49 protein-coding genes and 1 pseudogene (2 of these 50 running past the window's edge) are annotated in these 56,422 nt (G+C 72.2%); 31 read left to right on the top strand and 19 right to left on the bottom strand.

All coding sequences use genetic code 11. The annotated features are described in order from the left end of the window. From ABIA36_RS01100 to ABIA36_RS01090, 3 genes are all read right to left on the bottom strand, one after another. Positions 1-573, bottom strand: the 5' portion of a protein-coding gene (locus tag ABIA36_RS01100; RefSeq protein ID WP_369960385.1) for a fumarylacetoacetate hydrolase family protein. It extends 303 nt beyond the left edge of the window; the window shows 573 of its 876 coding nt (coding positions 1-573); it begins with the start codon at positions 571-573; its stop codon lies beyond the left edge, outside the window. 94 nt (positions 574-667) lie between these two features. Next, positions 668-1,432, bottom strand: coding sequence for a glycosyltransferase family 2 protein (locus ABIA36_RS01095; protein WP_369960383.1), 765 nt, complete (start codon positions 1,430-1,432; stop codon positions 668-670). A gap of 73 nt (positions 1,433-1,505) precedes the next feature. Next, positions 1,506-3,155 carry an AlkA N-terminal domain-containing protein gene (locus tag ABIA36_RS01090; RefSeq protein WP_369960381.1) on the bottom strand — a complete coding sequence of 550 codons (1,650 nt, stop codon included), beginning with the start codon at positions 3,153-3,155 and terminating at the stop codon, positions 1,506-1,508. A gap of 77 nt (positions 3,156-3,232) precedes the next feature. On the opposite strand from ABIA36_RS01090, the gene ABIA36_RS01085 reads away from it, so the two are divergent. Next, positions 3,233-4,618, top strand: a complete 1,386-nt coding sequence (locus ABIA36_RS01085) for an FAD-binding oxidoreductase (protein WP_369960379.1) — start codon at positions 3,233-3,235, stop codon at positions 4,616-4,618. 189 nt (positions 4,619-4,807) lie between these two features. Further along, the gene (locus tag ABIA36_RS01080) at positions 4,808-5,182 is read left to right on the top strand and encodes an FKBP-type peptidyl-prolyl cis-trans isomerase (RefSeq protein ID WP_369960377.1); all 375 of its coding nucleotides are present in this window, start codon (positions 4,808-4,810) and stop codon (positions 5,180-5,182) included. A gap of 73 nt (positions 5,183-5,255) precedes the next feature. Here ABIA36_RS01080 and ABIA36_RS01075 read toward each other — a convergent pair whose 3' ends face one another. Next, positions 5,256-5,747: a carboxymuconolactone decarboxylase family protein gene (locus ABIA36_RS01075; protein WP_369960375.1), complete on the bottom strand. Its 492-nt coding sequence runs from the start codon at positions 5,745-5,747 to the stop codon at positions 5,256-5,258. A gap of 92 nt (positions 5,748-5,839) precedes the next feature. Here ABIA36_RS01075 and ABIA36_RS01070 point away from each other — a divergent pair, with 92 nt between their 5' ends. Beyond that, positions 5,840-7,288, top strand: a complete 1,449-nt coding sequence (locus ABIA36_RS01070) for a PLP-dependent aminotransferase family protein (RefSeq protein ID WP_369960373.1) — start codon at positions 5,840-5,842, stop codon at positions 7,286-7,288. Between the two features lie 5 nt (positions 7,289-7,293). Here ABIA36_RS01070 and ABIA36_RS01065 read toward each other — a convergent pair whose 3' ends face one another. Further along, on the bottom strand, positions 7,294-8,052 hold the full coding sequence (locus tag ABIA36_RS01065; protein ID WP_369960371.1) for an SDR family NAD(P)-dependent oxidoreductase: 759 nt from the start codon (positions 8,050-8,052) through the stop codon (positions 7,294-7,296). Between the two features lie 86 nt (positions 8,053-8,138). On the opposite strand from ABIA36_RS01065, the gene ABIA36_RS01060 reads away from it, so the two are divergent. The 3 genes from ABIA36_RS01060 (at position 8,139) to rpsO (ending at position 9,945) form a co-directional block, all read left to right on the top strand. Continuing rightward, a complete protein-coding gene (locus tag ABIA36_RS01060; protein WP_369960369.1) occupies positions 8,139-8,747 on the top strand; it encodes a TetR family transcriptional regulator in 609 nt (202 codons plus the stop codon). Between the two features lie 26 nt (positions 8,748-8,773). Next, a complete protein-coding gene (locus ABIA36_RS01055) occupies positions 8,774-9,532 on the top strand; it encodes a VOC family protein (protein ID WP_369960367.1) in 759 nt (252 codons plus the stop codon). 143 nt (positions 9,533-9,675) lie between these two features. Next, positions 9,676-9,945, top strand: coding sequence for a 30S ribosomal protein S15 (rpsO, locus tag ABIA36_RS01050; RefSeq protein WP_185277889.1), 270 nt, complete (start codon positions 9,676-9,678; stop codon positions 9,943-9,945). A gap of 160 nt (positions 9,946-10,105) precedes the next feature. On the opposite strand, the gene ABIA36_RS01045 is transcribed toward rpsO, so the two are convergent. After that, on the bottom strand, positions 10,106-11,293 hold the full coding sequence (locus tag ABIA36_RS01045) for a low temperature requirement protein A (protein WP_369960365.1): 1,188 nt from the start codon (positions 11,291-11,293) through the stop codon (positions 10,106-10,108). Between the two features lie 18 nt (positions 11,294-11,311). Between ABIA36_RS01045 and ABIA36_RS01040 the strand changes: the two genes are divergently transcribed. The 6 genes from ABIA36_RS01040 to ABIA36_RS01015 all read left to right on the top strand — a co-directional run bounded on the left by ABIA36_RS01040 (position 11,312) and on the right by ABIA36_RS01015 (position 17,379). Continuing rightward, positions 11,312-11,749: a VanZ family protein gene (locus ABIA36_RS01040; RefSeq protein WP_369960363.1), complete on the top strand. Its 438-nt coding sequence runs from the start codon at positions 11,312-11,314 to the stop codon at positions 11,747-11,749. Positions 11,750-11,770: 21 nt separating this feature from the next. Further along, positions 11,771-12,574 (top strand): M23 family metallopeptidase, encoded by an 804-nt coding sequence (locus ABIA36_RS01035; RefSeq protein ID WP_369960361.1) that lies wholly within the window; start codon positions 11,771-11,773, stop codon positions 12,572-12,574. Between the two features lie 30 nt (positions 12,575-12,604). After that, on the top strand, positions 12,605-12,847 hold the full coding sequence (locus tag ABIA36_RS01030; protein ID WP_369960359.1) for a hypothetical protein: 243 nt from the start codon (positions 12,605-12,607) through the stop codon (positions 12,845-12,847). Between the two features lie 57 nt (positions 12,848-12,904). Next, complete coding sequence (locus ABIA36_RS01025) at positions 12,905-13,663, top strand: fructosamine kinase family protein (protein ID WP_369962049.1); 759 nt, start codon at positions 12,905-12,907, stop codon at positions 13,661-13,663. Positions 13,664-13,984: 321 nt separating this feature from the next. Next, a complete protein-coding gene (locus ABIA36_RS01020; protein WP_369960357.1) occupies positions 13,985-16,300 on the top strand; it encodes a polyribonucleotide nucleotidyltransferase in 2,316 nt (771 codons plus the stop codon). A gap of 104 nt (positions 16,301-16,404) precedes the next feature. Continuing rightward, entirely contained in the window at positions 16,405-17,379 is a 975-nt protein-coding gene (locus ABIA36_RS01015; RefSeq protein WP_369960355.1) for a DMT family transporter, read from the top strand. Here ABIA36_RS01015 and ABIA36_RS01010 read toward each other — a convergent pair. Then, complete coding sequence (locus ABIA36_RS01010; protein WP_369960353.1) at positions 17,376-17,840, bottom strand: Lrp/AsnC family transcriptional regulator; 465 nt, start codon at positions 17,838-17,840, stop codon at positions 17,376-17,378. The genes ABIA36_RS01015 and ABIA36_RS01010 overlap by 4 nt on opposite strands. A gap of 188 nt (positions 17,841-18,028) precedes the next feature. On the opposite strand from ABIA36_RS01010, the gene pdhA reads away from it, so the two are divergent. Genes pdhA through ABIA36_RS00995 form a run of 3 tightly spaced genes read left to right on the top strand, consistent with a single transcriptional unit; the run spans position 18,029 to position 21,542 of the window. After that, positions 18,029-19,153 (top strand): pyruvate dehydrogenase (acetyl-transferring) E1 component subunit alpha, encoded by a 1,125-nt coding sequence (pdhA, locus tag ABIA36_RS01005; protein ID WP_369962048.1) that lies wholly within the window; start codon positions 18,029-18,031, stop codon positions 19,151-19,153. Beyond that, entirely contained in the window at positions 19,150-20,160 is a 1,011-nt protein-coding gene (locus tag ABIA36_RS01000) for an alpha-ketoacid dehydrogenase subunit beta (protein ID WP_369960351.1), read from the top strand. Before pdhA ends, ABIA36_RS01000 begins: the two co-directional genes overlap by 4 nt. Continuing rightward, positions 20,160-21,542 (top strand): dihydrolipoamide acetyltransferase family protein, encoded by a 1,383-nt coding sequence (locus tag ABIA36_RS00995; protein WP_369960349.1) that lies wholly within the window; start codon positions 20,160-20,162, stop codon positions 21,540-21,542. Before ABIA36_RS01000 ends, ABIA36_RS00995 begins: the two co-directional genes overlap by 1 nt. Positions 21,543-21,616: 74 nt before the next feature. Here ABIA36_RS00995 and dapD read toward each other — a convergent pair whose 3' ends face one another. Continuing rightward, on the bottom strand, positions 21,617-22,606 hold the full coding sequence (dapD, locus tag ABIA36_RS00990) for a 2,3,4,5-tetrahydropyridine-2,6-dicarboxylate N-succinyltransferase (protein WP_369960347.1): 990 nt from the start codon (positions 22,604-22,606) through the stop codon (positions 21,617-21,619). 17 nt (positions 22,607-22,623) lie between these two features. On the opposite strand from dapD, the gene dapE reads away from it, so the two are divergent. The 3 genes from dapE (at position 22,624) to ABIA36_RS00975 (ending at position 25,236) form a co-directional block, all read left to right on the top strand. Further along, on the top strand, positions 22,624-23,706 hold the full coding sequence (dapE, locus tag ABIA36_RS00985) for a succinyl-diaminopimelate desuccinylase (RefSeq protein ID WP_369960345.1): 1,083 nt from the start codon (positions 22,624-22,626) through the stop codon (positions 23,704-23,706). Next, entirely contained in the window at positions 23,675-24,922 is a 1,248-nt protein-coding gene (locus ABIA36_RS00980) for a hypothetical protein (RefSeq protein ID WP_369960343.1), read from the top strand. Before dapE ends, ABIA36_RS00980 begins: the two co-directional genes overlap by 32 nt. 140 nt (positions 24,923-25,062) lie before the next feature. Beyond that, positions 25,063-25,236: a DUF3117 domain-containing protein gene (locus ABIA36_RS00975; RefSeq protein WP_021764147.1), complete on the top strand. Its 174-nt coding sequence runs from the start codon at positions 25,063-25,065 to the stop codon at positions 25,234-25,236. A 75-nt stretch (positions 25,237-25,311) separates the two neighbouring features. Here ABIA36_RS00975 and ABIA36_RS00970 read toward each other — a convergent pair whose 3' ends face one another. After that, positions 25,312-25,944 (bottom strand): O-methyltransferase, encoded by a 633-nt coding sequence (locus ABIA36_RS00970; RefSeq protein WP_369960342.1) that lies wholly within the window; start codon positions 25,942-25,944, stop codon positions 25,312-25,314. An 81-nt stretch (positions 25,945-26,025) separates the two neighbouring features. Here ABIA36_RS00970 and ABIA36_RS00965 point away from each other — a divergent pair, with 81 nt between their 5' ends. From ABIA36_RS00965 to ABIA36_RS00955, 3 genes are all read left to right on the top strand, one after another. After that, positions 26,026-26,382, top strand: coding sequence for a Sec-independent protein translocase TatB (locus ABIA36_RS00965; protein ID WP_369960341.1), 357 nt, complete (start codon positions 26,026-26,028; stop codon positions 26,380-26,382). A 106-nt stretch (positions 26,383-26,488) separates the two neighbouring features. After that, entirely contained in the window at positions 26,489-27,871 is a 1,383-nt protein-coding gene (locus tag ABIA36_RS00960) for an MFS transporter (RefSeq protein WP_369960339.1), read from the top strand. After that, entirely contained in the window at positions 27,858-29,327 is a 1,470-nt protein-coding gene (locus ABIA36_RS00955) for an aspartate aminotransferase family protein (RefSeq protein WP_369960337.1), read from the top strand. Before ABIA36_RS00960 ends, ABIA36_RS00955 begins: the two co-directional genes overlap by 14 nt. 117 nt (positions 29,328-29,444) lie before the next feature. Here ABIA36_RS00955 and ABIA36_RS00950 read toward each other — a convergent pair whose 3' ends face one another. The 3 genes from ABIA36_RS00950 to ABIA36_RS00940 are packed head-to-tail and all read right to left on the bottom strand — an operon-like array spanning position 29,445 to position 32,425. Then, positions 29,445-30,632 carry an Mrp/NBP35 family ATP-binding protein gene (locus tag ABIA36_RS00950; RefSeq protein WP_369960335.1) on the bottom strand — a complete coding sequence of 396 codons (1,188 nt, stop codon included), beginning with the start codon at positions 30,630-30,632 and terminating at the stop codon, positions 29,445-29,447. Then, positions 30,601-31,125, bottom strand: coding sequence for a DUF1003 domain-containing protein (locus tag ABIA36_RS00945; protein WP_369960333.1), 525 nt, complete (start codon positions 31,123-31,125; stop codon positions 30,601-30,603). Before ABIA36_RS00945 ends, ABIA36_RS00950 begins: the two co-directional genes overlap by 32 nt. Further along, complete coding sequence (locus ABIA36_RS00940) at positions 31,112-32,425, bottom strand: magnesium transporter MgtE N-terminal domain-containing protein (protein ID WP_369960331.1); 1,314 nt, start codon at positions 32,423-32,425, stop codon at positions 31,112-31,114. The genes ABIA36_RS00945 and ABIA36_RS00940 overlap by 14 nt, the downstream gene beginning before the upstream one ends. A 57-nt stretch (positions 32,426-32,482) precedes the next feature. Between ABIA36_RS00940 and ABIA36_RS00935 the strand changes: the two genes are divergently transcribed. After that, complete coding sequence (locus tag ABIA36_RS00935; RefSeq protein WP_369960328.1) at positions 32,483-33,142, top strand: general stress protein; 660 nt, start codon at positions 32,483-32,485, stop codon at positions 33,140-33,142. 13 nt (positions 33,143-33,155) lie between these two features. On the opposite strand, the gene ABIA36_RS00930 is transcribed toward ABIA36_RS00935, so the two are convergent. Continuing rightward, a complete protein-coding gene (locus ABIA36_RS00930) occupies positions 33,156-34,697 on the bottom strand; it encodes an aminopeptidase P family protein (RefSeq protein ID WP_369960326.1) in 1,542 nt (513 codons plus the stop codon). A gap of 33 nt (positions 34,698-34,730) precedes the next feature. On the opposite strand from ABIA36_RS00930, the gene ABIA36_RS00925 reads away from it, so the two are divergent. Further along, positions 34,731-35,597: a PHP domain-containing protein gene (locus ABIA36_RS00925; RefSeq protein WP_369960324.1), complete on the top strand. Its 867-nt coding sequence runs from the start codon at positions 34,731-34,733 to the stop codon at positions 35,595-35,597. 50 nt (positions 35,598-35,647) lie between these two features. Then, complete coding sequence (locus ABIA36_RS00920; protein ID WP_369960322.1) at positions 35,648-36,835, top strand: hypothetical protein; 1,188 nt, start codon at positions 35,648-35,650, stop codon at positions 36,833-36,835. A gap of 68 nt (positions 36,836-36,903) precedes the next feature. Here the strand turns inward: ABIA36_RS00920 and ABIA36_RS00915 are convergent, their stop codons facing one another. Beyond that, positions 36,904-38,415 (bottom strand): DEAD/DEAH box helicase, encoded by a 1,512-nt coding sequence (locus ABIA36_RS00915; protein WP_369960320.1) that lies wholly within the window; start codon positions 38,413-38,415, stop codon positions 36,904-36,906. A 124-nt stretch (positions 38,416-38,539) separates the two neighbouring features. Between ABIA36_RS00915 and ABIA36_RS00910 the strand changes: the two genes are divergently transcribed. Next, complete coding sequence (locus ABIA36_RS00910) at positions 38,540-39,253, top strand: ferritin-like fold-containing protein (RefSeq protein ID WP_369960318.1); 714 nt, start codon at positions 38,540-38,542, stop codon at positions 39,251-39,253. A 24-nt stretch (positions 39,254-39,277) separates the two neighbouring features. Here ABIA36_RS00910 and ABIA36_RS00905 read toward each other — a convergent pair whose 3' ends face one another. Both ABIA36_RS00905 and ABIA36_RS00900 read right to left on the bottom strand, forming a co-directional pair. Continuing rightward, on the bottom strand, positions 39,278-39,580 hold the full coding sequence (locus tag ABIA36_RS00905; RefSeq protein WP_369960316.1) for a hypothetical protein: 303 nt from the start codon (positions 39,578-39,580) through the stop codon (positions 39,278-39,280). A 10-nt stretch (positions 39,581-39,590) separates the two neighbouring features. Further along, positions 39,591-39,815, bottom strand: coding sequence for a DUF3107 domain-containing protein (locus tag ABIA36_RS00900; protein ID WP_369960314.1), 225 nt, complete (start codon positions 39,813-39,815; stop codon positions 39,591-39,593). 107 nt (positions 39,816-39,922) lie between these two features. On the opposite strand from ABIA36_RS00900, the gene ABIA36_RS00895 reads away from it, so the two are divergent. Together ABIA36_RS00895 and ABIA36_RS00890 are read left to right on the top strand one after the other, a co-directional pair. After that, positions 39,923-43,054, top strand: coding sequence for an ATP-dependent helicase (locus ABIA36_RS00895; protein ID WP_369960312.1), 3,132 nt, complete (start codon positions 39,923-39,925; stop codon positions 43,052-43,054). Positions 43,055-43,106: 52 nt separating this feature from the next. Further along, positions 43,107-46,415 carry a UvrD-helicase domain-containing protein gene (locus ABIA36_RS00890; protein ID WP_369960310.1) on the top strand — a complete coding sequence of 1,103 codons (3,309 nt, stop codon included), beginning with the start codon at positions 43,107-43,109 and terminating at the stop codon, positions 46,413-46,415. Positions 46,416-46,615: 200 nt separating this feature from the next. Here ABIA36_RS00890 and ABIA36_RS00885 read toward each other — a convergent pair whose 3' ends face one another. After that, on the bottom strand, positions 46,616-47,662 hold the full coding sequence (locus ABIA36_RS00885) for a phosphotransferase (RefSeq protein ID WP_369960308.1): 1,047 nt from the start codon (positions 47,660-47,662) through the stop codon (positions 46,616-46,618). 79 nt (positions 47,663-47,741) lie between these two features. On the opposite strand from ABIA36_RS00885, the gene nudC reads away from it, so the two are divergent. Together nudC and ABIA36_RS00875 are read left to right on the top strand one after the other, a co-directional pair. Then, positions 47,742-48,761 (top strand): NAD(+) diphosphatase, encoded by a 1,020-nt coding sequence (gene nudC / locus ABIA36_RS00880; protein WP_369960306.1) that lies wholly within the window; start codon positions 47,742-47,744, stop codon positions 48,759-48,761. Between the two features lie 7 nt (positions 48,762-48,768). Continuing rightward, positions 48,769-50,508, top strand: coding sequence for an ATP-dependent helicase (locus ABIA36_RS00875; protein ID WP_369960304.1), 1,740 nt, complete (start codon positions 48,769-48,771; stop codon positions 50,506-50,508). Here the strand turns inward: ABIA36_RS00875 and ABIA36_RS00870 are convergent. Further along, a pseudogene (locus ABIA36_RS00870) lies at positions 50,465-51,148 on the bottom strand (TOMM precursor leader peptide-binding protein); the annotation flags it as partial. The gene ABIA36_RS00875 and the pseudogene ABIA36_RS00870 overlap by 44 nt on opposite strands. A gap of 335 nt (positions 51,149-51,483) precedes the next feature. Next, positions 51,484-52,821: a zinc-dependent metalloprotease gene (locus tag ABIA36_RS00865; RefSeq protein WP_369960302.1), complete on the bottom strand. Its 1,338-nt coding sequence runs from the start codon at positions 52,819-52,821 to the stop codon at positions 51,484-51,486. 159 nt (positions 52,822-52,980) lie between these two features. Here ABIA36_RS00865 and ABIA36_RS00860 point away from each other — a divergent pair, with 159 nt between their 5' ends. Continuing rightward, a complete protein-coding gene (locus ABIA36_RS00860) occupies positions 52,981-54,120 on the top strand; it encodes a PDZ domain-containing protein (RefSeq protein WP_369960300.1) in 1,140 nt (379 codons plus the stop codon). Between the two features lie 121 nt (positions 54,121-54,241). Next, a protein-coding gene (locus ABIA36_RS00855; RefSeq protein ID WP_369960298.1) for a UPF0182 family protein crosses the window boundary here: on the top strand, positions 54,242-56,422 show its 5' portion. 795 nt of this gene lie beyond the right edge of the window; only the first 2,181 of its 2,976 coding nucleotides appear in the window; the start codon lies at positions 54,242-54,244; its stop codon lies beyond the right edge, outside the window.

Genomic DNA, 56,422 nt, shown 5'->3' with positions numbered 1-56,422 from the left:
GGGCGTGAAGCCGTCGAACGACTTGCAGCGCGACCACTGCGCCTCCGAGAACTGGAGGTCGCGGGCGGTGATGTCGTTGACGACCGTGTAGCCCCACACGTAGTCGAGGGCGTCGCGCACGGAGACGTTGCGCGCGGGCTTGCCGATGATGACGCCGAGCTCGGCCTCGTAGTCGACCTGGGTGGTGAGGTCCTCCGGCCAGCTCGTGGTGCCGCCGTGTCCGGCGAGGGAGTTGGGCCAGAGCGAGAACACGGTCGCCGCCTTCTCGCTGCGCAGCTTCAGCTCGGAGGCGTGCGCGGCGTAGTTGGCGCCGATCGCGATCACCTGCGGCGGCCGCAGCACGGCCGAGGCGTGCCGCAGCTCGTGCACGGGGACGAGCGGCGCGCCGGCGGCGACGGCCTCGTCGACGAGGGCGCGCACCTGGGTCAGGGTCGCGTCGCCGCGCTCGATGAGGTCTTGGAGGTCGCGGGGCGCGTCGGTCAGGAGCTCGTCGAGGAAGAGCGCGCCGTCTCCGATGACGGCTGCCAGGCGCGGGTGCGAGTCCGGAGTGGTGCTGAGGTGCGAGAATCTCACACTGTCCAACCTATCGGTCGGGAGCCCGCCGACACGAACCGGGACGGGCGCCGAGAGCGCCCACAACGCGCAGAACCCGCGCGCGCCGGGCCGCTCAGGCGATCGCGCCCGGCGCCTCCTCCGTGTGCTCGGCCTCCCACCGCCGCCGTGCGGCACGCCGGCGCCAGGGGGTCTCCTCCGGCAGGTGCATGCGCAGCGTGCCGAACGCCCAGCGGATGCGCCGCCCGAAGCCCCGCCAGGTCGAGAACGGCCGCGACGAGATGCCGACCAGCAGTCGTTCGTCGTAGCGCACGACCACCCCGGGGTCGAGGTGGATGGCGAGGTCGAGGTCGTCGTGCACTTCGCGCAGGTCGCGGTGCACGCGCCCGCGGACCTCCCGCCAGACCTCGCGGCGCATCGCGAAGTTGGAGCCGAAGATCGGCGGGTGACCGAGCCAGATCTCCATCGACCAGAAGTAGCCGCCGATGTAGAGGAGCTGGCCGAGCCCGGCGACGAACGTGTTGCCGTCGTAGAAGACGCCGGGGCCGGTGAGCACGCCGATCGACGGATCGTCCACGAACTCGGCCTCGATGTGCAGCAGCCAGTCGACGGGAGGCCGGGAGTCGGCGTCCAGCCGCGCGACGATGTCGGCGCTTGCGGCGTCGTACCCGGTGGCGGCCGCGGGGAAGATCCCCCGGACCGGCTGCTCCAGCACGCGGGCGCCGCCGGCCCGGGCGACGGCCGCGGTGTCGTCGGAGCTGCCGTTGTCCACGACGATGATCTCATCCGCCGGACGGAGCTGAGCGGCCAGGTCGGAGAGGCAGCGGGCCAGCATCTCGGCGTCGTCGAGCGCGGGGATCACGACGGCGATCGAGGGCACGAGAGCGCTCCCTCCTCGACCGGAATGCACGTATTTATGGGCGGGCCGTCACGGTGGCCCTGTGGGTGCGATCCTACGCGCCGCGAGCGCTCCCGGGGCTGCGCCGCGTCGGACGCGTCGGGCGCTGCGCGTCCTTCTGCTCGCGCGCCTCCCGCTGCGCCTCGTGCGCGCTCTCCCACAGGTGCATCCCGGCGTAGCTGCGCCAGGGTGCCCAGAGCGCCCCGCGCGCGGCGAGCTCGCGCGGCTCCGCCGGGAGGCCCAGCCGCGCCGCGCCCTGCCGCAGCGCCAGGTCGCCGGTGAGCAGCACATCCGGGCTGCCGAGCACCCGGAGGGCGACGTAGCCGGCGGTCCACGGGCCGATGCCGGGCAGCGCCACCAGCCGGGCCTCGAGCTCGGCACGGGACTCGCCGACGTCGATCGCGAGCGAGCCGTCCGCCAGCGCCGCGGCGGCGCCGACGATCGCGTCGATGCGCTTGCCCGGCCCGCGCAGCACCTCCCTGCCGCGTTCGGCGATCGCCGCCGCGGTCGGGAACAGCCGCGTGAAGCCGCCGATCGCCACCGGCTCGCCGAGCGCGGCGGTGAGGCGGGCGAGCGCGGTGCGTGCGGCCGGCACCGAGACCTGCTGCCCGATCAGGGCGCGGAACAGGATCTCCTCCGGGTCGACCGCGCCGGGGACCCGGATCCCCGGCGCCGCAGCCACCGCGGGTGCGAGCACGGGGTCGGCCGCGAGCGCGGCGTCGATGGCCTCCGCGTCGGCGTCCAGGTCGAGGAGGCGCCGCACCCGCGCGACCAGCGGAGCGAGGTCGGCCATGTCCGCGAGGGTCGCCTCGCACTCGACCGCGGGGGCGTCGGCGTCGCCGGCGAGGGTGAGGCGGATGGTCGCGGGGCCGTGCGGGAGGCGGAGGGCCCTGCTGTACGAAGGGGCGATGGCGGCGGCCGAGTCGGCCGCCCCCGTCACCGCGGCCTCCATTCCCTCGATCGCCCGCGCCCCCAGGAACGCGAGCACGCGCCCGCCGTCGAACGGCGCGCGCGCCGGCAGCCGCAGCGTCAGCGACGCCCCCGCTGCGGCGCCCACCACCATCGGCCCGTGCGCGATCCCGGGCCGGCGGCGCGCGGACCCCCGGATCGCCCCCGGCGTCACGTGGTAGATCTCGGCCATCGTCTCGTTGAACTGCCGCACGCTGGAGAAGCCGGCAGCGAACGCCACGTCGGTGACCGGCATGTCCGTGCCCGCCAGCAGCAGCCGGGCCGTCTGCGCCCGGTGGGCGCGGGCGAGCGCGAGCGGGCCGGCTCCCAGCTCGGCGGTGAGCACGCGGCCGAGGTGGCGCGGCGTGTAGCCGAGACGGTGCGCGAGCCCGGGCACGCCCTCCCGCTCGACCGTGCCGTCGGCGATCAGGCGCATGGCGCGTGCGGCGAGGTCGTCGCGGACATTCCATTCCGGCGAGCCGGGGACGGCGTCGGGGAGGCAGCGCTTGCAGGCCCGCAGCCCGGCCTCGTGCGCGGCGGCGGCGGTCAGGTAGAAGGTCACGTTGTCGGCTTTGGGCGTCACCGCGGGGCAGCTCGGCCGGCAGTAGATGCCGGTCGAGTGGACGCCGGTGATGAACTGGCCGTCGAAGCGGGCGTCCCTCGCGCTCATCGCCCGGTAGCGCTGCGCGAAGACCGGGTCGGCGAGCCGGTCGGCGGCGCTGCCCCGGACGCCGTTCGTGGACGGAGTGCTGCTCATGCCTCCCAGCGTGACACGGGCCACCGACATCCGATAGCGGAAATCGGACATGAGCGCGACGCCGTTAGCATGACGTCATGGATGTCATCGACTGGCTCACGGCGGCGCTCGGCGAGGACGCGGACGACGTGCTGTCCGTCGATCCCGACCACCTCGACGCCGCCCGCGGCGACCACTCCGGCTGGGTGGCGGACGGTCTCCCGCTCGCGATCGTGAACGCCCGCAGCGTCGAGCACGTGCAGGCGGCGCTGCGTGCGGCCTCCGAGTTCCGGGTGCCGGTCGTGCCGCGCGGGGCCGGCACCGGCCTGGCCGGCGGCGCCAACGCGACCGCCGGCTCCCTCGTCCTGAGCGTCGCGCGTATGGACCGCATCCTCGAGATCTCCACCGAGGATCAGCTCGCAGTGGTCGAGCCGGGCGTCGTGAACGCCGACCTCAACGTCGCCCTCGAGCCGTTCGGGCTGTTCTTCGCGCCCGACCCGGCGAGCAAGGCGATCTCCACCGTCGGCGGCAACATCGCGACGAACGCCGGCGGGCTGCTCTGCGCCAAGTACGGCGTGACCCGGGAGGCCGTGCTCGGCCTGGACGTGGTGCTCGCCGACGGGCGCTTCCTGCGCACCGGCCATCGCACCGTCAAGGGCGTCACCGGCTACGACCTCACCTCGCTGCTGGTCGGCTCGGAGGGCACGCTCGGCGTGATCGTGGGCGCGACGGTCCGCGTCCTCCCGCTGCCGCAGGGAGAGCCGACGACGCTCGGCGCGCTGTTCGCGGACGTGCGGGCGGCCTCCGACGCCGCCGCGCGGGTGACGGCCGCGCACCTGCGCCCCGCGATCATGGAGCTGCTGGACGGCCCGGCGCTGGAGCGCATCTCCGCCCACCTCGGCGAGCAGACCATCCGGGAGGCGCTGGGCGCGACCGGGGGAGCGGCGTACCTGCTCGTTCAGTTCGACGGGCCGGCCGCCGCCGCAGACGCCGCGCGCGCGAGCACGCTGATCGCGGAGACCGGCGGCACCGTGCGCGTCGCCGCCGACGCGGAGGAGGGCGAGCGCCTGCTCGCGATCCGGCGGGCGTTCCATCCGGCGCTCGCGGCGAGCGGGACGGTGCTCATCGAGGACGTCGCGGTGCCGCGGTCACGGATGCCGGAGATGTTCGCGGCGATCGAGCGGATCGCCGAGCGCTACGGCATCGCCATCCCGACCGTCGCGCACGCGGGCGACGGCAACCTGCACCCCAACTTCATCACCGAAGGCGACACGGTCGGGCAGGCGGTCTGGGACGCCGCGGGCGACCTGTTCCGCACCGCGGTCGCGCTCGGGGGCACCCTCACCGGCGAGCACGGTGTCGGCGTGCTGAAGCGCCGCTGGCTGGCGGAGGAGCTCGGACCGGACTCCTACGAGCTGCAGGTGAAGCTCAAGTCGGTGTTCGACCCCTTAGGGATACTGAATCCGGGAAAGGTCTTCGGATAAGCGAGGCTGGGCCAGGACCGCCTCGGAGAGGATCGACAAGCAAGCACAGGCCGTTAAAGACCCGACGCCCGGTGGTGCGGCGATGCCTGCAACGCTCCCGGGTCGTCGAGTTATGCGTCTAGCCTGCCCCAGGCTCGCCCGGATTGCAAGACTTTTGACGTAGAGGTCCTGCGACGGTTGGATGGGTGCATGGCAGAGAACACCAATCAGAAGCCCGAGGTCGACGCTCCCGAGGGCCCGGCCCCCACGACCCTCGAGATCGTGGACATCGTCGAGGGCGCAGGCCCGGAGGCGACCCCCGGCTCCAAGGTCGACGTGCACTACCTGGGCGTCGAGTACGAGTCGGGTGAGGAGTTCGACTCCTCGTGGAGCCGCGGGCAGTCCATCAACTTCCCGCTCAACAACCTGATCAAGGGCTGGCAGGACGGCATCCCCGGCATGAAGGTCGGCGGCCGTCGCAAGCTGACCGTCCCGCCGGCGCTCGCCTACGGCCCGGCCGGCGGCGGTCACCCGCTCTCGGGCAAGACCCTGATCTTCGTGATCGACCTGCTCGGCGTGAGCTGACCTCCACTGGTCGTGTCGAAGGGCACGTGGACACGGCTCGGTGTCCACGTGCCCTTCGTGCGTCTGGTGGCGCTCAGAGCGCCGGCGGCTGCAGGTGGGTGGGGATCGCGATCCGGTTCCAGATGTTGATCGTGCCGATCGCGAGGAGGAGGTTCGCGAAGTCCACCTCGCCGAACTCGGCGATCGCGCGCGCGTACAGCTCCTCGCTCACGCCGCCCTGGTGGATCAAGGTGACGGCTTCGGTCAGCTCCAGCGCGGTGCGCTCGCGCTCGGTGAACCAGGGGGACTCCCGCCAGGCGGAGACCGCGAACACCTTGCGGAGCGGGTAGCCGCCGTCCTGCAGGTCGACGGAGTGCATGTCGACGCAGTAGCTGCAGCCGTTGAGCTGGGAGGCGCGGAGCTTGATGAGGTCGCCGAGCGGCGCCTCCACCGCGTTGCCGACGTAGCCGTCGAGGTTGATGACCTTGCGGTAGCCGTCGGGGACGACGGCGGAGACCTGCACCCGTTCGACGGGGGCCGGGTGGTCGGCGGTGGCGACGGTTTCGATGATCGAGGTGTCTGTCATGGCTCCACCGTAGGGGCGCTATTGGCTGGTTGTAAGATCCAATTCTGGAAGTTTTTACCAGACCATTCGGGGAGGCCGTCACGGACATCCACGTGTCGATCGAGGGGCGCGGCGACCGCACCGAGCGCGTCTACCGCGGGCTGCGCGACGCGGTTCTCGACGGCCGGCTGCGCCGCGGCGAGCGACTGCCCGCCACCCGCGAGCTCGCGGCGAGCCTCGGGGTCTCGCGCAGCACCGTGGCGACCGCCTACGAGCGGCTGACGGCGGAGGGCTACCTGGTCGCGCGCGTGGGCTCCGGCACCTTCGTGGCGCTGCCCGCGGCGACGGGCGAGCGGCCGTCGCGTCGCCCGGCCGCCGCGCGACCGGCGCCCGCGTGGCGGGATCTCGCCGATCCGCTCTGGTCGGAGCCGCACCCGATCGCCTACGACTTCAGCGTGGGGTCGCCCGACCCGGCGCTGTTCCCGGCCGACGCGTGGCGGCGCAGCGTCGCAGCCGCGCTCCGCGGCCCGGCGCTGCGCACGGCCCATTACGCGGATCCCGCCGGTCCGGAACGGCTGCGCGCTGCGATCGCCCGGCACCTCGGTCTCGCGCGCTCGGTGACGGCCACCGCCGAGGACGTCGTGGTCACCAGCGGCGCGCAGCAGGCCTTCGACCTCCTGGGCCGCACTCTGCTGAGCCCCGGCGACACGGTGGCCGTGGAGGACCCGGGCTACCCGCCGGTCCGCCAGCTCTTCGAGCAGCTCGGCGCGCGTGTCGTGCCGGTGCCGGTGGACGACCAGGGCCTCCGGGTCGACTTGATGCCGCCGGCCCGGCTGGTCTACGTGACGCCCTCCCACCAGTTCCCGCTCGGCGGCGTGCTCCCGCTGGAGCGGCGCACCGCGCTGCTCGAGTGGGCGGCGCGGCACGACGCGGTGGTGGTGGAGGACGACTACGACAGCGAGTACCGTTTCGGCGCGCGGGCGCTCGACCCGTTGCAGCGCCTGGACGCCGACGGCCGGGTCGTCTACGTCGGCACGTTCTCCAAGACGATGCTGCCCGGCCTCCGGCTCGGGTTCGTGGTGGCGCCGCCGTCGCTCGTCCCCGCGCTCCGCAGCGCCAAGCGGCTGACGGACTGGCACAACGACGTCGTCACGCAGGCCGCGATGGCGAGCCTGCTCGACTCCGGAGCCTTCGCTTCGCACCTGCGGAGGGCGCGGCGCGTGTACGAGGAGCGTCACGCCCTGATCGGCCGGGAGGCCGGGAGGCTGCTGGAGGGCAGGCTGGACGTGGTCCCGTCCGCGGCCGGATTGCATCTCGCCCTCCGGCCGACCGACGGCGTCGCCTTCGACTCGGCCCGGGTGGCCGCCGCCGCGGCGGTCGCAGGGGTGGCCGTGCAGGCTCTGCCGCGGTTCGCCGCGACCGGCGGTTGGGAGGGTCTCCTGCTCGGGTTCGGGGCGATCGCCGCCGAGGACATCCCCGACGGCGTCCGCCTCCTCGCCGAGGCGGTCGGCCGCACCCACGCGGGGGCGCCGGCCGCCTCGGCGCGTCGGGAGCGGGAGTAGCCGGGTCAGATCGCCGACCAGCCGCCGTCCGACGCCAGCACGACACCGGAGATGTTGGCCGAGTCGTCGCTGAGCAGCCAGGTGATCGCGGCCGCGAGCTGCTCCGGGTGCGCCACCGGCGGCACGTTGGTCTGCATGATCGGGCCGAGACGCTCGCCCGCGAGCTGCGACGTGAAGGTGCCGTCCACGTTCGTGATGACCCCGCCCGGCGCGACTGCGTTGGTGCGCACGCCGTTCGGCGCGTAGAAGACGCTCGTGCTCTTGGTGAGGCCGATGACCGCGTGCTTGGAGGCCGTGTAGGCCGCGCCCGCCGCCGACCCGCGGAGGCCCGCCTCCGACGACACGTTCACGATCGAGCCGCTGCCCGCCGCCACCATGAGGGGGAGGACCGCGCGGGTGAGGCGCATGATCGCGGTGACGTTGACCAGGAACACGCGGTCCCAGGTCGCGTCGTCGACCTCCGCGGCGGGGAGGAAGCCGTCCATGATGCCGGCGACGTTGGCGAGGGCGTCGACGCGCCCGCCCGCGGCCTCCAGCACCGCGGCGATGGTCTCCTCGCTGGAGACGTCGCCCGCGACGGTGACGATGTCGAGCTCCGGGCTCTCCTCCACCAGGGCCGCCAGCCGGTCGGCGGAGATGTCGCTGCCGACCACGCGTGCGCCCTCGGAAGCGAGGCGGAGGGCGGTCGCCTTGCCGATGCCGGAGCCGGCCCCGGTCACGATGGCGGTCTTTCCGGCGAAGCGGCCGGTTCCGTTGCTGCTCATACTGCTGTACTCCTTGAGTCGATGACATCGTCGGCGCTCGAACGGGCGTCGGACTATTTATAACACCGAGTGCCATAATGGAGACCATGAATTCGCTCGAAGCCGAATCCGTGCCGCGCCGCCGCGGCCGGCGCGCCGACGTCGACCCCGACCGGGTCGCGCTGCTGGCCCTCCGGCACTTCGAGCAGCACGGCTACGAGGCCACCACGATGGACGAGATCGCCGCGCTCGCCGGCATCGGGCGGCGCACGCTGTTCCGCTACTTCCCGTCGAAGCCCGACCTGGTCTGGGGTGGGCTGGAGCCGGTGGTCGAGCGGATGCACGCGGTGCTGGACACGGCGCCGGCGGAGGAGCGGCCGCGCGACGTGATCGCGCGCGCCATCACGGAGTCGCTCGACCTCGGGCCCGAGGGAATCGAGGCGACCCGCTTCCGGCTGAAGCTGATGGCCTCCGACCCGGCGCTGATCGGGTTCGGGCTCACCCGGCTGGGCGCGAACCGCGACCTCCTCGCGGAGTTCATCGGCCGCCGGCTCGAGGTGTCGCCGGAGGCGCTGCGGGCGCAGGTGCTCGCCGACGCGATCAGCTCGGCGAACTTCTCTGCGCTGCTCTGGTGGGCGGTGCGCGGCGAGGGAAACGACCCGGCGGCGGTCGCGGTGGAGGCGCTGGACGAGGTGCTGCGGGGGCTGCCCGGCTGACCCACGACGCGAGTAGCCTCTGCGCCATGCCGATCGTCACCGAGTTCCCTCCCGGCACGCCCGTCTGGGTCGACCTCCAGACCTCCGACCCGGGCGCCGCCGCCTCGTTCTACCGTTCGCTGCTCGGCTGGCACGTCCCCGAGGCCGACCCCGCCCACGGCGGGTATGCGGTCGCCTCCCTGAAGGACACGCCGGTCGCCGCCGTCGGGCCGTTCCCACCCGGCATGGCGCGCCCGGTCTGGACCGTGTACTTCGCCGTGGCGGACATCGACGCGTCCGCGGCGGCGGCCACGGAGACCGGGGGAGCGGTCCTCCTCCCGCCGGGCGAGATCATGCCCGGAGTGCGGATGGCCATCGTCGCCGACCCGGCCGGCGCGGTGCTCGGGATCTGGCAGCGCGACCAGGACTCCCCGTGGCTGCGCGACGAGCCCGGCGCCGTCGACTGGCTGGAGCTCGTGGCGCCCGACTACCGGAGCACGTTCCCCTTCTACGAGGAGGTGCTCGGCGTCGCGGTGAGCGAGATGCGGGTCAACGATCAGCCGTACGGGCTCTTCGACGTGGGCCCCGCCAACGTCGCCGGCGCGACGACGGCGGCTTCCGGGGTGCCGGCGCACTGGCTGGTCTATTTCGGCGTGGCCGACCTCGACGCCGCCGTGCTGCGGCTGACCGAGCTCGGCGGGAACGTCCTCGAGGCCCCGGTCGCCGCCGCGGGTGTGGGCCGCTGGGCGATCGTCACGGATGCGCTCGGCGCCGGCTTCGGGCTCCTCGAACCGGAGCCGCGGTGAGGTCGGGAGGACCGTCTCGCGCGGACGGCGCGGGCATCCCCGTCTGCTAAACTCGTCAGGTTGCCGTCTGAACGGCCGCGGAGAAAGAGAGCCCAGGCATTCGGCCCCGGGCACCGCGCAACGAGAGAAAGGGGATCCCCTCTATGGCACTGGATGCAGAGACCAAGAAGGCGATCATCGAAGAGTACGCGACCCACCCCGGTGACACCGGATCCCCCGAGGTTCAGGTCGCCATCCTGACCAAGCGGATCAAGGACCTCACCGAGCACCTCAAGGAGCACAAGCACGACCACCACTCGCGTCGTGGCCTGCTCCTCCTGGTCGGTCAGCGTCGCCGCCTGCTCGGCTACCTGTCGGACATCGACATCAACCGCTACCGCGCCCTCATCGAGCGCCTCGGTCTGCGTCGATAACACCGCGCAGGTCGGTCTTCGATCGACACCGCGAGCTTCTTGCGAACGGGCCGTCACCTCCGGGTGGCGGCCCGTTCCGCGTTCCCCGGCCCCGCACATTCGTCACGAATGTGGCGATTGCCGCCGCCACTCCCCACACTCGGCACGAATCGCGGCGGCGCTAGTCGCTGTCGGCGCGGCGTGCGGTGAGGACGCGATCGACCAAGGTCGCCGCGACCAGCGCAGCCGCCGCCAGCGCGATGACGATCGCCACCCCCGCGAGTCCGATCACCGGCGACGCCAGCGGCGCCACCAGCACCAGCAGGATCGTGATCGCGGTCTTCAGCGGCCGCACCACCACCTCCGGCACCAGCGGCGCGTGCAGCACGTAGAGCAGCAGCAGGAACACCGCCACCGGGATCGCGATCGCGTACTCGACGGCCGTGTCCGACACCGCCGCGTGCGCCGCACCGCGCTGGACCGCGACCTCCAGGCCCGCCCCGAGCGCCGCCAGTGACGCGAACACGAAGTAGTGCCCGTAGCCCCAGTAGAACGACTTCCCGCGGTTCGACTGCAGCCCTTCGGCCGCGGGCTCCAGGAAGTACAGCCACCACAGCGCGAACAGCAGCACCAGTCCCGCCGCCGCGATGACGACCAGGGCGGGGGAGACGCCGTGCGCCGCCAGGCCGCTCTGCACCCCGATCGCGGAGGCCGACACGGACTCCCCGAGCACGATGATCGTGAACAGCCCGTACCGCTCGGCGATGTGGTGCGGATGCCAGGAAGTCATCCTCGGCCGTTCCGCCCACACCGGCACCAGCAGCTCCAGCAGCCCCGCGAGCAGGAACGTCCACAGCTTCTGCTCGACGGGCAGGAACCCCCACGCCACCCAGAGCACCTGCACCGCCGCGATCCCGATCGCGTAGCGCCTCGCCGTCGTGCGCCCGCCGGGATGCTCGACCGCGGCGCGCACCCACTGGCCGACCATCGCCAGCCGCATGATGACGTAGCCGATGATGATGGCGGTGAAATCCTGGCGCTCGAACGCGGCAGGCACTCCCGCCGCCAGCACCAGCACGCCGCCCATCTGCACCATCGTCATCAGCCGGTAGGGCACGTCGTCGGTGTCGTAGGCCGACGCGAACCAGGTGAAGTTCATCCAGGCCCACCAGATGGCGAAGAACACCATGAGGTAGGGGCCGACGCTGGTCAGCGCGTGACCTTGCTCGGTCGCGCGGGCGAGCTGCGCGGAGACCTGGGCGACGGCGACGACGAACGTCAGGTCGAAGAGCAGCTCGAGCGGGCTGGAGACGCGATTCTCCTCGTCGGTCGAGCGCCCGGACATCGGGATGCGGAAGGCGGTGCTCATGTGCGCAAGCATAGGAGGATGCTCCGCCGCGTCCTCCTCGCAATCACCGCCGGCTACCTGCTGCTGGTGGCCTGGATCACGCTGAACCCGGCCACGGCCGACCCGCACCGCAACCTGCTGCTGGAGGGGCTGCTCGCGTCGTTCGCGGCGACGCCGCTGCTGGCGTGGATCGACTACGACGTGGTGGAGTTCACGGCGAACATCCTGCTGTTCGTGCCGATGGGCTTCCTGTTCGCCGTGCTGCTGGGGCGCTGGCGGTGGTGGCTGGCGTTCGCGATCGGCGCGGCGGCGACGCTGACCATCGAGTTCGTGCAGCTCTTCCTGCCGGCCCGGGTGAGCGACCCGCGCGACCTGCTCGCGAACACACTCGGGACGCTGGCCGGGATCGCGGTGGCGGCGGCCGCGGACGGTCGTCGCCGCACGTTATTGTTTCGCCGAGCTGGTGTCTGGAATTAGCATTTCTGAGGAGTTATACATATGCTCCTCCTTATGGATAGTCGAGTTTCACGCAGAGACGCCCTGCTCGCCGCGACCGCGCTGTCGACGCTGGCCGCGGTGGGGTGGAGGGTCACCGACGCGTCGGCGCCGGCTTCAGCCGCGCCCGAATACATCTTTCCCACCTCCGTCCGTAGCGTGACCGACAACTTCACCGCCCACACCCGACGGAATCCGCCGAGTGTGAATCCTGGCACCGACTATGCGTGCGCCACAGGAACCGAGGTCGTGGCCGTCAAGGCCGGCCGCGTCGCCGGCGTCGATAACTCGACATCGGGCTCGGGGGGACGCATGGTCTTCCTCGACCACCTCGACGGTACGCGCACGGAATACCTGCACCTGAGCTCCATCTCGGTCGCGGCCGGGCAGTCCGTCCAGCAGGGGCAGCGCATCGCGGCCTCCGGAGCCACCGGCGAGAAAGTCGACGGTCCGCATCTGCACATCTCGCTGAAGATCAACGGGGCGAACGTCGATTTCGAGAAGTACGTCGGGGGCTCCGGTCCGTCGGGAGGACCGTTTCTCGGCGGTCTCAGCGACAACCAGCAGCGCGAGTTGCTGGATGCGATGCGCACCGTGGCCGGCTTTCTCTATGCCGGAGGCGCGAGCGTGTCCTCCGGGCTCGTGGGTCGCGACTTCGCGGTGAATTCCCTGATGCATCGTCTCGACACTCTGGAGGCCGCCGTGTTCGCCGGCGGAACCTCCATGGCGGACAAGGGCAACGCAATCTCCCGCAGTCTCGCCGAGATCAACCGCAAGGCGGCCCCTCTCGGCCTCGCCGGCAAGTAACGCAATCTCACAACAGAAAGAGAGAGACACATGGCACTTTCGGATGCCGAGCAGGCAGAACTGCTCTACCTTGCACGCACCATCGCGGGCTACCTGTACGCGGGAGGAACGAGCGTGGCGTCCGGTCAGCCCGGGCGCGACTTCCAACCCAAAACGGCGATGTGGCGACTGAACAACCTCGAGGAGGCGGTCTTCTACGGGGGAGCCTCGATGGAGGACGGCGGGAAGGCGATCAGTCGTTCGCTCGCGGAGATCAACAAGAAGCTCTCCTGATCCGTTCGCGCTGAGCGGGCCCCGGCTCGGCTGAGTACCGTGGAGGGCGTGCGCACGATCGTCAAGCAACGCCCCGACGCGCCCGCCCTCTTCTTCGAGGCGGAGGCCGCGGGCCTGCGCTGGCTGTGCGATGCCGAGCGCGACGGCGGCGCCCGAGTCGTGCACGTGGTCGACGCGTCCCCGGGCCGGATCGAGCTGGAGGCGGTCGCGGAGGCCCGGCCGACGCCCGACGCGGCTCGCGCGTTCGGCGCCGCGCTGGCCGTCACGCATGCCGCAGGCGCCGCGGCGTTCGGCGCCCCGCCCGACGGCTGGGACGGCCCGCTCTTCATCGGCCGCCGGCCGCTCCCAGTCGCCCACGAGCCGACGTGGGGCCGCTTCTACGCGCGCGACCGCGTCCGGCCGTACCTCGACCCCGCGGAGCGCGCCGGCAACCTCACCGCGCAGCAGCGGGAGGTCGTGGAGGCCGCCCTCGCCCGGGTGGAGGCTGGCGCGTTCGACGACGACGAGCCTCCCGCCCGCCTGCACGGCGACCTCTGGACCGGCAACGTGCTCTGGTCGCCGGAGGGCGCCGTCCTCATCGACCCGGCGGCGCACGGCGGCCACCGGGAGACCGACCTGGCCATGCTCGCGCTGTTCGGCGCTCCGCACCTCGGCGACATCCTCGCCGGCTACCACGCCGCCCGGCCGCTGCGCGCGGGCTGGCGGGAGCGCGTGCCGCTGCACCAACTCCACCCGCTGGCGGTGCACGCCGCCGGGCACGGCCCGTCGTACGGGGCGGCGCTGGCGGAAGCCGCGCGGGCCACGCTCGCCCTCTGATCCCCGAATTCCAGGCTACCGAGCACCACGACTGATAGGATTCGAGTGGTCGGCCGAGCGTCGGCCGCCGGAGCAGGCTGGCAGGAGCTGGTCCTCGGTGGTGGTATCCGGATGCGCTGTGCGTGAGGCACAACCGCAACCGTGTATTTCTACTGATGGCCAGACGGGCTCAGCCCACGCACCCGCATGGGATGCCGCGTACACGGAAAGCCGTGTCGAACTGCCTGCTCGCTCCCAGCCCGACCGCGCAATTCGCCGAGTCGGGCCTTGTGGAGTCGCGCCCAGACGGGGCTGCGACGTTAAACAAAGGAGAAAGACCTCTTGGAAGGTCCCGAAATCAAGTTCGCCGAAGCAGTCCTCGACAATGGACGCTTCGGCACCCGCACCGTCCGGTTCGAGACCGGACGCCTCGCCCAGCAGGCGCAGGGCGCCGTCGCCGCCTACCTCGACGAGGAGACCATGCTGCTGAGCGCGACGAGCGCCAGCAAGCACCCGAAGGACAACTTCGACTTCTTCCCGCTGACCGTCGACGTCGAGGAGCGCTCGTACGCCGCCGGCAAGATCCCCGGCTCGTTCTTCCGTCGTGAGGGCCGCCCCTCCACCGAGGCGATCCTGGTCTGCCGTCTGATCGACCGGCCGCTGCGCCCGTCGTTCGTCGAGGGCCTCCGCAACGAGGTCCAGATCGTCATCACCGTCCTCAGCATCGCTCCGGACGAGTTCTACGACGCGCTCGCCATCAACGCGGCCAGCGCCTCCACCCAGATCTCCGGCCTGCCGTTCTCCGGCCCGATCGCCGGTGTGCGCCTCGCGCTCATCCCCGGCAACGGCCAGCACGAAGACCAGTGGATCGCCTTCCCGAAGGCCTCGCAGCTCGAGGAGGCCGTCTTCGACCTCGTCGTCGCCGGTCGCGTCCTCACCAACGAGGACGGCTCCGAGGGCGACGTCGCGATCATGATGGTCGAGGCGGAGGCCACCGAAGGCAGCTGGAACCTCATCCAGGGCGGCGCCGTCAAGCCGAACGAGGAGGTCGTCGCCCAGGGTCTGGAGGCCGCCAAGCCGTTCATCCGCCAGCTGGTGGCCGCTCAGACCGTGCTCGCGCAGCAGGCTGCGAAGCCGGTCGCCGACTACCCGGTGTTCCTGCCCTACTCGAAGGAGACCTACGACAACGTCGCCGGTCTCGCCTACGACGAGCTGGTGAACGTCTACCAGATCGCCGACAAGATCGAGCGCCAGAACGCCGACGACGCCCTCAAGGAGCGCGTCAAGGTCGCCCTCACCGAGAAGGTGGAGGCCGGCGTGCTCGACGCGGAGGTGCTCACGCAGTTCTCCGCAGCGTACAAGTCGGTGTCCAAGGTGGTCATGCGCGGCCGTGTGCTGCGCGAGGGCATCCGCATCGACGGCCGCGGCCTGACCGACATCCGTCCGCTCGACGCCGAGGTGCAGGTCATCCCGCGCGTCCACGGCTCGGCCATCTTCCAGCGCGGCGAGACCCAGATCCTGGGCGTCACCACGCTGAACATGCTCAAGATGGAGCAGCAGATCGACTCGCTGTCGCCGGTCACCAAGAAGCGCTACCTGCACCACTACAACTTCCCGCCGTACTCGACCGGTGAGACCGGCCGCGTCGGTTCGCCGAAGCGTCGCGAGATCGGGCACGGCTTCCTGGCCGAGCGCGCGCTCGTGCCGGTGCTGCCGACCCGCGAGGAGTTCCCGTACGCGATCCGTCAGGTCTCCGAGGCGCTGAGCTCCAACGGCTCGACCTCGATGGGCTCCGTCTGCGCGTCCACCCTGTCGCTGCTGAACGCCGGTGTGCCGCTGCGCGCCCCGGTCGCCGGCATCGCCATGGGCCTGATCTCCGACGTCATCGACGGTGAGGCCCGTTACGCGGCCCTCACCGACATCCTGGGCGCGGAGGACGCGCTCGGCGACATGGACTTCAAGGTCGCCGGCACCAGCGAGTTCGTCACCGCGATCCAGCTCGACACCAAGCTCGACGGCATCCCGTCGTCGGTGCTGGCGGGCGCGCTGAAGCAGGCCAAGGATGCTCGCACGACCATCCTGAGCGTGCTGAACGCCGCGATCGACGCCCCCGACGAGATGGCCCCGACCGCGCCGCGCGTGATCTCGGTCCAGATCCCGGTCGACAAGATCGGTGAGCTGATCGGCCCGAAGGGCAAGACGATCAACGCCATCCAGGACGAGACGGGCGCCGACATCTCCATCGAGGAGGACGGCACCGTCTACATCGGCGCCACCGACGGCCCGTCGGCCGAGGCGGCCCGCGCCCAGGTCAACGCGATCGCGAACCCGACGAACCCGGAGGTCGGCGAGCAGTTCCTCGGAACCGTCGTCAAGATCGCCGCGTTCGGCGCGTTCGTCTCGCTGCTCCCGGGCAAGGACGGCCTGCTGCACATCTCCGAGGTGCGCAAGCTCGCCGGTGGCAAGCGCGTCGAGAACGTCGAGGACGTCCTCAACGTCGGCCAGAAGATCCTGGTGGAGATCACCAAGATCGACGACCGCGGAAAGCTGTCGCTCGCCCCGGTGCTCGCCGACGAGGCGGACACCCACGGCCGCGACGCCGCCTCCGCCGGACCCGTGGAGCCCGCCGAGGGCGCCGTGGAGACCGTCGAGAGCTGAGCTCCCGTATGTAACGAAGGCCGCGCCGACTCACGTCGGCGCGGCCTTCGCGTTTAACTCCACGGTCGGTAAATATTATTCTTGCGTAGACGTTATAGTCTCGTATGCTCACATTTTATCCAAGGACACGGCTGGACCCGCGATCCATCTGGGCTGGGATGATCTGCGGGGTCGGAGCCAACCTCGCGTGGGGCCTTGCGTTCTTTCTTCCGGTGGTCGTCGATGGCGCCGATTCGGTCGCTTTGGCCATCGGCCGCTACCTGTGTTTCGGTGTGGTCTCGGTGAGCATCCTGCTCGCGCGGCGGCGGCGAACGCTGGTCGGGATCGGTGCCCGTGAGTGGCGCCGAGCAGCTCTTTTCTCGCTGACCGGGCACTTCGGCTACTACCTCCTGCTGGTGCTCGGGATCCGGTTGGCCGGAGCGACCATAGCCACGGTGATCATGGGCGTTCTGCCCGTGGCCGTCGCACTCACCGGCGGGTGGATGCGACGTGAGATCGCGATGTCTCGGTTGGTCCTGCCACTGATGGTCGTCGCCGTCGGTCTCGCCGGGACTTACGCGGTCGAGTTGGATTGGGGGAGCGGGATCGAAGGGCGTTCAGCGTCCCAGCTCTTCGCGGGCGTGGGGGCGACAGTCCTGGCGCTGGCGCTGTGGACGTCGTATGCGCTGATGAATGCCCGGTTCCTGAGGGAGAATCCGGCCGTCTCGTCGGCGAACTGGTCGACGCTCATGGGCGTGTGCGCCCTGGGCTGGGCGCTGGCCGCGCTCCCGTTCGCGGCGTCGAGCGGGGGCCTCGACGTCCTCGAACTCGGACCGATCATCGTCTCCAGCGTTGTCCTCGGGGTGATCGTCTCGTGGTTGGGGACGGTGCTGTGGAATCACGCGTCCGCGACGCTTCCCGTGTCGATCGCTGGTCAGATGGTGGTCCTGCAGGTCGTGGCGGGACTGACGTACGTCTTCGTCTGGGAGGCGCGTCTCCCTCCGCTGATCGAACTCGCGGGCCTGGCCCTGCTCATCGGGGGAGTCCTGCTCGCACTGCACCGCGCTCGCACCTGGTCTCGCTCGAGCGCCACGGATTAGGCGTCGCGCGTGAGCAGCGGCCGCAACCGGTACGGGATCAGCTCGCCCATGTCGAGCGACGTCTCCGCACGCTCCACCCCGTCGGTGGACTGGATCGCCCCCGTGATCCGGAAGAGGTCTTCCGCGTCGGTGCACACCACGCGCAGCAGCAGGTCGGACGGCCCGGACAGCCCGTGCGCCTGCACGATCTCGGGGATGCCGGCCAGGTGCTCGACGATCGCCGCGAGCTTCTGCTGCTGCACGTGCACCGTCACGAAGGCCGCGAGCGGGTAGCCGGCGGCGGTCGCGGAGATGCGCCGCTCGAACGACAGGAACGCCCCGTTCCGCTCCAGTTCGGCCACCCGCGCCTGCACCGTGTTGCGGCTGAGGCCCAGCCGGTCGGCGAGCGAGACGTTGGTCGACCGGGGGTCGTCCGCGAGGGCGACGAGGATGCGTCTGTCGGTGCTGTCGAACGTGCGCATAGTGTGAAAGCTAGCACCTCGCCGCGACCAGTGATAGTGCACTCTGCACGGTCGACACGCCGTCGGTTGTGCGCGCTGATCGCTGCGCGTAACCTTTCGAGTAATTCCGGCAAGGAGGCCGGAAGCCGGTGACGCCTGCCACAAGCGGGCCGCCGGACGCGAGAGTGAAGGTTGCGTGAACCGTGACGATCGACAATCAACCCGACACCCGACTGGACGACGTCCACCTTCCGGCCGACGCCGACACCGTCCGGCTGTTGACTCCCGAGGGCGAGCGCGTCGGCGACGTCCGCTTCGACGCCTGGGTCTCCGACATCGGCTCGGACCAGCTCCTCGGCCTCTACGAGGACATGGTCGTCATCCGGCGCATCGACTCCGAGGCGACCGCTCTGCAGCGTCAAGGCGAGTTGGGCCTGTGGCCTCCGCTGCTCGGCCAGGAGGCCGCCCAGATCGGCTCCGGCCGGGCCCTCCGCCGCGACGACTTCGTCTTCTCCAGCTACCGCGAGCACGGCGTCGCCTACTGCCGCGGCGCCGGCCTGGTCGACCTGCTGCGCGTGTGGCGCGGCACCACCCAGTCCGGCTGGAACCCGTACGACATCAACATGGCGACCCCGCAGGTCATCATCGGCGCCCAGACCCTGCACGCCACCGGGTACGCGATCGGCATCCAGGCCGACGGCACCGACGCGGCCGCCATCGCCTACTTCGGCGACGGCGCCACCTCCGAGGGCGACGTCAACGAGGCGCTGATCTTCGCCGCGACCTACGCCGCGCCGGTCATCTTCTTCTGCCAGAACAACCAGTACGCGATCTCCGAGCCGGTCGGCCTGCAGGCGCAGCGTCCGATCGCCGAGCGCGCGCCCGGCTTCGGCGTGCCGAGCGTCCGCGTCGACGGCAACGACGTGCTCGCGGTGATGGCCGTGACCCGCTCCGCCCTCGACCGGGCCCGCAGCGGGGGCGGCCCGACCTTCATCGAGGCCGTCACCTACCGGATGGGGCCGCACACCACCGCCGACGACCCGAGCCGCTACCGCGACCCGGCCGAGCTCGACCAGTGGCGCGCCAAAGACCCGATCGCCCGCGTGGAGGCCTACCTCGCGTCCGAGGGGCTGCTGACCCCGGAGCGGCTGACCGCCATCCAGGAGCACGCCGACCGCGTCGCGGCCGAGATGCGCCAGGGCGTCGTCGCGCTGCAGGACCCGGAGCCGCTGTCGGTCTTCGACAACGTGTACGCCGAGCCGCACACCGGCCTCGCCCGTGAGCGGGACCACTACTCGCGCTACCTGCGCACGTTCGTCGGGGGTGACCGATGACCGCGCTCACCATGGCGAAGGCCATCAACGCGGGCCTCCGCCGTTCCCTCGCCGAGGACGACCGCGTGGTGCTCATGGGCGAGGACATCGGCACGCTCGGCGGCGTGTTCCGGGTGACGGACGGCCTGCAGACCGAGTTCGGCCCGCGCCGCGTCATGGACTCCCCGCTGGCGGAGTCCGGCATCCTCGGCACCGCCGTTGGTATGGCGTACAAGGGGCTGCGCCCGGTGGTGGAGATCCAGTTCGACGGCTTCATCTACCCGGCGTTCGACCAGATCGTCAGCCAGGTGGCGCGCATGCACTACCGCACCGCCGGGGCCGTTCGCATGCCGATCACGATCCGCGTGCCGTTCGCGGGCGGCATCGGCGCCGCGGAGCACCACTCCGACTCGCCGGAGGCGTACTTCGCGCACGCCGCGGGACTCCGGGTCGTGAGCCCGTCGAACCCGCAGGACGCCTACACGCTGATCCAGCAGGCCATCGCCTCCGACGATCCGGTGCTGTTCTTCGAGCCCAAGCGGCGCTACCACGCCAAGGGCGAGGTGGACGAGGAGGCCGCGCTCGCGGACGCCCGCCCGATGGGCACCGCGCGGGTGCTCGCCGCGGGCAGCGACGTCACGCTGGTGACCTACGGCGGCCTGGTGAACATGGCGGCGGACGCGGCGCTCGCGGCGGAGGACGAGGGGATCTCGGTGGAGGTCATCGACCTCCGCTCGCTCTCCCCGCTCGACCTCGACACCGTCGCGGCGTCGGTGCGGAAGACCGGCCGGCTGGTCGTCACACACGAGGCCGCGCTGTCGGGCGGCCTCGGGGCGGAGATCTCCGCGTCGATCACCGAGCGCTGCTTCTACCACCTGGAGCACGCGCCGGTGCGCGTCACCGGCCACGACATCCCGTACCCGCCGGCCCGGCTGGAAGCCCACCACCTGCCCGACCTCGACCGGATCCTCGACGGCATCGACCGCGTCATGGATCGCCCGAACTCGCTGAGCGGAGTGGAGGACTGATGGCGGTCAAGGAATTCGCGCTCCCGGACCTCGGCGAGGGCCTCACCGAGTCGGAACTGGTGAGCTGGCATGTCGCAGTGGGCGACGTCGTCCACCTCAACCAGATCGTCGCCGAGGTGGAGACCGCCAAGGCGCTGGTCGAGCTGCCTGCGCCGTACGCGGGGACGGTGTCCCGGCTGTACGTCGAGCCCGGCGTGACCGTGGCGGTGGGGGAGCCGCTGCTGGCGTTCGAGGTGGAGGGCGCGGCCGGGACGGAGCCCGAGGCGCCGGCCGCGGCGCCCTCGGAGGACGCCGGCTCGTCCGAGACCCGGGAGCCGGTCCTGGTGGGTTACGGCGCACGGCCGGATGCGAAGGGGAGGCCGGCCCGGCGTTCACGTCCGGGACTGGCCGGGCACGCTCTGGCCGGGAATGCCGCAGAGTCGGCACAGCCGGTCGCCATGTCGCCGGCGGCGTCCGCAGCTCCGCAGGCCGCAGCCGAGCCTGCCGCGACCGGTCAGGCCGCCGCCGTCCAGGAGCGCCCGCGCGCCACCCCGCCGGTCCGAAAGCTCGCTCGCGAGCGCGGCATCGACCTCGCCGCCGTCACCGGCACAGGAGACCGGGGCCTGGTGACCCGCGCCGACCTCGACGCCTACGAAGCACCGGCGGCGGCGACCGCGGCCCCGGCCAAAGCCGAGGCCGCCCCGGGCGAGCTCCGCATCCCGATCAAGGGCGTCCGCAAGGCCACCGCGGACGCGATGGTCCGCAGCGCGTTCGGCGCCCCCCAGGCGACGGTCTTCCTCACGGTCGACATCACGCCGACGAGCGAGCTGATCGAGCGCCTGCGCGCCCGGCCCGAACTCGCCGACGCCCGGCCCGGCCTCCTCGCGGTCGTCGCGAAGGCGCTGTGCCTGGCGGCGCGGCGCACCCCGGAGGTCAACTCCAAGTGGGACGAGGCCGCGCAGGAGATCGTGCAGACCCGCGCGATCAACCTCGGCATCGCCGCGGCGACCCCGCGCGGGCTGCTGGTGCCGGTCATCCGGGACGCCGACGGCCACTCGCTGGCGGAGCTGTCCGGTGCGATCCGCGAGCTTGCGGTCACCGCGCGCTCGGGCAAGACGCCGCCGAGCGCCCTGACGGGCGGCACGATCACGATCACCAATGTGGGCGTGTTCGGCGTGGACGCGGGCACCCCGATTCTGACGCCGGGGGAGGCCGCGATCCTGGCGGTCGGAGCCGTGCGGCGTCAGCCGTGGGAGCATCGGGGCGAGATCGCGCTGCGTGACGTGCTGACGCTCGCGCTGACGTTCGACCACCGGATCGTGGACGGCGAGCAGGGCTCGCGCTTCCTGGCCGACATCGGCCGCATCCTCGCCGACCCCGCCTCCGTCCTCACCCTCGTCTAGCGGGCGATCCGTTCCGGACTTGTGTACGTCCACGCACGGCGTGTCGCGTACAGAAGTCCGGAGCGGATGGCGGGTTACGCGTGGAGGGCGGCGTTGAGTTCGACGCCGGTGCCGGCGCGGCGGAGGACTTCGACCGCGCCGGTGAGGGAGTTGCGGCGGAAGAGCAGGCCGGGGACGCCGGAGAGCTCGACGGCCTTGACCGTCTGCGGGCGGCCGTCCGCGGTGACGGGGCCGTCGACGACGACCACCTTCGTGCCGGCGGTGACGTAGAGGCCGGCCTCCACCACCGTGTCGTCGCCGATCGAGATGCCGATCCCGGAGTTCGCGCCGAGCAGCGCGCGCTCGCCGATCGCGACCCGCTGGGTGCCCCCGCCGGAGAGCGTGCCCATGATGGAGGCGCCACCGCCGATGTCCGAGCCGTCGCCGACCACGACGCCCTGCGAGATGCGGCCCTCGACCATCGAGGAGCCGAGCGTGCCCGCGTTGAAGTTGACGAAGCCCTCGTGCATCACGGTCGTCCCGGGCGCGAGGTGCGCGCCGAGCCGCACGCGGGAGGCGTCGGCGATCCGCACCCGGTCGGGCGTCACGTAGTCGAGCAGCCGCGGGAACTTGTCGATGCCGGTCACGTGGATGCCGGCGCGCTGCAGCGTCGGCCGCAGCCGGTCCAGGTCGGCCGGGAGGACCGGCCCGGCGTTGGTCCAGGCGACGATCGGCAGGTGCGCGAAGATCCCGTCGAGGTTCACCGTGTTGGGGCGCGCGAGCAGGTGCGAGAGGAGGTGCAGGCGCAGGTACGCGTCCGGGGTGGAGGCCGGGGCCGCGTCGAGGTCGATCTCCTCGGTCACGATGTCGATGCGGACGTTACGGCGCTTGTCCTCGCCGGCCAGCTCCTCGAACTCGGCCGGGGCGATCCAGCGCTCCCGTCCGGCCGGGAGCCGGCCGAGCCGCGGCTCGGGGAACCAGGTGTCCAGCACGGTACCGTCGCCGGCGATCGTGGCCAGCCCGTACCCCCAGGCGGAGCGGGCGGTCGCGGACGCGGCGGACTCGTCAGGAAAGTCGGAAGGCATGCCCCTAGATTAGTAGCGTGCCTCTCGACCTCAGCGCCACGTCCATCGACCTCACCCGGCAGATCTGCGACATCGAGTCGGTGTCCGGAAACGAGAAGACGCTCGCGGATGCGATCGTCGAGACCCTTGCGCCGCTGCCGCACCTGGAGATCATCCGCGACGGCGACACCGTGGTCGCCCGCACGAACCTGGGCCGCGAGCGCCGCGCGCTCATCGCCGGCCACATCGACACGGTCCCGCTGAACGACAACCTCCCGACCCGGTTCGAGGAGGACGGCGGCGTCCGCTACCTCTGGGGCCGCGGCACCGTCGACATGAAGGCCGGCGTTGCCGTGCAGCTCAAGCTGGCCGCAGAGCTCACCGACCCCGCCATCGACGTGACCTGGATGTGGTACGACCACGAGGAGGTCAACGCCGAGCTGAACGGCCTCGGCCGCCTCGCCCGCAACCGGCCCGACCTCTTCGTCGGCGACTTCGCCATCCTCGGCGAGCCGAGCAACGGCGTCGTGGAGGGCGGCTGCAACGGCAACCTCCGCGTCGAGGTGCGGGCCTACGGGCTGCGCGCGCACTCGGCCCGGGGCTGGGTGGGCGAGAACGCCATCCACAAGATCGCGCCGGTGCTCGACCTGCTCGCCGGCTACACCGCCCGCGAGGTGGAGGTCGACGGCCTGGTGTACCGCGAGGGCCTGAACGCCGTCGGCGTCTCCGGCGGCGTCGCGGGCAACATCATCCCCGACGAGGCGATGGTGCACGTCAACTACCGGTTCGCCCCCTCCCGCAGCTCGGAGGAGGCCATCGCCTACATGCACGAGCTCTTCGACGGCTACGAGATCACCGTGGTGGACCGCGCCGACGGCGCCCGCCCGGGTCTCGACGCGCCCCTCGCGCAGGAGTTCGTCGCCGCGGTCGGCGGCGTCGCCAAGCCGAAGTACGGCTGGACGGACGTCGCCCGGTTCAGCGCGCTCGGCATCCCCGCGGTCAACTACGGCCCAGGCGACCCCCTGAAGGCGCACGCCGACGACGAGCGCGTCGACGTGGAGCAGATCGTCTCGGTGGAGGCCGGTCTCCGTGCCTGGCTCAACGGTTCCGGGGCCTGCTGAGGCCGACGAGGCGGCGCTGACGCAGCGCGGCCCGTGGTGGTCGCGCTGGTGGGTGCGGGTCCTCGGGGTCTTCCTCGCCAGCCGGGTCGTCACCACCGTCATCCTGCTGATCTTCGCCGCGAACCAGGGTAAGAACCCCTGGACCGGCCCGCATCCCGACTACTTCTCGTTCGCGACGATCTGGGACGGCCTCTGGTACAACATCGTCGCGGTCAGCGGCTACCCGGCCTCGCTGCCGTCGACCGACGGCCTGCACGTGACCGAGAACGCCTGGGCGTTCCTGCCGGGCTACCCGGGGGTCGTGGACGCGGTGATGTTCCTCACCCGGCTGCCGTGGTCGCCGGCCGCTGTGCTGGTGTCCGTGCTGTGCGCCGCCGGCGCCGCGCTGGTGTTCTACCGGCTGATGCTGCGCGTCGGCCTGGGCGCGTCCACGAGCATGTTCGCGGTCGTCCTGTTCTGCTTCTCGCCGGTGTCGCCGCTCTTCCAGCTCGCCTACGCCGAGTCGCTCTACCTGCTGCTGCTCGCCGCCGCCCTGCTGCTCCTGGTCGAGCGGAGGTACGGCTGGCTGTTCCCCGTGGTGCTCGCGATGGCGTTCACCCGCCCCAGCGGCCTGGCCTTCGCGCTGGCGGTCGGCCTCCATGTCGTGTACCGCTGGTTCCGCCGGCGCGACGAGCCGTTCCCGGTGCGGGAGCGGGTGCTGAGCGCATCGCTCGCGGTCTTCAGTGCCGTGGCCGGGATCGCGTGGCCGGCGATCGCCGCGTTCGCCACCGGTTCGTGGACCGCCTACACCGACACGGAGCTCGCCTGGCGCGCGCCGTACATCGGCCACACGCATCTGGTGCCGTTCACGCCCTGGTTCGAGGGCGCGGACTGGTGGGCGAAGATCATGCTCGGGATTCCCGGGTGGATCGGCGTGGTCGCGCTCGTGCTGCTCGTCGCGGGCTACGCGGTGCTGCTGTTCTCGCCCGCTGTCCGCCGGCTCGGGGTCGACCTCCGGTTCTGGTGCGCGGCCTACGCGCTCTACCTGCTCGCCGTCTTCTTCCCGCAGTCGAGCACGTTCCGGCTGCTCATGCCGCTGTTCCCGCTGCTCGGCGCGATCGCGCTCCCGCGGAGCCGGGTCTACCGGATCGGGATGGTCGTGCTGTTCGTGGCGCTCCAGGTCGGCTGGATCGCGCTCTGCTGGGGCGTGGACGGGTCCGACTGGTCGCCGCCGTGATCCGGCGTGCGAGGGCCCGGCGCCCGCGGCCCATTGGGCCCAGGGCGTGCGGCCCATTGCGCCTGGGGTAGACCGGCGATTTCCCCCGTCAGCCGTGGATGACGGATAATGGATAACGACATCCACGAAAGGGGAGCTGCATGGCGGCCATGAAGCCGAGGACCGGGGACGGGCCAATGGAGGCTGTGAAGGAGGGACGGCTCATCATCGTGCGGGTACCGCTCGAAGGTGGGGGACGTCTGGTCGTCTCCGTCAACGACGCGGAGGCCAAGGAGCTTCACGACGCTCTCGCGAGCGTCGTGAGCGCGTCCTGACGACGTACCCGACTGAACGAGATTACCCGAGTGGGGGCCCCGAGCGATCGGGGCCCCTTCCTCGTTGCAGCGGTCCTACGGGGTCAGCTTGGTGATCTGCAGCAGGCCGTCGCCGGCAGGGGAGAGCGCGCTGATCACCGCACCGGAGGCCGCCGTCTCGGTGATCAGGGTGCGGAACCCGGTCGACAGCGGGTCGCGCGCCGCGGGGTCGGCGACCCGGCCCCGCCACAGCGCGCGGGCGACCAGCACGGTCCCGCCCGGGCGCACCAGCCGGAGGCCGTGCTCGACGTACTCGATCACCGACTGCGGGTCGGCGTCGACGAAGACGATGTCGTAGGAGTTCTCGTTCATCCGGGGGAGGACGTCGAGCGCGTGCCCGGTGATGAGCCGGACCCGGTTGGCCGCGATGCCCGCCTCGGTGAAGAAGGTGCGGGCGTGCTGCTGGTGGTCCACCTCGGTGTCGATGCTGGTGAGCTGGGCCTCCGCGCCGCCGTGCAGCAGCCAGAGCCCCGAGACGCCGACGCCGGTGCCGATCTCGACGATGTTCTCCGCCTTGGTCGCGGCGACCACGACGGCCGCCTGCGCGCCCGTGCTCGGCGCGATCGGGTCGACGCCGAGCTCTAGGGACTGCTGCCGCGCGCGGGCGATCACCTCGCTCTCGACGATGACGTCGTCGGCGAATCTCCAGTTCGAGTCCTTGTCAGACACGTGTCTCCCGTCGGTGGCCTCGGTCCAGAATAGGCCCCGTCGATCCAGCATTCGTGCAGCCGCGCGCGATACTCTTCATGTGTGTTCGGCCTGACCTTCGAGAAGCTCCTCATCGTGGCTGTGATCGCCGCGTTCCTCATCGGGCCGGAACGGCTTCCGCTCTACGCGGGCAAGCTCCGGCAGTTCGTGCGCACGGTGCGCGACTTCGCCGACGGCGCCAAAGACCGCATGAAGGAGGAGATGGGGCCGGAGTTCGACGACGTCGACTGGAAGAAGCTCGACCCGCGCCAGTACGACCCGCGCCGTATCATCCGCGAGGCGCTGCTGGACGACGCGCCCGCGCCGTCCGCGATCAAGCCCGTGACGCCGTCGGCGTTCACCCAGCGGGCGAGCCTGGCGCCGGGGACGGTGCCGCCGTTCGATCCAGAAGCCACCTGACCAGAAGCGACCTGAGCAGCGGCGACCTGAGCGCTCGTACAGGATCCCGCGCGCGTCCCCGCCGCGCTGCGCCCCGATACGACTCTGCATCCCCTACGATGCGGGAATGATCGCAACGCAGCAGTCGCTGAGCCGGGCGACGGTCGCCCGTTACGCCGTCGGCTCGCTCGGCACCGGAGGCTTCGCGACGCTGCCGGGGCTGGTCCTGGTCTACTACCTCACCGACAGTCTGGGCGTCGCCGCCATCGCCGCCGGGCTCGTGGTCACCGTCGCCAAAGTGTGGGACGTGATCATCGACCCGGTGATCGGCGCGCGCAGCGACCGGATGCTGGCCGTGCGCGGGTCGCGGCGGCCGATGATGGTGCTGGGCGCCGTGGCGTTGCCGGTGTTCTTCCTGCTGACCTTCGCCGTCCCGGCCGGCACCCCCGCCGTGGCCGCGGCCGTGTGGGTGTTCGTGGCGTTCCTGCTGACCGCGACGGCGTTCAGCCTGTTCCAGGTGCCGTACATCGCCCTGCCGGCCGAGCTGGCGTCGGGCTACGACGAGCGCACCCGGCTGCTGACCTGGCGCGTCGTGGTGCTGACCTTCGCCATCCTCCTGTTCGGCGCCGGCGGCCCCGCGCTGCGTTCGCTCGGCGGCGGGAACGGCTTCGCCGGCTACTTCCTGATGGCGCTCGTGGCGGGGGTGGTCATCGGGGCCGGGATGCTGGTGTCGGCGGGCGTCGCGCCGCGGCAGCTTCCCGCCGAGGTCCTGCCGCCGCGGGAGGGCGTGCTGACCACGCTGCGGAGGAACTATGCGGCCGGGATCGGCGCCCTGCGCGACAGCCAGCCGTTCCGCGCCCTGCTGCTCACGTTCCTCCTGCAGGGCCTGGCGACCGGGATGATGCTGGCCGGTGCGAACTATGTGGCGACCTGGGTGCTGCACTCGGAGGACGCCGTGACCTTCCTGTTCATCGCGCTGATCGGCCCCGCGCTGGTCGTGACGCCGGTGTGGGGTGTCGTTGCGCGGCGGATCGGCAAGGAGCGCGGCTTCGCGGTGGCGAGCGTCCTGTTCGCGGCGGCGGCGCTGTCGATGGTGCTGCTGGTCTGGTTCCCGGGCGGGTGGGTGTACCTCCCGGTCGCGGTCGCCGGCGCCGCCTACGCGGGCATGCAGTCGCTGCCGATGGCGATGCTGCCCGACGTCATCTCCGACGACGCGCGCCGCAACGGTCCCGGCCGGGCCGGCACGTTCGGCGGGATGTGGACCGCGGGGGAGACCACGGGCATGGCGCTCGGCGCGACCGTGCTCACGATCGTGCTGGCGCTGACCGGGTACATCGCACGCTCGGCGTCCGGCGCCGCCGCGGCCGCAGGGGCCGCGACGCAGCCCGCGGAGGCCGTGGCCGGGATCGTGCTGAGCTTCAGCCTCCTCCCCGCGGCGATCATCGCGGCGAGCCTGGCTCCGCTGGCGCGGTACCGGCTGCGAAAGGGAGACGTCGATGGCGTCCTTTGACCGGAACGCCATCCTGAGCCGGCTGGCGGCGCTGCGGGCCGCGGACGCGCCGACGCACGGCGGCCGCGTGCTGAGCTATGTGTACGACTCCGGGATCGCGGAGCTCGACGAGCTCGCCGCGGCGGCGATGCGGATGGTGCAGCCGGTGAACGGCCTCGACCCGACCACCTTCACCTCCGTCGCCGTGATGGAGCGGGAAGTCCTCGGCTTCGCGCGCGAGCTGCTGCACGGCGGTGACGACGTGGTCGGCTCCGTCACCTCCGGCGGCACCGAGTCGTGCCTGCTCGCCGTGAAGACCGCGCGCGACCAGTGGCGGACGCGCGGCGGCTCCGGCGTGCCGCGCCTCGTCGCGCCGGCGACCGTGCACCCGGCGTTCCACAAGGCGGCGGAGTATTTCGGGCTCGAGCTGGACCTGGTGCCGGTCGATCCAGGGACCGGCCGCCTGGACGCGACGCGGCTGATCGAGCGGCTGGGGCCGGAGGTCGCGCTCGCGGTGGTCTCCGCGCCCTCGTACTCCTTTGGCACGCTCGACCCGGTCGAGGAGGTCGCGGCGGCGTGCGACGAGGCCGGGGTCGACCTCCACGTCGACGCCTGCATCGGCGGCTGGATCCTGCCGTTCTGGCGCGAGCCGGACGGGTCGGCGCTGCCGGCGTGGGACTTCCGCGTGGCCGGGGTCAGCAGCCTGTCGGCCGACCTCCACAAGTTCGGCTACGCGCCGAAGGGCGCCAGCGTGCTGCTGCAGCGCGGGCGCGACCGGCAGCGCCTGCAGTACTTCGCGACGACCGGATGGCCGGGCTACCCGGTGGTCAACCCGACACTGCTCGGCTCCAAGTCCGCCGGGGCGCTCGCGGCGTCGTGGGCGATCATCCAGGCGCTGGGCGCGCGCGGCTTCGCGTCGCTCGCGGAGGCGTGCCTGCGGGCCACGCGCACGTTCGCGGACATCGTGGGCGACATCGAGGGCCTCCGCGTGGTGGGCTCGCCGACCGGACCACTGCTCGCGGTCGCCACCGACGACGCCGTGCCGGAGGAGCGGAGGGTCGACCCGCATCACTGGGCCGACCGGGCGCGCCGACGCGGCTGGCACCTCCAGCTCCAACCCGGGCTGACGCAGCAGGACGGGACGCGCCTGCCGCGAACGACGCACCTGACCATCACCCCGGTCACCCGGGACCGCCTGGACGAGCTGGAGGCGGCGCTGCGGGCCTCCGCGGACGATGTGCGGGGTCTGCCGCCGGTGGACCCCGCCCCGACGCTGGCGGGGCTACCGCCGCTCGGTGACCGCCCGCTCGACTCGGACGCCGCCGCCGCGCTGCTGCGCGCCGTGGGGATCGCGGGCGACGCCCCCGGCCTCCCCGACGAGCAGGCGCCGCTGCTGGCCCTGATCGAGGCGCTGCCGCGCCCCGTCACCGAACGCCTCCTCGTCGAGCTCCTCGCCCGCCTCGTCGACCCCGCCTGACCGCCGTCGAGTGCCCCGCCGTCGAGTACGCGATAAATCCGCCGAAAACGGCCGAGTACGCGCATTATCGGCGTACTCGGCAGTTTGGGGCGGAGTTTGGGCGTACTCGGCGGTGTTCTAGCGGGTCGAGAGCGGGAGCTTGCGGCGGGGGAGGTCGCGGGGGCGCACGGCGAGGCCGGCGGCGACGGCGCGGATCGCGGCTGCGGCGGGATCCTGCGGGTCGGTGACCACGATGGGCGCGCCGGTGTCGCCTCCGGTGCGCAGCGGCACACTGAGCGGCACGCTGGCCAGCAGCGGCACCGGCTCCTCCTGGCCGGCCGACAGCCGCCGGGCGACCTCCGCGCCGCCGCCGGAGCCGAACAGCTCCAGGACGCTGCCGTCCGGCTGCACGAGGCCGGCCATGTTCTCGATGACGCCGACGATCCGCTGACCGGTCTGCCGCGCGACCACGCCGCTGCGCTCGGCGACGTCCGCCGCCGCCGGCTGCGGCGTGGTGATCACGAGCACCTCGGCCTGCGGCAGGAGCTGGCCGATCGAGATCGCGACGTCGCCGGTGCCGGGCGGGAGGTCGAGGAGCAGCACGTCCAGGTCGCCGAAGAACACGTCCCCGAGGAACTGCTGGATGGTGCGGTGCAGCATCGGCCCGCGCCAGGCGACCGCCGCCGAGGCGGAGTCCACGAACATCCCGATCGAGATGACCTTCACACCGTACGCGACCGGCGGCAGGATCATCTCGTCCACGCGCGTCGGCCGCACGGCAACGCCGTCCGCGTCGGTCAGCCCGAGCAGGCCGGGGATCGAGAAGCCGTGCACGTCCGCGTCCACGAGGCCGACCCGGAGGCCGCGCTCGGCCAGCGCCACGGCGAGGTTGGCGGTGACGGTGGACTTGCCCACCCCGCCCTTGCCGCTGGTGACGGCGTACACGCGGGTGAGCGAGTCGGGGCCGAACTGCTGAACGCGCGCCGCGCGTCCGCCGCGGAGCTTCTCGGTGAGGGCCGCGCGCTCGGTGGGCGTCATGACCGAGACGTCGACGGTCACGCCGCTGACGCCGGGGACGGAGGCCGCGGCCGCCCGCACATCGCGCTCGATCTTGTCGGCAGCCGGGCAGCCGACGATGGTGAGCTTGACGTGCACGGTCGCGTGCCCGGCGGCGTCGACCTCCACCCCGCCGATCATGTCCAGCTCGGTGACGGGCTTGCGGATCTCCGGATCGAGGACGCCGGAGAGGGCATGCTCGACCAGCTCTGCCACGCCCGGATCGGAAGGACCGGACTCAGGCACGCGCGCGTCCGTTCTCGGCGGCATCGCCCTTCTCCAGGTCCTCCAGGAGGGCGCGCAGCTCGGCGCGGATGAAGTCCTTGGTCGCCATGTCCCTGACCGCCAGGCGCAGCGCCACGACCTCGCGCGCCAGGTATTCGGTGTCGGCCAGGTTGCGCTCGGCGCGCTGCCGGTCCTGCTCGATCTGCACGCGGTCGCGGTCGTCCTGCCGGTTCTGCGCGAGCAGGATGAGCGGGGCGGCGTACGAGGCCTGCAGCGAGAGCACCAGGGTCAGCGCGATGAAGCCGAGCGCCGCCGAGTCGAACCGCCAGGCGGTCGGCAGGAGCGTGTTCCACAGCATCCAGGCCGCGACGAAGACGGTCAGGCCGAGAATGAACCACGGCGTGCCCATGGCGCGGGCGATCCACTCGGTGAACCGGCCGAACCGGTCGTTCTGCTCGAACGGGTTGCGGCGCGGGATCACCGACGTGCGGAGGCCCTTCGGGGCGTCCAGGCTCGCGTCCTGCCTAACTCGTGCCACTTCCGCCCCTCCTTCCGTTCACGATGCGGATACTGCCGGTCTGGTCGGACGGGGCCTTGACGGGCTCGTCCTCGTCCTGACTTCGCCAGTCGGCGGGGAGCAGGTAGTCCAGCACGTCGTCGATGGTCACCACGCCGACCAGCCGGTGCTTCTCGTCCACGACCGGGACGGAGACGAGGTTGTAGCTGGCGAGGATGCGGGAGACCTCGGCGGCGGAGGTGTCGGCGGTCACGGGCTCCAGGCTCGGGTCGAGCAGGGTGCCGAGCCGGACGTGCGGCGGGTAGCGCAGCATCCGCTGGAAGTGCACGACGCCGAGGAAGCGCCCGGTCGGCGCCTCGTACGGCGGCAGGGTCACGCAGACCGCCGCGCCGAGCGCCGGGGCGAGCTCGTGCCGGCGGATGAGGGCGAGGCCCTCTGCGACGGTGGCGTCGGCCGACACGATGATCGGCTCGGTCGTCATCAGGCCGCCGGCGGTGTCCGGCGCGTAGCTCAGCAGCATGCGCACGTCGTCGGCCTCCTCGGGCTCCATGAGCTCCAGGAGGTGCTCGCCGCGCTCGTCGGAGAGCTGGGCGATGAGGTCGGCGGCGTCGTCGGGCTGCATCTGGTCGAGCACGTCGGCGGCGCGGTCGTCGTCGAGCTGGGCCAGGATCTGCACCTGCTCGCTCTCCGGCATCTCCTCGAGCACGTCGGCGAGCCGGTCGTCGGGCAGCTCCTCGGCGACCTCCAGCATGCGCTGCTGCGGGAGGTCGAGCAGCGTGTTCGCCAGGTCGGCCGGCTTCAGCTCCGAGTAGGCCGCGATGAGCTGCTCGGCGGACTGCGCCTCGCCGCGGGCCTGCTTCTCGCGCACCTCGTTCCAGGCGACGAACGTGGTCTGGCCCTTGCCGAACGGGGACGCGCCCGACTTCGGGCGGCGCACGAAGAGCTGGCTCACGGCCCACTCGCCGGTCGGCGACTCCTGGATGGCGACGTCCTCGATCGTCGCCTCCCCGGTGCCGTCGGTGAAGACGACCTTGCGGCCGAGGAGCTCGGCGATGACCCGGACCTCCCCGCCGCGCTGCTCGAACCGGCGCACGTTGATGAGACCGTTGGTGATGATCTGGCCGGTGGAGATGCTGGTCACGCGACCGATCGACAGGAACACCCTGCGCTTGCCCGGGATCTCGACGATGAGCCCGACGACGCTGGGCGGATCGTCCTTGCGGTACACCACCAGGACGTCGCGGACCTTGCCGACCCGGTCGCCGACGGGGTCGAACACGCTGGTGCCGGCCAGACGGGCGACGAAGATTCGGGTGCTCACGTCTTATAACTTAAGCCCTTCCAGCCGCACGGACGGTGAGGATGGGAGAATGAAGGGATGACCAACCCCAGCCCGCTCAGCGGACGCAACCGGATGCTCTTCCCGACCATGCCCGGGGGAGAGGTCGTGGCCACCTACGAGACCTACGTCGACGCCCAGCAGGCGGTCGACGTGCTCGCCCGCGCCGACTTCCCGGTCGACAAGGTCTCCATCGTCGGGAGCGACCTCAAGAGCGTGGAGCGCGTGACCGGCAAGCTCACCTGGGGGCGCGTCGCGCTCGCCGGCGCGGCCTCCGGCGCCTGGCTCGGCATCTTCTTCGGCCTGCTGCTGCTCATCTTCTCGCCGACGGTCAGCTACGCGTTCGTGATCGCCGCGGTGCTGCTCGGCGCCGGCTTCGGCATGCTGTTCGGCATCGTGTCGTACGCGATCAACCGGCGCCGCCGCGACTACACGTCGGTCATGCAGGTGATCGCCACCAGCTACTCGGTGCTGGTGGACTCCGACCTGATCAACCGGGCGCGCAACCTGCTCGGCCGCGGCGGCGTCGCCGACGCGCGGCCGGCCCCGGGCGGCTGGGCTCAGCCCGCACACCCGTCCGACCCGCCGCCCGCGCCCGCGGCGCAGCCGGTGCAGCCGGAGCCTCCTGTGCAGCCCGAGGCTCCTGTACAGCCCGAGCCTCCCGCGGACGAGCAGCGCCCGCCCGCGCCGCGCGCCTGACCGAGCGTGGGGGTCAGCGGGCGCTGAGGCGGCGGACCCAGGCCTCCACGTCGTCGGCCGTGCGGGGGAGGGCGATCGACAGGTTCTCGGCGCCGTCCGCCGTCACGAGGATGTTGTCCTCGATGCGCACCCCGATGCCGCGGAAGCGCTCCGGGACGGTGAGGTCGTCGGGCTGGAAGTACAGCCCCGGCTCGATCGTGAAGGTCATGCCCGGCTCCAGCACGCCGTCGAGGTAGAGGTCGCGACGCGCCTGCGCGCAGTCGTGCACGTCCAGCCCGAGGTGGTGGCTGGTGCCGTGCACCATGTACCGGCGGTGCTGCTGGTTGTCGGCCTGCAGCGCCTCCTCGGCGGACACCGGCAGCAGCCCCCATTCGGCGGTGCGCCGGGCGATGACGGCCATCGCGGCCGCGTGGATCTCGCGGAAGCGGATGCCGGGGCGCACGATCGCGAAGGCGGCGTCCGCGGCCTCCCGCACGGTCTCGTAGACCAGGCGCTGGGTCTCGGTGAAGGTGCCGTCGATCGGGAGGGTGCGCGTGATGTCGGCGGTGTAGAGGCTGTCGACCTCCACGCCGGCGTCGATCAGGATCAGGTCGCCCGGCACCACGGGGCCGTCGTTGCGGGTCCAGTGCAGGATGCAGGCGTGCGGGCCGCTGGCGGCGATGGTGTCGTAGCCGACGGCGTTGCCGTCGAGGCGCGCCCGCGCGTTGAAGACGCCCTCCACGATCCGCTCGCCGCGCGGGTGCTCGACGATCCGGGCGAGGTCGGCGATCACGTCGTCGAAGCCGGCCGCGGTGGCGGCGATGGCGCTGCGCAGCTCGGCGAGCTCGTAGACGTCCTTGACCAGGCGCAGCTCGGAGAGGTCACGGGCGAGGCGGTCGTCGGCGTCGTGGTCCTCCGGGTCGAAGGCGGCGTCGCCGACCTCGGCTCCGGCCTCGGCCGCGAGCACCAGGCGGCCGGCGTCGACCCGGTCGGTCAGCTCGGGGTCGGCCTCGCGCAGCACCAGGGTGGAGGCGTCGACCGCGTCGAGCACAGCCTCCACGTCGGCGATGCCGCGGGTCGGGAGGTCGAGGTCGCTGGCGACCTGTGCGAGCGACGGGCGCGGCCCGATCCAGAACTCGCCGATCTCCGGGTTCGCGTAGAACTCGTCCGAGTCGCGGCCGGCGCGCTCGCGGAAGTAGAGGGTGGCGACGTGCCCGCCGTCGTGCGGCTCCAGTACGAGGACGCTGCCGGGCTCGGCGTCGGAGCCCCAGCCGGTCAGGTGCGTGAACGCGGAGTGCGCGCGGAACGGGTAATCGGTGTCGTTGGAGCGCTGCTTGAGGCGGCCGGCCGGGATGATCAGCCGCTGCCCGGGGAAGAGCTCGGACACGCGGGCGCGGCGAGCGGCGGCGTAGGACGCCTGCGGGCGGGCGCCGGGGAGGATCTCCGGACGCTCGGCCCAGTTGCTGCCGATGTACTCGCGGAAGTTCTCCGATCCCGGGGTGGTGGAGCGGTTGGCCGTGGCGCGCGGCGCCGCCTCGCGGTCGGCGGCGGGCGCTGTGGTGTTCTCGGACGACATGCCGACCATTCTTCCACTCCTAGGATGGTGGGCATGGCTGATGAGCGACGGTTCCGCGGTCCCGTCGACCTCCACACGCACTCCAGCGTGTCGGACGGCACGGAGACCCCCGCCGAGCTGGTGCGCGCCGCAGCGGTCGCCGGGCTCGGCACCGTCGCCCTCACCGACCACGACTCGACGGCCGGCTGGGCGTCCGCCGCCGCCGCCGGCGCCGAGGTCGGCGTCACCGTCATCCCCGGCATGGAGCTCTCCACGCGCATCGAGTTCGCCAGCGTCCACATGCTCGGCTACCTCTTCGACCCGGCGAACGAGGCGCTCATGGCGGAGACGCGCCGCATCCGCGAAGGCCGCATGCGGCGGGCGGAGGACATGGTGCGCCGCATCGCAGAGGACTACGAGATCACCTGGGCCGACGTGCTCGCCCAGGCGACCGAGGGCGCGACGGTCGGCCGTCCGCACATCGCCGACGCGCTCGTCGCGCGCGGCCTCGCCGCCGACCGCAGCGCCGCCTTCGCCGGCATCCTGCACTGGCGCAGCGGCTACTTCCAGCCGCACTACGCCCCGGACCCGGCGACCGGCATCCGGCTCATCCGGGGAGCAGGCGGAGTGCCCGTGCTGGCGCACCCGGCGACCAGCAGCCGCGGCGTCATCCCCGAGGACCGGCTGCGCCGGCTCGTCGACGCCGGCCTGTTCGGGTTCGAGCTCGACCACCGCGAGAACCGCCCGGAGGGCGTGGCCGTGCTGCGCGGCTACGCGGCCAAGTACGGCCTCCGGATCACCGGCTCCAGCGACTACCACGGCGCGGGCAAGCCCAACCGGCTGGGGGAGAACACCACCGATCCGGCCGTCCTGGACGCGATGATCGAAGAAGCGACAGGCGCGGCGCCTTTCTACGGATGAGCGCGACCACCCGTTAGCCTGGTCCGCGGGGATCAGGAAGCGAGGTACGGGTGTCTCGGCGGTTCTGGACGTCTTCTGTCGCAGTAGCGGCGCTCATCGGCGCCCTCACACTGGCGGGAGGCGCGGCTCCCGCGAGCGCCGACACCTACCCCTCCTGGAACGACGTGCAGGCGGCCAAGGCCAATGCCGCTGCGGCCCAGGCGGAGGTCGACCGCATCAACGGCCTGCTCGCGTCGCTGCAGAGCGCGGCCAACGCCGCGGGCGACCTGGCGGTGAAGCGCCTCGGTGAGTACGGCCAGGCGGAGGCCGCCCTCAAGGCGGCAACGGCCAAGGCGCAGGACATCGGCCAGCAGGCCCAGGCGGCCGCGGCCCGCGCGGACGAACTGCGGGCGGAGAGCGGCAAGTTCGCGGCCCAGCTCACCCGGTCCGGGACCTCGGACGTGTCGATCCGGCTGTTCCTCGGCGGCGCGGGCGCTCCCGGCGGGACGGCGGCGGCGACCACCGGCACGCAGCCGTCGCTGCTGTACCAGCTCGGCGCGGTCTCCAAGCTCGCCGACCAGGCCTCCAGCCTGTTCGCCCAGGCCGCTGCGCAGAAGAACACCGCCGCCGCGCTGAGCGCGCAGGCCGACGCGGCGCAGAAGATCCGCGACCAGCTCGACAAGGACGCCCAGAAGGCGCTGCAGGTGGCGACCGCGGCCAAGGCGGCGGCGGACGCGCAGCTCGCCGACCAGAAGCAGCATGCCACCACGCTGTACGCGCAGCTCGCGTCCCTCCAGAGCACCGCGACCACGGTCGAGCAGCAGTACGCCGCGGGCCAGGCGGCCGCCGCGGCTGCGGCGCAGGCCGCGGCAGCTGCGGCTGCGCGGCAGGCGGCGAACAGCGGCGGCAGCGCGGACGGTGTCGCGCCCCCGCCCGGGATGAACGTCGACCCGGCTGCGGCGCAGGCCTACGCGTCGAGCCGGCTCTCCGCCTTCGGCTGGGGTCAGGACCAGATGGGCTGCCTGGTCTCGCTGTGGAACCACGAGTCCGGCTGGCGCGCGGACGCCTACAACACGTCCAGCGGCGCTTACGGCATCCCGCAGTCGCTCCCGGGCAGCAAGATGGCAACGGCCGGCTCGGACTGGATGACGAACCAGAACACCCAGGTCAACTGGGGCCTCGACTACATCAACCGTTCCTACGGCTCGCCCTGCGCGGCGTGGAACTTCGAGATGAGCCACGACCCGAACTGGTACTGACCCTCCAACTGACAGAACACGCCGCCTGCCGAGTTCGGCAGGCGGCGTGTTCTGTCAGGTCGGTGTGCTCAGCTCGCGGGCGTGGCGGGGGAGCTGCCGCGCGAACGGCGGCGACGCCGGCGCGGGGCGCTGTTGCCGTCGCGGTGCTGCGAGCCGCCGCCGTCGTGCGTGCCGGCAGCGGGGGACTTCTCCTCAGCGTTGCTCGCGGGTGCGGCGGCGTCGGCGGAGCCGGTGCCCTGGGCAGTCGCGTTCTGGGCGGTCGCGCCCTGGGCGCTGTGGCCGGCGCCTCCCGTGCGGGTGCGGCGGCGGTTGCGCGAGCGGCCCTCGCCCTGCGCGCCGGGGCCGGTGGAGTCGCGGCGCGCGCCGTCCTGGGTCTCCGGGGCCTTGACGGCCGGGGTCGCCTTCAGCCGGCCCTTCGCACCCTCCGGGATGTCGAGGTCGCTGTAGAGGTGCGGCGACGACGAGTAGGTCTCGGTGGGCTCGGGCTGGCCGAACTCCAGTGCGCGGTTGATGAGGGCCCACTTGTGCAGGTCCTCCCAGTCCACGAACGTGACGGCGATACCGGTCTTGCCCGCGCGGCCGGTGCGGCCGGCGCGGTGCAGGTAGGTCTTCTCGTCGTCCGGGATGGTGTGGTTGATGACGTGGGTGACATCGTCCACGTCGATGCCGCGCGCGGCGACGTCGGTCGCGATCAGCACATCCTTCTTGCCGGCCTTGAAGGCGGCCATCGCGCGCTCGCGCTGCTCCTGGTTGAGGTCGCCGTGCACGGCGGCGGTGTTGAATCCGCGGTCGCCGAGCTCCTCGACCAGCTTGGCCGCCGCACGCTTGGTGCGGGTGAAGATGACGGTCTTGCCGCGGCCCTCGGCCTGGAGGATGCGGGCGACGACCTCGTCCTTGTCGAGCGAGTGCGCCCGGTAGATGAGGTGCTTGATGTTCGCCTGGATCTGGCCCTCGTCGGGGTCGCTGGCGCGGATGTGGATCGGCCGGGTCATGAAGCGGCGCGCGAGCGCGACGATCGGGCCAGGCATGGTCGCCGAGAACAGCATCGTGTGACGCGTTGCCGGGGTCTGCGCGAACAGCTTCTCGATGTCGGAGAGGAAGCCGAGGTCGAGCATCTTGTCGGCCTCGTCCAGCACCATCTCCCGCACGTTCGAGAGGTTCAGGAGGCGCTGGCCGGCGAGGTCGAGCAGACGTCCGGGCGTGCCGACGACGATCTGCGCGCCGGCCTTGAGCTGGGCGATCTGGCCTTCGTAGGCCTTGCCGCCGTAGATCGCGGTGACCGCGGTGGCGCGGTTGGAGGCGGCCTGCTCCAGGTCTTCGAAGACCTGGACGGCGAGCTCGCGGGTGGGGACGACGACGAGGGCCTGGACGCCCGGCTCCGGGTCGAGCCCGAGGCGCTGGATGATCGGGAGGCCGAAGCCGAAGGTCTTGCCGGTGCCCGTCTTGGCCTGGCCGATGATGTCCTGGCCGGCGAGGGCGAGCGGGATGGTCTGGGACTGGATGGGGAACGGCTCGATGATGCCCTTGGAGGCGAGGGCGTCCACCATGTCCTGGTCGATGTTGAGTTCTGAGAAAGTCACGTAAAGGGTGCCTGTCGGTTCGAAAAGTGAGTTCCACGCCCTGTTCTCGTCGCAGGCGCAGGGCCGTCGATCCTGCGCCGACGGCACCACAAGCTTACCGGACCTCCCCGTTACACTGCTGTACGTGTCAACGTGGTTCACCAGACGCCGGCCAGCGGTCGAGCTGCCCCGCCTCCGCTCCCGCACGCCTCAGGCGACGGTCCGGGTCGATCTGCACGAGGTGATGCCCGATCTGCTGCCCTACCTGGGGCAGGCGGCCTACCTGCAGCTCGAGCAGTTCCAGACGCTGTCGCGGGTGGCCGCCGACACCGAGGCGCTCACGGCCAAGGAGGTCGTCTCCGGCGCTGCGGGGCTGGCGCTCTCCAAGCACCAGGGCATCGTGGCGGAGATCCGCCGGCGCGGCGACGACCCGGCGGAGGTGATGCGGCCGTTCGCCGAGGAGATCGAGGGCTTCCGTGCACTGCTGGTGGGTTCCGACTGGCGGGAGACGCTGCTGGCCGCGCTGATGACCGGCGGGCTGCTGGACGACTTCTTCATCCGGGTCGCGGGCGGGCTGCCCGGCGACGTCGGTCCGCGCATCGCGCAGCTGCTGGGCTCCGACTCCGGTCAGGAGGGTCTGCTGGAGGTTCTGCGCCGCGAGATCGCCGCCGACCCGCAGCTCGGTTCGCGGCTGGCGATGTGGGGGCGGCGGCTGGTCGGCGACACGCTGCTCGTGGCGCGCTCGGCGCTCCACCTGTCGGGGAACCGCGTGGCCGACGAGGAGCGCATCGAGCCGATCTTCACCGAGCTGATCGCGGCGCACACGCGCCGGATGGACGCGCTGGGGCTCACCGCCTGAATCAGGCCGGCCGGGTCGGCCGGGTCAGCGGGCGACGGCGCCGCGGGTGAGGGTGTGCAGCAGCTTCTCGTCGTGGGCGGTGCGCACGCGGCCGATGACCAGGTCGGCCACGATCACGACGACACCCGTTCCCACGAGCGTGATCCACCAGATCCAGCCGCCGTTCCACTTCAGGCCCGCCCAGGTGAGGGCGACCCACAGGACGCACGCCACGCTCACGCCGAGCGCCGGCATGAGGACGGAGCCGTGCGTGTGACGGTTGGGCAGCAGGTACCGCGCGCCGAGGCCGAGGATGGCGCCGGCGAGCGCGACGAAGAGCAGTTCCACGGTCGCGAATCTAGCCGACGAAGCCGATGCGGCGCGACTCCTCGGTGCCGAGCTCGACGTAGCCGATGCCGGCGGTCGGGACGATGTAGACGCGGCCCTTGTCGTCCGCGAGCTTGAGGATGCCCGTGCCGCTGGTGAGGCTGGCCTGGATCTGCTCGGTGAGCTCCTCGGCCGACTGGGCCGACTCGAAGCTGAGCTCGCGGGGGGCGTTGACGATTCCGATGCGGATCTCCACGGGGTAATGCCTTTCGAATCAGCCGGCGGTTGCGAGTTCAGACTACGGCACGCGGCTCGCGGGCTCGGATCGCGTTCTCTGTCGGCGGACGCCGTTACCGTGAATGCATGTCCACCCGAGGTTTCCGTCCGCGCGTCGACGACGCGGCCGGCGGCCTCGCCGTGGCGCTCGACGATGGCCAGCGCGCGGTGCTCGCGCTGCCGGACGGCGCCTCGGCCGCGGTGCTCGGCGCGCCGGGCACCGGCAAGACCACCGCGCTGGTGGAGGCCATCGCCGAGCGCGTGCACGAGCGCGGCTACGCCGCGTCCGAGGTCCTCGCGCTGAGCGCCTCCCGTTCGGCCGCGACCGCGCTACGCGATCGGATCTCGCTGCGGCTCGGCGTGCCGACGCCCGGCCCGCTGGCCCGCACGGCGACCTCCCTGGCCTTCCAGCTCTCCGGCGAGCAGGCCAGGCGCAACGGCTGGGAGCCGCCGCGACTGCTGACCGGCGGCGAGCAGGACCAGATCATCGCCGAGCTGCTGGCCGGCCACCTGGAGGACGGCTCCGGGCCGGTCTGGCCGCCCTCGCTCGGCCCGGAGGTGCGCCTCCTGCGCGGGTTCCGCACCGAGCTGCGCGAACTGATCGGCCGCTGCGCCGAGCGCGGCGTGTCGCCGTCGCGGCTGGCGGAGCTGGGCGCGATCACCGGGCGCGACGAGTGGCGCGCGGCCGGCCGCTTCATCGCGGAGTACCAGAACGTGCTCGACAGCTTCCGCGGCGGCTACGTCGACGCCGCCGAGCTGATCGCCTCGGCTGTCCCGGTCGTTGCGGAGGGGAGCTCGCTCGACGGGCTCCGGGCGCTGTTCGTCGACGACCTCCAGGAGGCCACGGTCGCCACGATCGCGCTGCTGCGGGCCGTGGCGGCGCGGGGCATCGCCGTCATCGGGTTCGGCGACCCCGATGTCGCGTCGACGACGTTCCGCGGCGCGGAGGTCGCCGCGCTCGGGCAGCTCGGCGCGCGACTGGGCGTGCCGGTGACGCGCGTCGTGCTCACCACGGCGCACCGCCAGACCCCCGCACTGCGCGAGCTGACCTCCCGGGTCACCGAGCGGATCGGCGCGGCGGCGGCCGGTGTGCACCGGGTCGCAGTGGCAGGGCAGGAGCAGCCGGAGGACGCCGGACCGGCGGTCGTCGTCGTGAAGGCGTCGTCGGCTCCGGCCGAGGCGGCGCGGCTCGCACGTCTGCTGCGCGAGCGGCGGCTCATCGACGGCGTGCCGTGGAACCGCATGGCGGTCGTGGTGCGGTCGGGTGCGCACATCCCGGGCCTGGCCCGCTCGCTCGCCGTGGCCGAGGTCCCGACGACCACCAGCATCGCGGGCCGGCCGCTGCGCGACGACTACGCCGCCCGGCAGCTCATCACGATCGCCGGCGTCGCGCTCAGCGCGATCGAGCTGACCCCGGTGGTCGCGACCGAGCTGCTGCTCGGGCCGTTCGGCGGCCTCGACGCCATCAGCCTGCGGCGGCTGCGGCTCGCGCTGCGCCAGGAGGAGCTGGCCGGCGACGGCAACCGCCCGGGCGACGACCTCCTGGTGGAGGCGCTGGCGACGCCCGCGAACCTCGCCACGATCGACTCCTCGCCCGCCCGCCGGGCCGCGCGCCTGGCCGAGACCCTGCGCGGCGGCCGCGAGAAGGCGGCGGAGGGAGCCACCATCGAGGAGCTGCTCTGGCACGCCTGGGAGCGCAGCGGACTGGCGAAGCGCTGGCTGGAGCAGTCCGAGCGGTCCGGCATCGTCGCAGACGAGGCCGACCGGCACCTCGACGGTGTGGTGGCGCTGTTCACCGCGGCGCGGCGTTTCGTGGAGCGCTCGCCCGAGCGTCCGGCCTCCGACTTCGTGATCGAGCTGCTCGGCGCCGAAGTGCCGGAGGACACCCTCGCGGCCCGCACGACCGGCGACGCGGTGTTGGTCTGCACACCGAGCGCCACGGTCGGCCGCGAGTTCGACGTCGTCGCCGTCGCCGGCCTCCAGGAGAGCGTCTGGCCCAACCTGCGCCTGCGCGGCTCGCTGCTGCACCCGCAGGAGCTGGACGACGCCCTCGCCGGCCGCCGTGCCGACACGGGGGTGGAGGGCCAGGACACCGCTGACCGGCGCGCGGAGGTCCTGAGCGACGAGCTGCGGATGTTCGCCCTCGCGGTCTCCCGTGCCCGGCGTCAGGTGCTGCTCACCGCCACGGCGAACGACGATGAGCAGCCCTCGCCGTTCCTGCGCCTCGCAGCCGGGCTCGCGGTGGAGGACGACGACCCCGGCATCCACCCGCTGTCGCTGCGCGGCATGGTGGGTCGGCTGCGCCGCCGGCTGGTGACCACCGGCTCGCCCGACGCCGCCGACGCGCTGGCCCGGCTCGCGGAGGCCGGGGTGGAGGGCGCGGACCCCGCCGACTGGTACGGCCTCGCCGAGCCCTCGACCACCGAGCCGCTGATCGACCTGGAGGACCCGGAGGCGCGGGTGAAGGTCTCGCCGTCGCGGCTGGGCACCTTCGAGAAGTCGCCGCTGGCCTGGTTCGTGGATGAGATGGCCGCCTCCCCGAGCGGGCTCGCGGCCGGGATCGGCACCGTTGTGCACGCTGTGATGGAGGAGGCCGCCGCGACGGACGAGACCAGCGTCGACCTGCTCTGGTCCGGCATCGAGCGGCGCTGGGCGCAGCTCCAGTTCGAGTCGCCCTGGATCGAGGAGCGCGAGCGTCGCCGCACGCGCGGGCTCGTGGCGGGCGTCTCGGAGTACCTGCGCGACTTCGGGCGCGCCGGCGGGCGACTGCTCGGCTCCGAGGGCGAGTTCCAGCTAGAGCTGGGCCGCGCCAGGATCAGCGGCAAGATCGACCGGGTCGAGGAGACCCCGGACGGCACCGTCGTGATCGTGGACCTGAAGACCGGGCGAACGGTGCCGACCGCCGCCGAGACGGCGTCGCACGCCCAGCTCGGCGTCTACCAGCTCGCGCTGGAGCACGGCGCCGTGCAGGCGGCCGAGCTGCCGCCGGGCGGCGCGAAGCTGCTCTTCGTCGCCAAGGGCGTGCGCGGCAAGGCGTATCGCGAGGTCGTGCAGGAGCGCGTCGACGCGGACGGGCTCGCCCGACTGGAGGAGCGCGTGGCGCGCGCCGCGGAGGGCATGGCCGGGTCGACCTTCGCCGGGGTGGTCGACCTCGGCGACCGGGACCCGCACGCGGCCTACGGGTATCGCATCCACCTCGTACCGGCGGTCAGCGCATGAACCGGCTCGGGGGCATGAACCGGCTCGAGGGCATGAACCGGGAGGCGACACCATGAACGACGACGGACTCCTGGAGCTCGCGGACGACCAGCCGGGCCTCGACCTGGTCGAGCAGGCCTTCGCGGCCGCGGCCGAGGCTCCCGAACCGCAGCGCCCGTCCCGCCGCCTGAGCGCGGCCGAGATCGCCGACGCGCTCGGCCTCCCGCGCCCGACCCTGCAGCAGCAGGCCGTCATCGAGGCGCCGCTCGCTCCCGCGATCGTGGTGGCCGGAGCGGGCAGCGGCAAGACCGAGACGATGGCGAACCGGGTGGTCTGGCTGATCGCCAACGGGCTGGTGCGGGTCCCCGAGGTGCTGGGCCTGACCTTCACCCGCAAGGCGGCCGGCGAGCTGGCCGAGCGGATCCGGCGGCGGATCGAGCAGCTCGCGGACTCCGGGCTCACCGAGGTGGTCTTCGACCCGTTCGACGCGCCGGAGGTGGCGACGTACAACGCCTTCGCCAACGCGATCTTCCGCGAGAACGCCCTGCTGATCGGCCGCGAGCCCGAGTCGTCGATCCTGAGCGAGGCGTCGGCGTGGCAGCTCGCGCGCCGCGTCGTGGTGGGCTGCGACGATGAGCGACTGGTGGAGCTCGACAAGAGTGTGGACGCGGTCACGACCGCCGTCCTCGACCTCAGCCGTGCGCTGAGCGAGAACGTGGCCGACGCACGCGACGTGCACCGCATGGTGGAGGGCTTCGGCCGGCTGCTCGAGCTGCCCACCGGCAGCGGACGGGTGAAGGACGCCTATGCCTCCGTCCGCACCGCCGTGGCGTCGGTCAGCTCACTGCCGCCGCTGCTCGACCTCGCCGAGCGGTTCGCGGAGGAGAAGCGCCGGCGCGGTTTCGTGGAGTACTCCGATCAAGTCGCGCTCGCCCTGGCGGTGTGCGAACGGCTGCCGGAGGTCGTCGCGGACTACCGGCGCCGCTACCGCGTGGTGCTGCTGGACGAGTACCAGGACACCTCGGTCGTGCAGACCCGGCTGCTGTCCTCGCTGTTCTCGGGTCAGGCCGTGATGGCGGTGGGGGATCCGCACCAGTCGATCTACGGCTGGCGCGGTGCGAGCGCCGCCAACCTGGGCCGGTTCGCGCTCGACTTCACCGGGCGGCGGGACGGCGCGGCCGCCTTCGCGCTCAGCACGAGCTGGCGCAACCCGACCACGGTGCTGGACGCCGCCAATACCCTCGTCGCCCCGCTGTCGGCCGACTCGCCCGTGCACGTCGAGCAGTTGCAGCCGCGGCCCGGCGCCATCGCCGGCGAGCTCGACCACGCCTTCGGTCAGACCGTCGAGGACGAGGCGGCGACGATCGCCGAATGGCTGCGCGTCCGGCTGGCCCAGCGGGATGCACAGGGCATGCCGCCCTCCGCCGCGCTGCTCTGCCGCTCGATCAAGAAGATCGACGCGTTCACCGCGGCGCTCGCGGCCCGGGGCGTGCCCTTCCATGTCCTCGGGCTCGGCGGCCTCCTGGAGCAGCCCGTGATCGCCGACCTGGTCAGCGCGCTGCGGGTCATGCACGACCCGACGGCGGGCTCCGAGCTGATCCGGCTGCTGACCGGCGCGCGCTGGCGGGTGGGTGCGCGCGACATCGCGGCGCTGCGTCGGGTAGCGAGCTGGCTCGCCGCGCGCGACCACCGCTTCCAGACCCTCGACCCGGACGTGCGCGACCGGCTGCGCGGCTCGGTGGTGGCGGAGGAGTCGGCCTCCCTGGTCGACGCGCTCGACTTCGTGGTGGAGGCGCCGGAGGGCCACGGTCAGCTCGCGGACTTCAGCGCGACCGGCCTGGAGCGGCTGCGCGCGGCCGGCGGCCAGCTCGACCGGCTGCGCTCGCGCGCGGGGCTCGACCTCCTCGACCTGGTGACGCTCGTGCAGCAGGAGCTGCGGCTGGACATCGAGGTCGCCGCCAACGAGTCGGCCCAGCTCGGCCAGGCCTCCCTGGACGCGTTCGCCGAGCAGGTGGCCTCCTACCTGGCCAGCGACGACCGGGCGACCCTCGGCTCGTTCCTGGCCTGGCTGGCGGAGGCCGAGCAGCGCGACAACCTGGCGCCGCGTAGCGAGGACCCGGAGCCCGGAACGGTGCAGATCCTGACCATCCACGGCGCCAAGGGCCTGGAGTGGGACGTCGTGGCGGTGCCGCGGATGGTCGAGGGCGAGCTGCCGGGGCCGCCGCAGAGCAAGCGCGGCTGGCTGGCGTTCGGCCAGCTCCCCAACGAGTTCCGCGGCGACTCGGCCGAGCTGCCGGTGCTGCCGTGGCGCAACGCCGAAGACCAGAAACAGGTGGACGAGGCGATCTCCGCGTTCGAGGCCGCCAACGTCGCCCGCCACCTCGAGGAGCAGCGCCGATTGATCTACGTCGCCGTCACGCGCGCTCGGCGCAGCCTGCTGCTGACCGGCTCGTACTGGTCGACCCAGTCCCGGCCGCGGTCGCCGGGCGCCTACCTGCTGGAGCTGCAGCAGGCCGGGCTGCTGCCGGAGGACGCCTTCCCGCCCTGCGACGAGCCCGACGAGAACCCGCTCGCGCCGGAGTCGCGCACGGTGCTCTGGCCGCTCGACCCGCTCGGTGTGCGACGCACCCGGGTGGAGGCGGCCGCCGCGGCGGTGCAGGCCGCCCGCGAGCGCGGCCCGGGCGACGGCGGCGTGTACGCCCTCGACGTCGACCTGCTGCTCGCCGAGCGTGCCCGCCGCGAGGCGGAGGACGGCCTGGTGGAGCTGCCGGCCCGCATCCCGGCCTCCCGGTTCAAGGACTTCGTGAGCGACCCCGCCGGCGTCGCCGCGCAACTCCGCCGCCCGATGCCGGAGCGGCCCTACCGGCAGACCCGGCTGGGGACGCTGTTCCACCGCTGGGTCGAGGAGCGCTACGGCGTCGCGGGGGGAGCGACGGACGCGCTCGACGCGGCCGTGGCAGAACTGGACGATCCCGCGGGCGAGCTCCTGGGCGCGGAGGCGCTCGCCGAGCTGCAGGCGACTTTCGCCGCGAGCGAGTGGGCCGACCGGGCTCCCGCCGAGGTCGAGCTGGAGATACACGTCACCCTCGCCGGCCAGGTCGTCGTCTGCAAGCTCGACGCGGTCTACGCGGTGCACGACGGTCGGCACGACGTCCAGATCGTGGATTGGAAGACCGGCAAGGCGCCCCGCGACGCCGCCGACCTGGAGCGCAAGCAGCTCCAGCTCGCCCTCTACCGTCTCGCGTACGCCGAGTACGCCGGAATCGACCCGGCGCGCATCGACGCCGTGTTCTACTTCGTGGCCGACGATCGCGTCGTCCGGCCCGAGCGGCTCTACTCCGAGGCCGAGCTGGTGGAGCTGTGGGCGGGAGTCCGGGCGTAACTCCGGAGACTCCACCGGTCACCCGCCCGAATCATCCGTAACTCCGGAGATCGGGCCGCTATTCGGCCGGATCTCCGGAGTTGCCGACGCGTGCGGGAGTGCGTAACTCCGGAGATCGGGGCCGTTTCGGGGTGGATGTCCGGTTGGACGGACGTTTCGGGGCGCTCCGGCGGCGGAGCTCCGGAGTTGCCGACGACGGCTCAGCCGGCCTGGTCGTCCACCGGGCGCATCCCGCCCTGCCGGACCGACGCCCGGTCGCCCGGCGTGCGGTCGAGCATGGCCTCCACGTCGTGGACCGCCATGATCGGGCCGGTCGCCGTCGACAGCGGGGTGACCGTGTTGCTGTGCACGCGATCGACCAGACCGTCGAGCATCTGCACGGCGTCGTCCACGATGCTCTGGTCGCGCAGCTCGCGGCCGTGCAGCAGCCAGCGGGCGACCTCCAGCTCGGCGTACAGCATCGCGCGCTGGGTGAACTGCCGGTCGGTGGCGACCTGGCGGGCGGAGGCGTAGGTGAGCAGCGCGCCGTCGGTGGCGTCCGGGTCCATGGCGAGCAGCCAGTGCAGGTCGCGGGCCGGGTCGCCGACGCGCAGCGCCGACCAGCCGAGCACACCGGTGACGGACTCGCCGTCGACCAGGAACGAGTCGGCCGTCAGCGCGCCGTTGATCACCGTCGGCTGGAACTGCCACACCGAGTGGTCGGCGACGGCGTTGCGCCAGCGGTCGCGCAGCGCGGCAGGCACCTTCCCGGTCGCGGCGGCGGACTCGATCAGCGCAGCCGTCGACGACAGGCACTCGGCGGCGGAGAGCACCGGAAGGCCGGCCTCCCCGACGAAACTGGTCGGCAGCGTGTGGATCGAGGCGATGGCGTGGCCGATCGACCCGGCGAGGCCGTCGCCCGGAGGCACGGCCTCCACCGCGACATGCTCGCCCGGCAGGAAGTCGTAGACGATGGCGCGCGTGCCGCCGACCGGCGCCTGGCCGAGGTAGGTCGGCACGTCGAACGGGAGGCGGCTGCGGATGCCGGTCGTCAGCGCTCGCAGCGCGACCAGGTCGGAGCTCTGCTCCGTCTCCGCCGCCTGGGTGAGCGGGACGCGCACGATGCGGACGCTGCCGTCCGCGGTGGTGAGCACCGCGGAGTCGAACTCGCCCGCGCCGTCTGCGGTGTGCGCGCGGGTTCCGGTGACAATCAGGTCGGGCACGGCCGAGCTGGCCAGCGCGGCTAGAGTGAGAGGGGATCTGGCCATGCACCTAGGCTAAATGGACATCCGCGCGTGGGCAGTTCCGCCACGCCTTGCAACTCCTCCACGCTTCGAAGGGATCCCGATGTCGTCCGCATCGACGTCCGCGCTGCCGCTCGCCGCGCTCCCGCTCTCGCGCCACGCGATCGACCGCGATCACGCCGCCCGCTCCCGGCCGGCGCTGTTCGACGAGCTGTGGGAGGAGCCGGGCACCCGGGTGCTCGCGCTCTGGAAGGGCCGGGCGCTGCTGACGGCGGAGAGTGTGGCCGCCGCGACCCCCGCGTCCGACGGCTGGAGCGCGCCCGACGCCGGACCGGCGGAGCTCGACCTGCTCCCGGTGGACCGGGTCACGGCCGCGCTGCTGCGCGTCTACCTCGGCCGCACGCTCGTGGACGCCCCGGGACAACCGGTCGGCTCGGCGGTCGTGCTGGAGGTCCTCACCGACGCCGCCGCGACCGAGCTGGAGCCCGACGAGGCGCGCTGGGGCAACCTTCGCACCGTCGCCACGGCGTTGAGCGACCGCGACGCCGGCCTCTTCACCGAAGCGCTGGCGATCGCGAACTGGCACGCCTCGCACACGCACTGCCCGCGCTGCGGCACCCCGACCGTGGTCGAGCAGGCCGGCTGGGTGCGGCGCTGCTTCGAAGACGGCTCAGAGGTCTTCCCGCGCACCGACCCCGCGGTCATCGTCACCGTGCTCGACGCCGATGACCGGCTGCTGCTCGGCTCGAACGCCATGTGGGAGCACTCGCGCTACTCGCTGCTGGCGGGCTTCGTGGAGCCGGGTGAGTCGTTCGAGTCCGCCGTCGAGCGGGAGATCTTCGAGGAGGCCGGCGTGCGGGTGACCGATGCCAGGTACAAGGGCTCGCAGCCCTGGCCGTTCCCGGCCTCCGTCATGGTCGGGATGACCGCGCGGCTGGCCGACGACCAGCCGCCCGCCGCGCTCGCCCCGGACGGCGAGGAGATCCTCGACCTGCGCTGGTTCAGCCGCGACGAGCTGTGGGAGGCGCGCGAGCAGATCATCCTGCCCGGTCGCTCCTCCATCGCCCGCGCCCTGATCGAGGACTGGTACGGCGGCCCGCTCGACGAGCCTCCCGCGCTGTGAGCGCGGCGTGAGCACCGCGACGGCCTCCGGTCCCGACGGCCTGCTGGCCGGCCTCGACGCGCAGCAGCGCGTGGCCGCGGAGGCCCTGTTCGGGCCGGTCTGCGTGCTGGCGGGCGCCGGCACAGGCAAGACCCGGGCCATCACGCACCGCATCGCGTACGGCGTCGCCTCCGGCGCGTTCACGCCGAACCGGGTGATGGCGCTGACGTTCACCAGCCGCGCCGCCGCGGAACTCCGGGGGAGGCTCCGGCAGCTCGGCGCCGGGGGAGTGTCCGCCCGCACGTTCCACGCCGCGGCGCTGGCGCAGCTCAACTACTTCTGGCCGCAGGTCGTCGGCGGACAGCTCCCCAGCGTGCTCGACGGCAAAGGCCGGGTGCTCGGCCACGCCGCCGAGAAGCTGGGGCTGCGCGTGGACACCGCGACCCTCCGCGACGTCGCAGCCGAGATCGAGTGGCGCAAGGTCTCGAGCATCGGCCTGGAGGAGTACGCCGCCGCTCTGGCCTCCCGCGCGCTGCCCGGCACGCTGACGGCCGAGCAGCTCGTGGACTTCCACCGCGCATACGAGGAGCTCAAGGACGAGCGCAAGCAGATCGACTTCGAGGACGTCCTCCTGGTCTGCGCCGGGATGATCGAGACCGAGCCGTCGGTGGCCATGCAGGTGCGCGAGCAGTACCGCTACTTCGTGGTGGACGAGTACCAGGACGTCTCGCCGCTGCAGCACGATCTGCTCCGGCTGTGGCTCGGCACCCGCCGCGACCTCTGCGTCGTCGGCGACGCGAGCCAGACCATCTACTCGTTCGCGGGGGCGCGCAGCGAGTACCTGCTCGACTTCGGACGCGAGAACCCGGGCGCCACCGTCGTCCGGCTGGAGCAGAACTACCGCTCGGCTCCGGCGGTCGTCGACACCGCCAACCGCCTGATGCGCGGCCGCTCCGGCGCGTTGACGCTGCACGCGGTCCGTGAGGCGAAGGCCGGCGACGAGGTTCCGGCGCCCGCGGCGTTCGAGGACGACCGCGCGGAGGCGCGGGCGGTCGCCGGGAGCATCGCCGCGGAACTGGCGGCGGGGACCCGGCCCGAGAGCATCGCGGTGCTGTACCGCGTGAACGTGCAGGCGGCCGCCCTGGAGCAGGCGCTCGGCGACCTCGGGATCAGCTACCAGCTCCGCGGGTCGAAGCGCTTCTTCGACCTGCCGGAGGTGCGTCAGGCGGTCATGACGCTGCGCGCGGCGAGCGTCGCGGCGACCGACGAGCCGCTGTTCAAGTCGGTCAGCGACGTGCTCCGCACGCTCGGCTGGTCGGTGCAGCCTCCCGAGGGGCGCGGCGCCGTGCGCGAGCGCTGGGAGTCGCTCAACGCGATCATGGGCCTGGTGGACGAGATGCCGGAGGGGGCGACCTTCCGGCGCTTCACCGACGAGCTGATGGCCCGCCAGGCCGGGCAGCACGAGCCGACCATGGCCGCGGTGACACTGGCGACCCTGCACGCGGCGAAGGGCCTGGAGTGGGACTCCGTGTACATCGTCGGTCTCTCCGAGGGCCTGGTGCCGATCAGCTATGCCTCCAGCTTCGAGCAGATCGACGAGGAGCGCCGCCTGCTCTACGTCGGCGTCACCCGCGCGCGGCATCGGCTGCGGCTGAGCTGGGCGCAGCGGGGGAGCCTGCCCGGGCGGCCGGTCTCGCGGCAGGCCTCGCGCTTCCTGGCCGAGCTGGCCCCGGTGCGGGCGGCGCCGGTGGACGCGCGAGCGGGCTGAGGCAGCCGCACTCGGGGTGCGGCTCCCAGGTCCGCTCCGACCAGCGCGCGGCGGCCGCGTCGTAGCGCGCCGCGGCGTCCGTGCGTCCGGGCGCGCCGTCCAGCAGGGCGAGGACCGCGCCGGCCGCGGCCGACGCCGCTGCTCCGCACACCAGTTCCGTCTCGCCGGGCAGCGACCGGGTGTGGAGCTGCGCCGCGAGCGCCGGCCACGCCGGGTCCGCATCCCGGCGATGGAGGTCGACGCAGCGCAGGCAGGCGCCCTCGCCCGGCCGCACGAACGGCCCGACGGTCACCCCGCCGTCGCCGAACACCACCGCCAGGTGCGGGACGTCCCTGCGCAACCAGCGCTGGTGGCGGTGCGGCGCGATCGCGAACGCGCCGACGATGACCGCCGCGGCCGCGAGGTCGAGGGCCGGGTCGTCGGCGGCCAGCCCGCTGCGCACGTCGACCCCGGCGTCCCGCAGCAGGGCGAGGATGCGGGCCGCGGTGGCGCCTGCGCCGTCGAGGACCACGATCGGCGCGGCGCGGGGCTCCGACTCCGGCTCGGCCTCCGCTTCGGGCGGCGGGTGCAGCACCGGTCGCAGCCGCGCCAGCAGGGCGTCGACCGCGGCCGGCCCCGCTCCCGCGCCGCGGGCGATCATCCGCAGCGCGCCGAGCGTCGCCCCGGCCGAGAGCGCGGAGATCATCCGCTCCTCGGCGACGCCGACCGGCTCGAGGATCAGGCGCGGTCGTTCGACGCCGAACTGGAGGGTGCGGGGCGAGCGCCACACGCGAGGGACGGACGGATCGAGCTGGTGGACCATCCCGCCATCCTGCCGTGGCGGAACCCGCCGGCGGCGGTTATCCACAGCTCTCGCACCCCTCGCCGTTCATCCACAGGGCATCGCCGCCCGGCGCCCGCAGAGGGGTCGCAACACGCCGTTATCGGCCGGGCGTAGCGGCGTGTTGCGACCCCTCTGCGGAAAGCGAGGGGAGGTCAGTCCTCGGCGGGGCCGTTGCCGCGGAGCAGGTCCTCGATGGCCTGGTCCATCTCGTCGCGTTCCGGCTCCTGGCCGGTGGCCGCGGCGGTGAGCCGGGCGACCAGGCGGGACGGGTCGTCGAGGTCCGCCGCCTGGGGAAGCAGGTCGGGGTGCGACCAGAGCCGGTCGCGGGCCTCCTGGCCCACGGCGTCGGTCACCGCCTGCCACATGGCGGCGGCGTCGCGGAGGCGGCGCGGGCGCAGCTCGAGCCCCACGAGCGTGGCGAAGGCCGACTCGGCCGGTCCGCCTGCCGCGCGGCGGCGGCGCACCGTCTCGGCGATCGCGTCGGTCTTCGGCAGCAGCCGGGTGGCGCCGGCGGTGACCACGTCGACCCAGCCCTCGACCAGCGCGAGCACGGTCTCCAGTCGGCCGAGGGCCTCCTGCTGCTCCTCGGTCTTCGGCGGGATGAGCGCGCCGGAGACCATCGCCTCGCGCAGCTCCTCCGGGTTGGACGGGTCGAAGCTCTCGGCGAGCGACTCGAGCCGGTCCGTGTCGATCGTGATGCCGCGCGCGAACGCGGTGATCTGGGTGATGAGCTGCAGCCGGAGCCACTTCGCGTGCCGGAAAAGCCGGGCGTGCGCGAGCTCGCGCACCGCGAGGTAGAGCTGCACCTGGTCGGTGGGGATGTCGAGCCCGTCGCCGAACTCGGCCACGTTCTGCGGGATGAGCGCCGCGCTGCCGTCGGCGAGCAGCGGGATGCCGATGTCGCCTCCGGAGACGACCTCCTTCGCCAGCCGGCCGACCACCTGGCCGAGCTGCATGGCGAACAGCGCGCCGCCGACCGAGCGCATCACCTGGCCGGCGTTCTGGAGCATGCCCTGCATCTCCTCCGGCGCCTGCTCGGTGAGAACGCGGGTGAGCGCGTCCGAGATGCTGAGCGCGACCGGCTCGGCGAGCTGGGTCCAGAGCGGCATGGTCTGCCGTGCCCACTCGGCGCGGCCGATCAGCTCGGGCGGCGTCGACAGGCCGGCCACCGTGGTGGCCTCGTCGAGCCAGAGCGCCGCGACGTGGAACGCCTGGTCGAGCGCAGAGCGCTCGGCCGGGGTCACCGCGTGGGCGCCCTCGGAGGCGAGGGTGCGCGCCTGCTGCGCGGCCAGGTCCCAGTTGATGCCGCCACCCGGGTTCATCAGCGCGTTCTGGAGCTGCCCGAGGAGCTGCTGGATGGCCGCGGGGTCGTTGGGGAGGCCGGCCGCGCCCGCGAGCTGGCTCGGGTCGATGGAGGAGTCACCCGACAGGAACTCCCGCAACATGTCCCGGAACTCGTCGTCCGGTTCCTTGTTCGGATCGTCGGACATCTGGCGCGCTCCTCGTCTCGAGTGGTTCGGCCCGTGCGATTACGGCTTTCCAGGCTTGGCATCTACGCTAGCCCGTGATCGCCGCGAGCCGGGTGAGAATCGTCTCGGGCGATGCCGTGGGCTGTGCGCCCGTGGCGAACACGACCGAAGGGACAGCGCGTGACCCTGTTCACCGACGACGACCGACCGGCGCCGCTGCCCGACGGGGGTCGGGTCGCACCGTCGCGCCGGACGATCGTCGGCTGGGTCGCGATCGCCGTCGCGGTCGCACTCGCGCTGGTCCTCGCGCTCGCGCCCGCGCCCTTCGTGATCGAGCAGCCCGGTCCGGTCTTCAACACGCTCGGCACCGACCAGGCCGTCGGGTCTCCGCCGTCGGGCGACGCCAAACCGCTGATCACCATCCCGAGCAAGACCACCTACCCGACCGCCGGATCCCTGGACCTCCTCACCGTGTCGGTGGTCGGCAACCCCGACCAGAGCCCGAGCTGGCTGAACATCGTCCAGGCCTGGTTCGACCCGAGCCGCGCGGTGACCCCGATGGACGAGGTCTTCCCGCCCGGGACGACCACCCAGCAGTCCAACGCCGCGAACGCCGCCCTGATGGTCGACTCCCAGCAGGACGCCATCGCCGCGGCGCTCAACCAGCTCGGCTACCACTTCCCTCAGGCGGTCGCCGTCAAGCAGATCCTCCCGAAGACCCCCGCGGCGGCGGTGCTGAAGGTCGGCGACGAGGTCACCAGCGTCAACGGGGAGACCATCGAGAGCGTCGCGGCCCTCCGCAAGGCGGTGAACGCGAACGGCGCGGGCAAGGCGGCGGAGATCGGGATCGTGCGCGACGGCGCGGCCTCCACCGTCTCGATCACGCCGGAGACGGCGCAGGGTCAGGTCGTGCTCGGGATCGGAGCGGGGATGGACTACACCTTCCCGTTCGACGTGAACATCCAGCTCAACAACGTCGGCGGACCGAGCGCTGGGCAGATGTTCGCGCTCGGGATCATCGACAAGCTGACGCCGGACAAGCTCAACGGCGGCAAGAAGGTCGCGGGCACAGGGACCATCGACAACGTCGGCACGATCGGCGCGATCGGCGGCATCCGGCAGAAGATGTACGCCGCGAGGGACACCGGGGGAGCGAGCTACTTCCTCGCGCCCGCGTCCAACTGCGACGAGGTCACCGGGCACATCCCCGCCGGGCTGCACGTTTTCGCGGTGAAGACGCTGAAGGACTCGCTCGCGGCGCTGGACGCCGTCCGCAGCGGCGCGAGCACCGCGAAGCTGCCGACGTGCCCGGCGAACTGACCGTCGACCGGGCGTTCGGCCCGCATCCCGGCCGTTCACATCGGGGCCGCAGCAATCTCCAAGCGACGCCCGCCTAGGATGGACCTCTGAGTCACCCCACGAGGAGCACGAGGGCCCACACGTGAGTTCAACCGCCGCAGTTCGACCCCCTGGACGTCGCCGGGCCGCCATCTGGATCACACTCGGGGTGGTCGTGGCGCTGGTGATCCTGTTCTTCGTCTTCGCCGGCCTGTATGCGGACATCCTCTGGTACCAGCAGCTCGGGTACCTCAACGTCCTGACCACGCAGTGGTTCGCGGGCACGGCGATGTTCTTCATCGGGTTCTTCGCGATGGCCGTCCCGCTCTGGCTGTCCATCATGCTCGCCTACCGGCTGCGGCCGGTCTACGCGAAGCTCAACACGCAGCTCGACCGCTACCAGCAGGTCATCGAGCCGCTGCGCCGGCTGGCGATGTACGGCATTCCGATCGTGTTCGGGATCTTCGCCGGCGTCTCGACGGCCAGCCGCTGGCAGACCGCCGCGATGTGGCTGAACGGCACCTCCTACGGCAAGTCCGACCCGCTGTTCCACCTCGACATCGGCTTCTACCTCTTCGCTCTGCCTTTCTATCGCAGCGCCGCCGGCTTCGCCTCGGCCGTCGTGCTGATCGCGCTGCTGGCCACCCTCGCCACCTGCTACCTGTACGGCTCCGTCCGGGTCAGCGGCCGGGAGGTCCGCATCTCGAAGTCGGCGCGCGTCCAGATCTCGGTCATCGCCGGTCTCTACCTGCTGCTCCAGGGCATCAGCATCTGGCTCGACCGCTACGCCGCCGTGACCGACTCGAACGTCAACGACATGGTCAACGGCGCCGCGTACACCGACGTCAACGCGACCATCCCCGCGCGGGCGGTGCTCGCGGGAATCGCTGTGCTCGTCGCGCTCATGTTCTTCGCCACCGCGTTCATCGGCCGCTGGCGCTTCCCGATCGTCGGCACCGCGCTGCTCATCGTCGCCGCCCTCGTGGTCGGAGCGATCTACCCGTGGATCGTGCAGCGCTTCCAGGTCGACCCCAGCCAGAAGACGCTGGAGACGCCGTACATCCAGCGCTCGATCGACGCCACGCGCGACGCCTACGGGTTGAGCAACATCGACGTCATCCCCTACAACGCGACCACCAACGCCCAGCCGGGCGCGCTGCGCCAGGACGCCCAGACCACCGCCCAGATCCGCATCATGGACCCCGCGGTCATCAGCCCGTCGTTCCAGCAGCTCCAGCAGTTCCGGCAGTACTACGCGTTCCCGCGCAACCTCAACGTCGACCGCTACCGGATCAACGGCAACGAGCAGGACGCCGTGGTCTCCGTCCGCGAGCTCAACCAGTCCGGTCTCACCAGCCGGAGCTGGTTCAACGACACGGTCGTCTACACGCACGGCTACGGGATGGTCGCCGCGTACGGCAACCAGCGCTCCAGCGACGGCCAGCCGGTCTTCCTGGAGTCGGGCATCCCCAGCACCGGAACGCTCGGCCAGTACGAGCCTCGCGTGTACTTCGGCCAGCAGTCGCCGACGTACTCGATCGTCGGCGCCCCGAAGGGCTCCAAGCCGGTGGAGCTCGACTACCCGGGCGGCAGCAACAACGCGCAGCAGACCTCGACCACGTTCACCGGCAACGCCGGCCCGAAGCTGGACAACGTGTTCAAGCGGCTGGTCTACGCGCTCAAGTTCCAGGACGAGCAGATCGTGCTCTCCGACGCGGTGAACAGCGACTCGCAGATCCTCTACGACCGCGATCCGATCAAGCGCGTCCAGAAGGTCGCGCCGTACCTGACCCTCGACTCCCAGGCCTACCCGGCGGTGATCGACGGACGCATCAAGTGGGTCATCGACGGGTACACGACGAGCGACCAGTACCCGTACTCCCACGTCGGCAGCCTGAGCGACGCCATCGCGGACACCGAGACGCCGAAGCCGGCCTACGCCTTCGACGACATCAACTACATCCGCAACTCGGTCAAGGCCACGGTCGACGCCTACGACGGCTCTGTGAAGCTCTACGCGTGGGACGCCAAGGACCCGGTGCTCCAGACCTGGGAGAAGGTCTTCCCCACGACGGTGAAGCCGATCAGCGACATGAGCGCACAGCTCCTCAGCCACGTGCGCTACCCGGCCGACATGTTCAAGGTGCAGCGCTCGGTTCTGGGCCAGTACCACGTGACCGACGCGGGCTCCTTCTACTCCCGCGACGACGCCTGGACGACGCCGAACGACCCCACGTCGTCGCCGTCGGACCCGACGCTGCAGCCCCCGTACTACCTGACGCTG

It is taken from the genome of Leifsonia sp. EB34 (assembly GCF_041260585.1).
GTDB lineage: Bacteria > Actinomycetota > Actinomycetes > Actinomycetales > Microbacteriaceae > Leifsonia.
The sequence above is the reverse complement of the archived record's forward strand: the minus strand, read 5'-3'. Positions and strand labels throughout refer to the sequence as shown.

Bases quoted from the DNA above. Each gene is read 5' to 3' on its own strand.
- ABIA36_RS01010 (WP_369960353.1), bottom strand. From the start codon at position 17,840: ATGCGCACGTTCGACAGCACCGACAGACGCATCCTCGTCGCCCTCGCG.
- ABIA36_RS00895 (WP_369960312.1), top strand. From the start codon at position 39,923: ATGTCCACCCGAGGTTTCCGTCCGCGCGTCGACGACGCGGCCGGCGGC.
- ABIA36_RS00960 (WP_369960339.1), top strand. From the start codon at position 26,489: ATGATCGCAACGCAGCAGTCGCTGAGCCGGGCGACGGTCGCCCGTTAC.
- ABIA36_RS01030 (WP_369960359.1), top strand. From the start codon at position 12,605: ATGGCACTTTCGGATGCCGAGCAGGCAGAACTGCTCTACCTTGCACGC.
- ABIA36_RS00865 (WP_369960302.1), bottom strand. From the start codon at position 52,821: ATGTCCGACGATCCGAACAAGGAACCGGACGACGAGTTCCGGGACATG.
- ABIA36_RS01085 (WP_369960379.1), top strand. From the start codon at position 3,233: ATGGATGTCATCGACTGGCTCACGGCGGCGCTCGGCGAGGACGCGGAC.
- ABIA36_RS00885 (WP_369960308.1), bottom strand. From the start codon at position 47,662: ATGGCCAGATCCCCTCTCACTCTAGCCGCGCTGGCCAGCTCGGCCGTG.
- ABIA36_RS00890 (WP_369960310.1), top strand. From the start codon at position 43,107: ATGAACGACGACGGACTCCTGGAGCTCGCGGACGACCAGCCGGGCCTC.
- ABIA36_RS01060 (WP_369960369.1), top strand. From the start codon at position 8,139: ATGAATTCGCTCGAAGCCGAATCCGTGCCGCGCCGCCGCGGCCGGCGC.
- ABIA36_RS01035 (WP_369960361.1), top strand. From the start codon at position 11,771: ATGCTCCTCCTTATGGATAGTCGAGTTTCACGCAGAGACGCCCTGCTC.
- ABIA36_RS00955 (WP_369960337.1), top strand. From the start codon at position 27,858: ATGGCGTCCTTTGACCGGAACGCCATCCTGAGCCGGCTGGCGGCGCTG.
- ABIA36_RS01000 (WP_369960351.1), top strand. From the start codon at position 19,150: ATGACCGCGCTCACCATGGCGAAGGCCATCAACGCGGGCCTCCGCCGT.
- ABIA36_RS01080 (WP_369960377.1), top strand. From the start codon at position 4,808: ATGGCAGAGAACACCAATCAGAAGCCCGAGGTCGACGCTCCCGAGGGC.
- ABIA36_RS01015 (WP_369960355.1), top strand. From the start codon at position 16,405: ATGCTCACATTTTATCCAAGGACACGGCTGGACCCGCGATCCATCTGG.
- ABIA36_RS01075 (WP_369960375.1), bottom strand. From the start codon at position 5,747: ATGACAGACACCTCGATCATCGAAACCGTCGCCACCGCCGACCACCCG.
- dapD (WP_369960347.1), bottom strand. From the start codon at position 22,606: ATGCCTTCCGACTTTCCTGACGAGTCCGCCGCGTCCGCGACCGCCCGC.
- ABIA36_RS00925 (WP_369960324.1), top strand. From the start codon at position 34,731: ATGGCTGATGAGCGACGGTTCCGCGGTCCCGTCGACCTCCACACGCAC.
- ABIA36_RS01065 (WP_369960371.1), bottom strand. From the start codon at position 8,052: ATGAGCAGCAACGGAACCGGCCGCTTCGCCGGAAAGACCGCCATCGTG.
- ABIA36_RS00930 (WP_369960326.1), bottom strand. From the start codon at position 34,697: ATGTCGTCCGAGAACACCACAGCGCCCGCCGCCGACCGCGAGGCGGCG.
- rpsO (WP_185277889.1), top strand. From the start codon at position 9,676: ATGGCACTGGATGCAGAGACCAAGAAGGCGATCATCGAAGAGTACGCG.
- ABIA36_RS01040 (WP_369960363.1), top strand. From the start codon at position 11,312: ATGCTCCGCCGCGTCCTCCTCGCAATCACCGCCGGCTACCTGCTGCTG.
- ABIA36_RS00995 (WP_369960349.1), top strand. From the start codon at position 20,160: ATGGCGGTCAAGGAATTCGCGCTCCCGGACCTCGGCGAGGGCCTCACC.
- nudC (WP_369960306.1), top strand. From the start codon at position 47,742: ATGTCGTCCGCATCGACGTCCGCGCTGCCGCTCGCCGCGCTCCCGCTC.
- ABIA36_RS00935 (WP_369960328.1), top strand. From the start codon at position 32,483: ATGACCAACCCCAGCCCGCTCAGCGGACGCAACCGGATGCTCTTCCCG.
- ABIA36_RS01055 (WP_369960367.1), top strand. From the start codon at position 8,774: ATGCCGATCGTCACCGAGTTCCCTCCCGGCACGCCCGTCTGGGTCGAC.
- ABIA36_RS00975 (WP_021764147.1), top strand. From the start codon at position 25,063: ATGGCGGCCATGAAGCCGAGGACCGGGGACGGGCCAATGGAGGCTGTG.
- ABIA36_RS01090 (WP_369960381.1), bottom strand. From the start codon at position 3,155: ATGAGCAGCACTCCGTCCACGAACGGCGTCCGGGGCAGCGCCGCCGAC.
- ABIA36_RS00950 (WP_369960335.1), bottom strand. From the start codon at position 30,632: ATGCCGCCGAGAACGGACGCGCGCGTGCCTGAGTCCGGTCCTTCCGAT.
- ABIA36_RS01045 (WP_369960365.1), bottom strand. From the start codon at position 11,293: ATGAGCACCGCCTTCCGCATCCCGATGTCCGGGCGCTCGACCGACGAG.